Genomic DNA, 40,937 nt, shown 5'->3' with positions numbered 1-40,937 from the left:
GGGCTGGTCCCTGCCTAAGGCCAGCCAGGGCGCAAGACCAAAGGCTGCCGGCCAGCGGCCGGCACTACCGTGCCCGTCTCATGGAGGGGCCAAGTCCCTCCATCAACACAGTTGCTACATGGACGTATTTACGGCGTCCCCGCAAACCCACAGTGCCCCGCCATCCCTCAGTAAACCCGCTGTTGCTGTTGCTGTTGCCCCAGCTTCGGCCTCTGCGGATGCCGGGCGCAGCCCGGCCGCAAACCCCTTACTTCTTTGCGCGCGGCTGGTTCAGCGGCTCCATCGCGCGGAAGCGCTGGCTGTACTCGTCGGTCAGATTCCGCGCTTCCTGCCCGTTGCGCACGATGCTCGGGGTCAGCAGCACGATCACCTCCGAACGGCGGCTGGTGCGGCTCTTCTGCCCGAACAGCGCGCCGACCACCGGAATCCGGCTCAGGCCGGGAATGCCGCTGCTGCCATCGGTGGCCGAATCGGTGATCAGGCCGGCCAGCATGATGGTGTCGCCGCTCTGCACCGCCGCTTCGGTCGACAGCTTCTTGGTGGAAATCCGCGGGTTGCAGTTGCGCTCGGTCGGATTGCAGTTGTCGGGCACGTTCGAGGCGCTGCTCACTTCCTGCACGATATCGAGGAACACCGTGCCATCGCGGGTTACGCGCGGGCGCACCTTCAGGATCACGCCGGTGTCGATGTACTGCACCGAACTGTAGGTGCCGGTGCCGATACCGGTGTTGACCGTGGTGGTGTTGATCGGCACCTTGTCGCCCACGTTGAGCGTGGCCTCGGCGTTGTTACGCACGAACACCGAGGGGGTCTGCAGCAGGCGTACATCGGTGACCTTGTCCAGCGCGCTCACCACCGCCGCACCATTGTGGCCGGTGAATGCCCAGCCCAGGCCTTCGCCACCGGTTGCGGCACCGGCGAAGCTGCTCCAGGAGCCACCCGCTGCTGCCGGCAGGGTCACGCCGCCCAATGCTCCCGTCAGGGCACGCCCGGCCACGGCATTGTCGAAGAACCAGTTCACGCCGTACTTCAGGTCACCATCCAGCGACACCTCGGCCACCTGGGCTTCGATGTGCACCTGCAGCGGCATCACGTCCAGCTTCTCGATCACCTCGCGGATCGAGCGCCAGGCCTGCGGGCTCGAACGCACCAGCAGGGTATTGGTCTCCTCCACCGCCGAGACGCCCACGCGATCGCCTTCCACTTCCAGGCTGACGCTGACGTTGCCGGACTGGCGCTGCGGCAGGTTCATGCTGCCGTTGCCGGAACCGCTGGAACCGCTGCCCGGGGTCGAACCGAAACTGCTGCTGTTGTTGCTGTCCATGCCGCGCTCGCCGTCGCTGCCCAGCTGCGATGGAATCGCGCCGGGTGCCAGCGATGCCGGGCTGGAGCCGCCGCGGTTGCCGCTGCTGGCGAAGGCTTCACTCAGCCGCTCGGCCAGGTCGCGCGCCTTGATGTAGCGCAGCTCGTAGGAGAACAGGCGGGCGCTGCCACCGGCGGTATCGATACGGTCCAGCCACTGCTGGATCTGGTCCAGGTAACGCACCTGCGGGGTGATCACCAGCACGGCGTTGGCGTTTTCCAGCGGCAGGAAACGGAACATGCCGGCGCTGGGGGTCTTGCTCTCCTCGCCGAACACCTTCTCCAGATCGGCAGCGACCTGCTCGGCCTTGCCCGACTGGATCGGGAACACGCCCACCGACATGCCCGACAGCCAGTCGACGTCGAAGATCTCGACGGTGCGCATGTAGTTTTCCAGCTCGGCGCGGGTACCGCCCAGGGTGATCACGTTGCGGCCGCTGTCGACGTTGACGATCGCATTGGGCCGCGCATAGGGCTCCAGCACCTTCTTCATCTCGGTGGCGGAGATGAACTGCAGCGGGATTACCCGTACCTCGAAGCCACGCGCACTGGCTGCAGGCGCCGTGCTCGGCGCAACCGTACCGGCCAGCGCCTGGTCGGCAGCGACGATGTTGTAGCGGCCACCGCTGTAGACCATGCGGGCGTTGTTCCAGCCCAGCACCATCTCCAGCAGGTTCAACGCCTGCGCCGGCGACACCGGCTTGGGCGTGGCCAGGGTCACCGTGCCCTGCACGCCCGGTGCGATCACGTAGTTCTGGCCCAGCATGTCACCGAGGATGGCCTTGACCACCGCGTGCACCGACTCGCCTTCGAAATTGAAGGTTGCTTCACCGGTGCTGGCGCCATGCAGCGCCGGTGCCGGTGCACGTGCTGCTTCGCGGTTGATCATGGTGCCGGTGCCACGGCGGATCACCGCCTGCGGAGCGCCCTGGGCGTCACGGGCAGCATCTGCTGCGACATCAGCTGCCTGGCCGGCCTCGGCAGTCGGCGACAGATTGCCCTTGCGCTGCACATGCGGCGCGGACACGGTGCTGCAGCCGACCAGCAGCGCGAGGGCAAAGGACCAGGGAAGAAAACGCAGGCTCATGCATTCACTCTATCGGTTGGTGCCATCGCCCGGGGGCGGCGACGGTTGTTGCTGCTGTTGTTGCTGCAGCTGGCGGCGACGGGCCTGGATGCGTTCGCGGATGGCCTGCATCTGCGCTTCGCTGGGGCCATTGGTGTTGGCAGGAGGTACCGCGGCGGCGGCTGATGGCACGCTGCTGGCGGGCTGCGGCTGCGCGGTTGCGGTTGCAGCAGCCGGAGGTGGGGATGGCATCGGCGGTGCGCCCGCCGGCGGTGGCACAACGACCGCACCCGCCGGCGGCGCGCCATTGGCACCCCGCAGTACGGTGGGCGGCTCGCCGCCCTGGCCATTGAACACGGCCAGTTCCAGCACCTGGCTGCCGCTTGGGCCGATCACCGTGGCCTGGCGCGGCGCAAGCCCCACAAGTTGCCAGCCGTCCACCGCTTCGCCGTTGAGGCGCAGCCGCAGCGAACGGTTCTGTTCGGTGGTGAAGGTGGCCATGCCGAAGTCGCCGGTCAGCAGCACGCCGGTCAGGCGCAGCGCGGCGCTGGCGGCCGGCTCGCTGCCACCGAGCAGGTAGGGCTTCGGCCTGCGGTCCTCGGCGAACAGCGGTCGCTCACCGATCGCGCTGTAGCTGTCGGCGCTGGGCATGCGTTCTGCGGCCAACCGCGGCAGCACCGGCAGCGAAGGCACCGCATCGGCATCGCCATCCGCACCTGGCAACTGGCTGCCCAGACCGAAGCCGGTGGCCAGCCAGACCGCCGCAGCCCAACCGGCCAGGGCCAGCAGGAAACCGGTGCGCAGGCTGATCTGCTCAAGTTTCATCAGCGACCTCCTGTCCCTCGACCGGCGCCGCCGGTGCGGGGGCGGGTGGCGCTGAAGGCGGCTGCGGCGCGGACACCGGTTCGGCGGCAGGCGCCGGCGCACTGCCATCGGCAGCAGCCCCCGGCAGCAGGTAACCAGCCAGTTCGAATGACACATCCAGGCCGAGCCCGGATTCATTCGGCGACTGCTGGAAGCGCTGCGCGATCAGGTTGAGGTTGTCGACGAACAGGCGCGGGCTGCCGGTCTCCAGGCTGTGCAGCACCGTGGCCAGTTCGGCCACGCCACAGCGCAGGCGCACCTGCATGGCGACGCGCACGAACTCGGCGTCGCGGCGGTTGTCGGTGAGCGGCGTGCGGTTGCTGATGGTGCAGCTGCGGTTGCCCGGGCTGGCCATCGCCACCGCATCCTGCAGCTTCGCGCCGAGCGCAGCGGCTGCAGCCTCGGCGGTGGCCTCGCGCAGGAAGCCCGGCCGCTGCTGCAGTGCCTCGCGGGTGGCACGCAGGCGCTGTTCGATCTGCGGCTGCTGCTGCAGCTGCGCCTGCACGCGCTGCTCGCGCTCGCGCAGGGCGGCGACATCAGCATCGATTTCGCGCAGCGGCTGGGTGAACCAGGGGTGCACCAGCAGCAGGTAGGCCAGGCCCAGCACTGCCAGCAACAGTGCCAGTGCCAGCCAGCGGTCACGGCGTGCGCTTGGCATCGGCATCGGCCGCCTCCCGGTTCGGGGCTGCCGCCGGCAACGGCTGCAGTTCAGCGGTCATGGTGAAGCGGTCGCGGCCACTGGCGGCGCCGTCAGCCTGCAGTACGCCGGTCAGGTTGACCTTGCGCCACTGCGGCGCATCCTGCAGCAGCTGCACCAGCTGCGAGGCCTCGCGGCTCAGGCCGATCAGCTGCAGGTTGTTGTTCTCGATGGCCAGTTTTTCCAGGTACGTTCCCTCCGGCAGGCGCCGGGTCAGTTCGTTCCAGATCTCCACCGTACCCGCGCGCTGGCCGCGCTGCTTTTCGAGGAACGCGGCACCGTCGATCAGCGCCTGCAGCTGGGCACGTTCGCTGGCCACGCCACGTGCACTGCGCGCGCTGCGCTCCACCTGGGCACGCAGTTCGTCGGCTGCCGCGCGGCGATTGTCCAGCACCTGCAGGCCAGACAGCACCAGCATCACCACCGCCGCCACGGCCAGCAGAAGGTTCCAGCGCCGCATCGGGTCGGCCTGCAGCTGACGCTGCGCGGGCGGCAGCAGGTTCACCTGCAGGATGTTGCCCTGCGCGTCAATGGCATCGACACCGGACAGTGCATCGGCCCATTGGCCCACGTTGCTGCGCCAGGCCTCGAGCTGCCGCAACGGCCAGGCCACCAGTTCGACCTGCAGCTGGCCCTCGCCCGCCGCGCCACGTTCACGCACGTCATAGCTGACCTGGCTGGATTCAAAAGGCGTCTGCCGGTCGATCTCGAAACCGACCACCGCACGCAGGCGGTCAGCCGCCGCCGCCGGCAGGCGCAGCTGCCGGCGCAGCACATCGCTTGCCGGCAGCAGCCACACCCGCGGCAAGCTGCGCAGGCGGGCTTCCAGCACGCGATCCAGTTCGGCCGGGGACAGCGGCCACGGCAGCCGTACGACCGGTTCGCGGCGCTCCCCCGCCTCACGCCAGACCTGAAGGTGGTCGCCTTCGCGCTGCAGCAGCAGGCGCGCCTGTGCCCAGCCCAGTGCCCACTGCCAACGTGCCGGCACCCAGGCCAGCAGCGATTGCCGCCACCAGCGCAGGAAACGGCCGGCGCCAGGGCCGATCCGGCCCTGTACCTGCCGCACACTGTCCTGCCATGCCGTCATCTTGCTGTCATTCCCTGCTCCCAGCGAAGCACTGTGTAGGACCGCCCGGGAACCCCGCCCGAGCCATTGCGTACCACTGCCTGCAACACCGACCGGCGTCCACTGCCGTCGGTTGCACGAGACTCGATACTATAGGTGCCGCTGCTGCTGGCAAGCGTTGTCGCACCGCCAGCGGTATCTGCGTCACGCTCCTGCTGTGCGCGCTGCGCCAGCACGGTATCCGCATCCAGGCCCAGTGCGGTCAGCACCGGCGCGCTGGCAAACTGGGGATCCGGGCGCGCCTGGCGGCTGTACAGGGTCAGGTGCGGCAGCATGGCCTGGTACAGCGGGCCGCGCATGCCGAGTACCCGCTGCAGCTCGCCCAGCGTCTCGAAACGCTTGTTGCGGGGGCCATAGGGCAGGCCTGCTGCGGCATAGTCGGGCGCTTCGGCACCGCCGCCGGGCTGCAGCAGGCTGTCTTCGTCGCGCCAGTCGACGATCGCGCCGGCCAGCTGGCGGGCCTGCGCTTCGTCTTCACCCAGCGCCTTGAGGAAGGCGCTCAGCAGAGCCACGTCGGCCAGGTTCAGGTTGATCTTGCCGTTCTCGTCCAGCACCTTGATCTCGATGCTGGCGTCATCGAACTGCCAACGATAGACACGGCCATCGGCGCGCCAGGGCGCCCGCTGCGGATCGGCGGACAGGCGCGTCAGCGCGTACTCAAGTCCCGCCCGTGCACGCTCCTGGCCACGCGCATCATCATCCAGCACCCGCTGCTGCAGGTGCTCGACCCGCGCGCTCAACGCGAACGCGCCCACCAGCGCCGTCATCAGGGCGATCAGCCACAGGACCAGTACCAGCGCCGCGCCGTGCGCCCGGCTCATCGCGCTCCTCCACTGCCGCCCGCGCGCGGAGCGACCACCAGTGCAGGCCAGGGAGCGCCCTTGGCGGGCACGATCTGGATCTCCACCAGCATCGGCAGGCGCCGGGTATCATCCCAGCGCGGCATCCAATCAGTCACCTGCCCGGTGCTGGCATCGATGCCGCGATAGCGTAGTTGCACCGACTTGAGGTTCTCCACCAGCACCTCCGGTGGGCGCGGCGGAGTTTCGGCGATGCGCTCGCCCTCCTGCAGCAGCACCAGGTCGAGCAGGAGGCGTTGCTGGCCGCTGCGGCCATCCACCTGCAGTGCATGCAGGTAGGCACCACCACGGCCCAGATAGCCCGGTAGATCGGCCGCGAACAGCATGCGTTGCTCTTCGCCCTGGAAGAAGATCGGTTCGCGGGTGGGATCGGGCACTTCCAGCGGCGTGCGCAGCGCACCGGCCAGCTGCCGCCGCAGCAGAGCCTCGACCGCACGCATGCGTTCGCTCTCGGCGGCAATCTGCTCGCCACGCTGGCTCACCGCCATCGCCGAGCGCACGCTGGCAAAGGCCAACGCCAGGCCACCGGCCAACAGCACCGTGGCCAACATCACTTCCACCAGGGTAAAGCCTGCGGCGCGTCGCTTCATCGCGCGCTCTCCAGGTCCGGCGGCAGCAGGCGCAGGCTGCGCCAGCGCAGTTGTTCCCGTTCGCCTTCGCCCCAGCGCACCTGAAGCTGCAGCTCGGCCAGCCAGGGAGCCCCCGGCGATTGCGCCTGTGCCTGTACCGCGCTGGCGGCACGCGGCTCGACCCATGGCTGTACCTGCAGCTCCCAATGGTATCGGCCCTGTTCCCAGTCGCCCTGCTGGCTGCCCACCTGCAATGGCGCGGCGACACCGGCTTCGGCCAGCAGCGATTGCGCATGCAGCACCGCACGCGTGCGCAGCTCGGCCTCTCGGACCTGTTTCGCGCCACCTGACAGGCTGCCCAGAAGCAGCGTCAGCGCCAGGCCCAGCAAGGCGAAGGCGATGATCACTTCCAGCAACGTAAAACCACGCGCCTGCCGCTTCATGGCGCCTGCCACGGGCCGGAGCGGACCTCGCCGGTCAGCCAGCCGACATCGATGCGCCATTCGGCGCCCTCACGTTGCAGGCGGATGCGGCCACCACTGGAGCCACCATCGGGATGGAACTCGATCACGCCCTGCCCCGGCGCGGCGGCCAGCTGCGCGGCACCTTCGAACTGCACCTGCAGCTGCGTCGGCACATCGCCCTGCCGCTGGTTGGCCCCCTGCCAACGGTGACGCGCCGGCTCGATCACGAAGCGCTGCGGCTCACCGCGCGCGATGGCCTGGGCGCGCACCATGCGCAGCTGGTTGGCGATGTCCTTGCCGGCGCTGCGCAGCTGCATGCCGGCAAAGCCGCGCGACAGACCCGCAGCGGTGATCAGGCCGATCGCGGCGATCAGCGCGATCACCAGCAGCATTTCCAGGAGCGACAGGCCCGCTGCGCGCCTGCCGTGCAGGCGCGGGCGAGGCAGCCGGCGCGGCAGGAAATGCGTCATGCCCGGTTACGGCTGGTAGCGGATGTCAGCGTCGACGCTGCTGCCGCCGGCCTTGCCGTCCTTGCCCAGGCTGATCAGTTCATACGGCTGGCCTTCGCCCGGCGCGCGGTACTCCAACGCGTGGCCCCACGGGTCATTCAGGTCGGCCGGCTTGGCGTACGGGCCCAGCCAGCCGCCGACACCTGCCGGTGCGGTCACCAGATCGTTGAGCGAGCCAGGCAGCTTGCCGGTATCGATCTGGTAGTTGTCGACCTTGGAGGCAACGGTCTGCACCTGGGCCTTGGCGATGTTCGCCTTGCCACGGTCGGCACCGCCCAGCACGCGGCTGGCGACCAGGGTCAGCACCGCGCCGATCAGCACGATGACGATGATGATCTCCAGCAGGCTCATGCCCGACTGGTTGCGCGCGGCAGTGAAGGAAAGGCGGATCGGTCGACGGGAAGCAATCATGGTCGGTCCTTTCAGTTGCGGAGTGTCGGGGTTGCGTAGGGAGCCATCATCAGCCGATGGCATTGGTCAGGTCGTACAACGGCACCAGCACGGCGACGATCACCGCACCGACCACCGAGGCCAGCACCAGGGTGATCGCCGGCACCATCGCGGCCAACAGGCGGTCGATGCGACGGGCGCTGTCCTGTTCAAACGTGTCGGCAGCTTTCAGCAGCATGGTATCGAGGGCACCGGATTCCTCGCCGACCTGGATCATCTGCAGGGCCAGGCGTGGGAAACGCTTGCCGCGTGACAGTGCCAGCGACAGGCCGGCACCGTTCTTCACTTCGTCGGCGGCCGCTTCCACATCAGCGGCCAGCGCGCGGTTGCCCAGCACGTTGCGTGCGATGCCCAGCGCCCCGAGCAGCGGCACGCCATTGCGCAGCAGGGTGCCCAGCGTGCGCGCCAGCCGCGCGGTTTCCAGTTCGCCCAGCAGGCGGCCGATGCCGCGACGCTGCAGCAGCCATCCATCCAGCGCCAGCCGGAACGCCGGTTGCCGTACCTTGCGTTCGAAGAACAATGCCAGCAGTGCGGGCACCACCAGCAGCAGCACCCACCAGTCGCGCACGAACAGGCCCAGCTGCAGTACCGCATTGGTGAACCACGGCAGCGCCACGTCCAGGCTTTCGTACATCTGCGCGAACTGTGGCACCACGTAACCGAGCAGGAACAGCAGCGCACCGCCCACCACCACCAGCAGGATGGCCGGATAGACCAGTGCGTTGATCACCTTGCCCTGCAGCGCGCGGCTGCGTTCGAGGTAGTCGGCCAGCCGCTGCAGGGTCTCGTGCAGGCTGCCACCCGCCTCGCCGGCACGCACCATGTTCACGTACAGGCGCGAGAACAGGCCGTGCTGGCGCTCCAGCGCGGTCGACAGCGGCGCACCGCCGCGCACCACGTCGCGGATGTCGGTGATCGCACGCCGCGAGCGTTCGTCTTCCGGAAGCCCGAGCAGGATCGACAGTGCACGGTCCAGCGGCTGGCCGGCACCAAGCAGGGTCGCCAGCTGCTGGGTGAACTGCAGCAGCCCCGCGCCCTGCAACGGGCGCTGGCGCAGCAGCGTGCGCCAGCTGCTGCCGCCGACCACGCCGCCGTCGGCCAGCTGGGTCTCCATCGGCAGGTGGCCCTGATCCTGCAGGCGCGCGACCAGTTCGGTCTCGCTGGCGGCTTCCATCTGCCCGTCGAAGATCTCGCCGTGCGAATTGAGCGCTTTGTAGCGGTAGTTCGGCATGTCAGCCCCGGCGTCCTGCGCGCATCAGCTTTCCTCGGTCACGCGCAGCACTTCCTCGATGGTGGTCTGGCCGCTGAGTGCTTTGGCCAGGCCATCCTCGTACATGGTGCGCATGCCGGCTTCACGGGCGATGCGTTCGATCTCGCCCATGCCATCGCGGCGCATCACCGCACGCCGCAGCGCGTCGTTCATCACCAGGAATTCCATGATGGTGGTGCGGCCCAGGTAACCAGTCGGCGCCAGTGCCGAGGGCTTCGGGCGGTATAGATGGATCGGCCCTTCCGGCTGCAGGCGGCGCAGCTCGAAACGCTCGATCTCCTCCGGCGAGGCTTCATAGCGCTCGGCGTGGGTCGGCTCCAGCCGACGCACCAGGCGCTGGGCCAGGATGCCGTTGATGGTGGACGTGAGTAGATAGTCCTCCACGCCCATGTCGAGCAGGCGGGTGATGCCGCCGGCCGCATTGTTGGTGTGCAGGGTGGACAGCACCAGGTGGCCGGTCAGCGCCGACTGGATCGCGATGCGCGCGGTTTCCAGGTCGCGCATTTCGCCGATCATGATGATGTCCGGGTCCTGGCGCACGATGCTGCGCAGTGCGTTGGCGAAGTCCAGGCCGATCTGCGGCTTGGCCTGGATCTGGTTGATGCCCTCGATCTGGTACTCGACCGGATCTTCCACCGTGATGATCTTGACGTCGGCGGTGTTGAGCTGGCTCAGCGCGGTGTACAGCGTGGTGGTCTTGCCCGAACCGGTCGGGCCTGTGACCAGCAGGATGCCGTGCGGTTGTTCCAGCACTTTGCGGAACTGCGGCAGGAACGCATCGGTAAAGCCGAGACGATGGAAATCGAACACCACCGTTTCGCGGTCGAGCAGGCGCATCACCACGCTCTCGCCGTGCGCGGTCGGCACCGTGCTCACGCGCAGGTCCAGCTCCTTGCCCTGCACGCGCAGCATGATGCGGCCATCCTGCGGCAGGCGGCGCTCGGCGATGTTGAGGCGGGCCATGATCTTGATGCGGCTGATCACCGCTGCGGTGAGGTTGGCCGGCGGGCTTTCGCCCTCCACCAGTACGCCATCGACACGGTAACGCACCTTCAACCGGCTCTCGAACGGCTCGACATGGATATCCGAAGCGCGCAGTTCCACCGCACGCTGGATCACCAGGTTGACCAGGCGGATCACCGGCGCTTCCGAGGCCAGGTCGCGCAGGTGCTCGATATCGTCGACCGCGCCGCCCTCGCCGTCTGCGGTTTCAACAATCGCGCCCATCGCGCTGCGGCCCTGGCCGAACCAGCGCTCGACCAGATCATCGATCTCCGCACGCATGCCCAGCACCGGGGTCACCGGTACGCCAAGTGCCAGCTGCACAGCCTGCTGCGGATAGGGATCGTGGGCATCGGCCAGCCACAGCCGTACACCCTGTTCATCCAGCGCCAGCGGGCATACATGGAACTGTTTGAGGAAACGCAGGGACAGCGGCAGGCCCTCGGCCAGACCCTGGGGCGGTGAATCCGGCAGCTGCTTGCCATCCAGCAGCGGCAGGCCCAGCACCTCGGCGCTGGCCTGCGCCTGGTCACGTTCGGACACCAGCCCCAGCCGCACCAGCAGGCCAAGCAGGCTGCCGCCGGCCTCCGCGTGCAGCGGCCGTGCCCGTGCAAGATCGCTCTCCTTGAGGCGGCCACGCGCCAACAACGCATCCAGGATGCGGCCTTCGGCGTCGTCGGCAGCGGTTGCAGCAAGGGCGTTCACGTGACTCTCCTGTCAATCGGCTCGACTTTAGCAGTTACGTCGTGATTTCCGTCGCCCCGCCGCCCGCTTTCGTAAAAAGACGAAGCCCGTCACATGCGGGTGACGGGCTTCGGCCATTCAACTACCGCACTGCGCGCTTACTGCGTGGCGAGAATGCTCACACCGCTGTAAGCCGCCTCGCCCACCACCTTGATGTAGTAGGTGCCGGCAGTCGGTGCCGTCACCCGCACCGTTTCCGAGGTGCCCGGACGGGTCGAGCGCGCATCGTTGTCGGTGGCACTCGGCTCGCGGCCCTTGGCCAGGTAGACCGACACGTTGCCGGTGCCACCATAGGTGATGACGCTGAGCTGCTTGCCTGCCGCGGCTTCGAAGCTGTAAAGCACGCTGCTGCCGGCGGCACCACTCAACCCGCCGATGGCCACCTTGTTGGTCAGCGGCTTGGCCACCGGCCCGCAGTTCTCGGTGCATGGCTCTTCCAGGGCCTTGTCCAGCGCGGCCTTGGCATCGACGATGCCGGTACCGATCGGGGTGGCGGACGGAATGCTGACCGGGAACGGACGTGCCGTTTCCTTCAGCAGGGTACGCATGCCCGCCGGCGCGAGCGGGTCGCGGTTGGCGGCGATCAGCGCGCTCTGCACCAGCGCGGCGACGGCAGCCACATGTGGCGCCGCCATCGACGTGCCGGCCTTGCCGCCAAGGGTGTAACCCTCGGTGGAACCGGCTGCCGGCGGCGACGTCTTGCTGCTGGACACCGCCTGCCAGACATAGCCGTTCGGATTGCCGTCGGTGACGCCACCGCCCGGGCCGGACAGATCGATGCGGGTACCGAAGTTGGAGTAGTAGGCCATGGCGCCTGTGATGCCGGTAGCGCCGACCGAGACCACGCCATCGCAGTTGGCCGGGCGGGCGTTGGCCACATTCATCGAGTCGTTGCCGGCTGCCACCACCACCAGGGTACCGCGGTTGGTGGCACCGGTGATGGCCGCCTGGTAGGCCGGATCGCAGCTGCCGGAGCCGCCCAGGCTCATGTTGATGATCTCGGCCGGATTCTGGTTGGCAGGGATGCCGGCCACGGTACCGCCCGAGGCCCAGGTGATGGCGTCGGTGATGTCCGACAGGGTGCCACCGCAGTAGCCGAGCACGCGCACCGGCAACACCTTGGCCTTGTAGGCCAGGCCGGCGGTATGCAGGCCGTTGTTGGTGGCCTCGGCGATGGTGCCGGTCACATGGGTACCGTGCCAGCTGCTGTCGCGTACCGGCGAACCGTCGTAGCAGGCATTGGCGGTGGGCATCCAGTCACCGTAGTCGAGTGCACCCGGCACGCGGCCATCGGCGGCACGACGCGAGCGGCTGGCCTGGCTGATGAAGTCGTAGCCCTCCAGCAGGGTGCCGGCGGCGAAATCCGGGTGCTCGGGCAGGATGCCGGTATCGAGCACGGCCACCACGACGCCCTCGCCCTGCGAGACGTCCCATGCGGCCGGTGCGTTCACGCCACCGACCGGGTTGTGGAAGTGCCAGTTGTGGCTCTGGTAGTACGGATCGTTGGGCACGAAGCTGGGCGACGCATCGGACTTCGCGACGGCGTCCGCACGCGGCGACGACGCGGCATCGATCGGATACATGATGGCGTCGGCCACCGCATATTCGACGGTCGGGTCAGCCTTCAGTTCGCCCAGCACCTTGTCCAGTTCGGCGCGCGCGATCCCTCCCTGCAGGCGGATCAGATCGGCACCGATGCCCAGCTTGCGGGCCACCTGCGGGCGCAGCGCGGCACTGCGCGCAGCCGCGTTGGTACCTGCCGGCACGGCGCGGGCGATGGCCGAGTTGACCACGGCCAGCTTGGCGTTCGCATCGGCAGCTGCGGCGCTGCCAGCGCGGTACTTCACGATGATGCCATCAACCTGCTGCGTCTTCGGGCCGGACAACGGCGCATTTGCTTTCAGGTCGGCGGCCTGTGCCAGGCCAACACCGGTCAGCGACAGCACGGCGGCTGCCAACACATTGATGCGAAGGTTCTGCTTCTTGATCACGTCGAATTCCTCTTCTGGGTCATGGATCGAACCAACACTGCGGCCATCATTCCTTGACGACTCCCGGCCGGCCCAGCCGGGATTGCCGTGACCTCCCCCCAGGCCCTCGTTGCAGGTGCTGCGCCGGCGTGGGTGGCCGCCGGCGCGATGGAGTGGCTTACCAGCCGAAGCCGGCACCGACGCCGACCGAGCTGTCGTCGCTGCTGAAGGCGCCGCCGAACGTCACCGTGGCGCGATCGCTGATCGCACGCTGGTAACCCAGCGAAAGTGCCGATTCACCGCCCTGGAAGCCGATGCCGACGCCGACCCGGTTCTGGGTACGGATGCCGGCAGCACTGGTGGCCATGTTGAGCATCGCCGCGCTCATCGCGCCCTGGCGGTCGATGCGGCGATCCATGTGGCGCAGGCGTCCGTCGATCTCGCCCTTGAACACATCGAAGCTGTCGGCGACGGCCTGGACGCGGCTGTCGGTATAGCTGTTGGCGGTAGCCATGCCACGATCGAGCTGGCCCTTGTTGACCGCATCGGTGGCGGCGGTACCGGCCGCCACGTTGGTGACCTGGCGTTCGTTGCCTTCGCTGCCCACCGACACCGTGTTGGCACGATCAGCAACCGAGCCCTGGCCCAGCGCCACCGCGTTCGCAGCGGTGGCATTGGCACCTTGGCCGATTGCGGTGGACGAGGCGCCGCTGGCCACTGCGCCGTCGCCCATGGCGACCGCGTTGAGGCCCGATGCCGGGGTGCCCACCGGGATGCCCGCACCCGCCGCCGCAGCGGTCGGCGTGCCCTGCACGCGTGCGCTGCTGGCCGGTGCCGCATCGGCCGCCGCCGGTGCTTCGGCAACGCTGGCCAGTGCGCTTTCATCCAGCGAGGCACTCATTGCGCGCAGGCTGGCGGCACCTGCACGCGTGCCACCCGCAGTACGGCGGTCAATCTCACTGACCTTGCGGTCCAGCGCACCCAATGCATCGCCGACGTTGCTGTAGGTGGCGCCCTGGATCACATAGTTCGGTGCCACGAATACGCCCTGCATGCCGACGCTGGCACCGCCGCCGAGGAAGCTGGCGGCATCGCTGAGCGACTGGAACAGCTGGCCGCCATTGATCGCCTGGCGGCTGCCAGCGGCGATGCTGCCGGCACCGACATTGTCGATGGTGGTGCCCTGGAAGCCGGACAGGGTCAGGCGGTCACGACTGGCGTCGTCGTAGCCGACCGCACTGGCCGCCGTGGTCTCCACGGTGGCGATGCGCGAATCGAAATCACCGACGCGGGTTTCCACCGCGCCCACGCGCTGGTTGGTGACATTGAGCTGGGAACCGGTCACCGCGTCACTGCTGCCGGCAGCGATGCGGCCATCAGCCACGTTGACGATGCGGCGGGTGGCCGGGCCATCGGTGGGGTTGCCACTGCCCACCGACACAACATTGGCATCCAGCGCACGCGCTCCAGCACCGATTGCAACCGAGTTGACGCCGACCGCACCCGCACCGGCGCCAACGGCCAGTGCGCCGGAGGCAGACACCGTGGCATTGGCACCCAGCGCGATGCTGCGTGCGCCCGCCGCATTGGCCACCGAGCCCATCGCTACCGAATCGGTACCGATGGCGTTCGCGGTTCCCGTGCCATTGGCGCGGAAATATCGGTTGGTGGTGTTGGCGGTAAACGCAACGGCGTCCAGCTGCCCGCGATTCACTGCGTCATTGATTTCGGTACCGTTGGCGACATTGGTGACCTGCCGGTTGTTGACGGCACTGCCGACGGACACGGTATTGGCACGATCGGCCACCGAGCCTCCACCCAGTGCGACACTGCCGGCAGCCGAAGCGTTGGCACTGACACCCACCGCCGTGGCATTCAAACCGGTGGCCTTGCTGCCGTAACCGACCGCAGTACCCAGGCGGCCGCTGGCTTCGGCATAGCTGCCCAACGCCGAAGCGCCATCGGCCGAGGCACTGGCGCGGAAACCATTGGCCTGCGACTGCGTGCCGGTAGCCGTGGCCTGCGCACCGTTGGCCGTGCTGTAGGGGCCCTTGGCCTGGGCCCCGGCGCCAGTGGCGCTGGCGCCGGTTTCACTGGCGCTGGCGCCGCTGCCCAGCGCAACGCTGTCGACACCACTGGCCTGCGCAGCATTGCCCAGTGCGGCAGCGTTGTTGCCGGTGGCCAGTGCATCGAAGCCAACCGCCGTGGCGTTGGTGGCCATGGCGTTGGCGCCGCTGCCCAGCGCGGTCGCACCGTTGCCGATCGCATTGGCCGCATTGCCGGCCGCCAGCGCATTTTCGCCATCGACCAGTGCACCGGCCTCGCCATCGGCATTGCCGCTGGCCTGGAACTGCCGGCTGGTCTTGTCGGCGACACTGGCAACGGCGTCGAGCTGGCCCTTGTTCACCGCATCGGTGGCTTCGGTACCGGCTGCAACGTGGGTGACCTGGCGTTCGCTGCCGGCCTTGCCAACGGCCACCGTGTTGTCGCGGTCAGCCTTGGAACCGGCACCGAGCGCAACGCTGTTGCTGCCATTGGCGGTGGCATTGGCACCGAGCGCCGTGGCGTTGGTGCCTGCCGACCAGGCATTCCAGCCGATGGCGGTAGCGTAATCCTCGGTGGCCCATGCACCGGCACCGAATGCTGCCGCACCGGTGCCACTGGCGCGCGACGGAATCAGGCCGAAGAAGGTGCTGCCGCCGATCGCCACGCTTTCCGCACCGCTGGCTTCACTCGACTGACCCACCGCAACCGCGCCGGCGCCCGCCGCCGCTGCCCCGAAGCCCACCGCCGTGGTGTTGGCACCGCTGGCAGCCGAGCCGTAGCCGAGTGCGGTGCCAAGGCGACCGGTCGCTTCGGCATAGCCACCCACCGCTGTGGTGCCATCGGCGGTGGCCGCGCTGCGGAAGCCGCTGGCAAGGGACTGTGCGCCACTGGCGTTGGATTCGGTACCGTTGGCGGTGCTGTAGACACCGCTTGCCTGTGCACGCGCGCCCGCCGCGCTCGTCCCCACTTCGCTGGCGCTGGCACCGCTGCCCAGGGCCAGGCTGTCCTCGCCGGTGGCCTGTGCGGTGCTGCCCAGTGCCGCCGCGTTGGTGCCGGTCGCCAGCGCATCGATGCCGACGGCGGTGGCGTTGGCGGCCAGCGCATTGGCACCACTGCCGAGCGCAGTGGCACCGTTGCCGATCGCGTTGGCCGCATCACCGGCCGCCAGCGCATTGTCACCCTCCACCAGCGCGCCGGTTTCACCATCGGCATTGCCACTGGCCTGGAACTGCCTGCTGGTCTTCTCCGCAGCGGCGGCTACGGCATCGAGCTGGTTCTTGTTGACCGCATCGTTGCCCTGCGTGCCATCGGCCACGTTGGTGATCTGGCGGGTGTTGCCGCCGCCGCCCACCGATACGGTGTTGTCGCGGTCCGCAATCGAATCCGCACCGAGCGCCACGCTGTTGGCCGCGCGCGATTCCGCTGCATTGCCCAGCGCGGTGCTGTTGATGCCCCCTGACCAAGCGCCACCGCCCACCGCCGTGGAGTAGTTGCCCGAGGCTTCGGTCGCCAGCACGCCGAACAGCGAGCCACCGACGGCGACGCTGTTGGTGCCGGTGGCCAGGCTGCCCTGGCCGGTGGCGGTGCTGTAAGCGCCGGACGCTTGCGAATCACCGCCCAGGGCCACGCTGTTGGAACCCGAGGCGTTGGCGAAGTTGCCGAAGGCGGTGGCATTGAAGGCCGAGGCCTGTGCGTAGCCGCCGATGGCGGTACTGTAACCACCGGTGGCTTCGGCACCGATACCGAACGCTGCCGCAGCCGTGCCGCTGGCCACGCTCTCGCTGCCGACCGCGGTGGCACCACTGCCACTGGCGTTGCTGAAGTAGCCCACGGCTACGGCTTCTTCGCCGGAGGCTTCGGACAAGGCACCGCTGGCGGTGCTGCCTGCGCCGCTGGCGATGCTGGCCGCGCCGAACGCTGCACTCTGCTCACCGCTGGCTTCGCTTTCCGCACCCTGCGCGGTGGCGTATTCGCCGGTGGCCTGTGCATTGGCGCCTACGGCACTGGCATTGGCGGCGGTCGCCAGCGCGTTGAAGCCGATCGCCTGCGCGTTGCCGGCCAGCGCATTGGCACCGCTGCCAAGCGCGGTGGCGCCATTGCCGATGGCGTTGGCTGCATCACCTGCGGCCAGTGCGTTGTCGCCCTCCACCAGCGCACCCGCCACATCGTCGCCGTTGCCGCTGGCCTGGAAGAAGCGGCTGGTGGTTGCTGCGGTACTTGCCACCGCATCCAGCTGTGCCTTGTTCACCGCATCGGTGTCCTGGGTACCGGCGGCGACGTTGGTGACCTGGCGCTCGTTGCCGCTGCTGCCCACCGACACCGTGCGTGCGCGGTTGGCGACCGAGCCCGCGCCGAGTGCGACGGCGTTGCTGGCACTGGCATTGCTGCCCGCACCCAGCGCGATCACACTTTCGCCGCCGGCCACCGTGTTGGTGCCGATGGCGATGCTGTTGATGCTGTTGCCCAGTGCCTGGAAGCCCAGCGCCACGCTGTTGTCGCCATAGCCGAAGGCACCACGGCCGACTGCGGTGGCGCTGGTTCCGTTGGCCCAGCTGTTGTAACCGATCGACGTGGCGCCAGCGCCGCTGGCCCACGCCGCGTTGCCGAACGCCGAGGCATTGGTGGCGGTCGCCCACGCACCGGAACCAAAGGCGCTGGCGCCGCTGGCGGTGGCCCAGCTGTAGCCGCCCACCGCGGTACTGTCATCGCTGCTGGCAAACGCACTGTCACCCACCGCCACCGCATACGCGCCGGTGGCGCGCGACTTGCCGCCGGCGGCGAAGCTGTTGTCACCACTGGCCTTGGCCGCATTGCCGAAGGCGCTGCTGGCTGCACCGCTGGCCTGCGCAGCGCTGCCGACCGCCGTGGCATCGGCCACGGCCGTGGTACCCACCTGCTGCGCCTTGCCATCTGCACCGATGATGGGTTGGTTGAACTCGTCGTAGGCCTGGCCCAGGCCACCGATGGCGACACCGCCATTGCCGGTGGCCGTGCTGTTGCGGCCCACCGCCACGCTGTCATCGCCGATGGCCGACGCGGCCGCGCCATGTGCAACCGCGCCGGTACCGATCGCATTGCTCGACGAACCGGCCGCGATGGCACCCTCGCCTTCCGCCAGCGCTCCGGCATCACTGCCAGCTTCAGGCTGGGCCTGGAAGAAGCGCGCGGTGCTGTCGGCGGTGCTGGCCACCGCATCCAGCTGCGCCTTGTTCACCGCATCGGTGGCTTCACTGCCGGCTGCAACGCTGGTGATCTGCCGCTCGTTGCCGGCACTGCCGACGGCCACGCTGTTGGCACGCACCGCTTCGGAGTTCGCGCCCAGCGCGACGCTGTTGGCGCCGCGTGCCGTAGCGTAGTAGCCCACTGCGGTGCTCTGCGCACCACTGGCCCAGGTCTGCGCGCCAAGCGCGCTGGCGTTCTCGCCCGGCGCATAGGCGAAGTAGCCCACCGCGGTGGCTTCGGCGCCGGAGGCTTCGCTGAGGCTGCCGTTGGCCACGGCACGGTCGCCGCTGGCGATGGCGCCGGCACCCACCGCGGTCGCGGCTTCACCACTGGCCTGTGTCTGTACGAAGAAGCCCAGGCCGGGAATCAGGTCGGCCGGGCCACCAATGGCGACGCTGCTGGTGCCCGTGGCATTGCTCTGCGTACCCAATGCCGTGGAGTAATCACCGATGGCATTGGAGACCGCACCGAACGCCGACGCCTGCGCGCCGGACGCATAGGCCCCCACGCCATAGGACGACGCGGCAAAACCGCTGGCATCGGCACTGGCGCCGACGGCCGTGCCACCCACACCGGCACTGGTGGCGCCGGTGACCACCGGCACGCCACCACTGGTGATCAGCGGGTTGCCGTTGGCATCCACCGCAGCGCCACCGACGGCCACGCTGCCCGGTCCGTTGGCCTGCGCGTTGTTGCCGAATGCTGCGCTGTTCTGGCCCGAGGCCAGTGCGTTGTTGCCCACCGCGGTCGCGTTCTGCGCAACGGCAGTGGCACCGGCACCGACCGCCGTGGTGCCAGTGCCGATGGCATTGGCGGCCTCGCCTGCGGCCAGCGCGTCGTCACCTTCAGCCAGCGCACCGGCATCGCTGTTGCTGCTGCCGGTGGCCTGGAAGCGCTTGGCGGTGGCATCGGCCACCGCGGCAACATCCTTCAACTGGCCAACGTTGACCGCATCGGTATCTTCGGTGCCGGCGGCAACGCTGGTGATCTGGCGGGTCAGGCCATATCCGGCGGCACCGACGGACACGGTATCGACACGATCAGCCAGCGAACCGGCGCCCAACGCCACGCTGCCGGTAGCGACCGCGGCCGAATTGGAGCCCAGCGCGGTGCTGTATTCACCGACGGCCGTGCTGAACGCACCGACTGCAATCGAGGCTTCGTTGGCAGCCGTGGCGCCGCGGCCCAATGCGGTACTGCCGGGGCCCATCGCTACGGCACCGCCACCGACGGCGGTCGCGCCATCGGCGGTGGCTTCGGACAGTGCACCCAGTGCCGTTGCTGCACCGTTTTCGCTGGCGGCGTACGCGCTGGCCCCGACAGCGGTATCGCCAAGGCCGAACGCTGCTGCGCTTTGCCCGACCACCACGCTGGCATCGCCGATCGCCAGCGCGCCCTGGCCGAATGCGCTGGCGCCGATGCCTGCAGCAATGGCCTGGGTACCGATGGCAGTGGTAGCGTTGGCCAGCGACTGCGCACCGGCACCGGCGGCCAGTGCGCCCTCGCCCTCGATCTTCGCCGCGTCGCTGTCATCGCCTGCGCCGTCGGCCTTGAAGTACCGGTTGCCGTCGGCGGCCACGTCGGCCAGCGCGGCCTGCGTGGCGCGCGCCTGCGCGTCCAGCTGCGCCTTGTTCACTGCGTCGGTCGCCTGCGTGCCTGCGGCGACATTGGTGACCTGCCGTTCCTTGCCGGCATCGCCGACGGAAACGGTGTTGGCACGCGTGGCTTTGGAGCCGGCGCCCAGCGCCACGCTGTTGGCCGCACTGGCACTGCTGTTGCTGCCGATCGCCACCGCATTGCTGCCCTTGGCCGTGGCCGAGCCTTCGATCAGGCACTTTTCGAGCAGCTTGCCGCTGAATGCCACGCAGGTGGCGCTACCGCCGATCTGCACCGACTGTGCGGTGGCAGAGCCACTCATGCCCAATCCCAATACCAGGCCCAGTGCCACCGCCAGCAGTGCGGGCGTGGCCTGTGTCGCACCGCGGCGCTGGTCGACGACCCCACCGCTGCTGCTGTCGGAGGAAGCCAGTTCCGAGGCCACCACCAACTGACCCAATGCTTTGTTCCAGACCTTGCGATAAATCCGATTCATCGGTACGGCTCCTGATTGGACTGGTTTTGGGCAAAGCAACGCCACCGCTGGGCTTTCCGGCCCAACGTCCCCTGGGGGCGTTTATTCGCGTGATTTACTGCGGGGTATTGCCGAACGGCGCGCAGCGACAGAAAACCGAGCGCGTGCGCCAACCGGTTACTGCGAAATGAATGATTCTGAAACGGGGTTCAAGTGTTAACGGCAACTTTGCAGATCGTCAAGACTTTGACACGACAAATCCTATTGCCGTGAAGCAGTTCACTCTTTTCCCTGTTTATGAAAGGATTTTGTTAGCGACGTGTGACGTAACCCTGTCGCCTGAAAATCCATGTAACTCGCGGGTACATCAGGATTTTCACACGCGCAAAGAAAAAACCCGCCGATCAACGGCGGGTTTTTCCATACGCGACGGCATTGATGCCTGCGCGGTGTGGTGCGATCAGCCGCACCACACCCGCGCGTTGCGGAACATGCGCATCCACGGCGAATCACCCTGCCACTCGGCCGGGGCCCAGCTCATGTTGAGCGCGCGCGGGGTGCGTTCCGGGTGCGGCATCATGATGGTCACGCGGCCGTCGCTGCTGGTCAGGCCGGTGATGCCGTCCGGCGAACCGTTCGGATTCAGCGGGTACTGGCTGGCCACGTTGCCGTGGCCATCGATATAGCGCAGCGAAACACGGGCCGCGGCCTGGTCGACCGCGTTGTCGAACACCGCCTGGCCTTCGCCATGCGCCACTGCCACCTGCAGGCGCGAACCGGCCATGCCACGCAGCAGGATCGACGGAGATTCCACCACTTCCAGCAGCGCGGTACGGGCTTCGAACTGCTCGCTGGCATTGCGGCGGAACTGCGGCCAGTGTTCGGCACCGGGAATGATGTCCTTCAGCTGGCTCATCATCTGGCAGCCGTTGCACACGCCCAGGGCGAAGCTGTCCTCGCGCGCGAAGAACGCGGCGAAGGCATCACGCAGCGCGCTGCGCTCCAGGATCGAGGTGGCCCAGCCACGGCCAGCGCCAAGCACGTCGCCGTAACTGAAGCCGCCGCAGGCGACCAGGCCGGTGAAGTCCTGCAGGGCGACGCGGCCTTCGATCAGGTCGCTCATGTGCACATCGAAGGGCCGGAAGCCGGCACGTTCGAAGATGTTCGCCATTTCGATCTGGCCGTTGACGCCCTGCTCGCGCAGCACGGCCACGCGCGGACGCGCACCGGTGCTGATGAACGGGGCGGCCACGTCTTCATTGATGTCGAAGCTGAGCTTGGGCTTCAGGCCCGGTGCGTTGAAGGCACGGGCGATCTCACGCTCGGCGTCGGCGTTGGCCGGGTTGTCGCGGCGCTTCTGCATCGCGTGGGTGACCGACCACCATGCGTCGAACAGCGACTCCCAGCGCCATTCAGCCAGGTTCTCGCCAGCCAGCGACACGCGCACCACCGGTGCGGTGGTCGGCTTGGCGATGCGCTGCGCGCACTCGGTCAGTGCATGGCGCTCGACCAGGTCGGCGAACGCTGCGCGGTCTTCGCGTGCGATCTGCACCACCGCGCCCAGCTCTTCGTTGAACAGGCTGCGGAATGGATCGTCGCCCCAGGCATCGAGGGTGATGTCCAGCCCCAGGCGCGAAGTGAAGGCCATTTCGCACAGCGCGGCGAAGGCACCGCCGTCGCTGCGGTCGTGGTAGGCCAGCAGCAGGCCGGCCTGGCGCGCATCGCGGATCAGCTCGAAGAAGCCACGCAGGCGCTGCGGGTCGTCCAGATCCGGGGCAGCGCCGGCGAACGCCGGCAGGTCACCGTGGTCGGCATGCACCTGGGCCAGGATGGAACCGCCCAGCCGCTGCTTGCCGGCGCCAAGGCCGATCAGCCACAGCTCGCTTTCCACGTCGCGGTCGAGCAGCGGGGTCAGCTGCTGGCGCACATCGGCGACCGGTGCGAACGCAGAGATCACCAGCGACACCGGCGACACGCTCTTGTGCGCTTGGCCCTGGTCGTGCCACTGCGCCTGCATCGACAGCGAGTCCTTGCCCACCGGAATGCTGATGTCCAACTGCGGGCACAGTTCCATGCCCACGGCCTTCACCGCGTCGTACAGCAGCGCGTCTTCGCCCGGGTGGCCGGCCGCGGCCATCCAGTTCGCCGACAGTTTGATCTCATCCAGCGCATCGACCGGGGCCGCGCACAGGTTGGTCAACGCTTCGCCCACGGCCATGCGTGCCGAAGCCGCCGCATCGAGCAGGGCCAGCGGGGTGCGCTCGCCGATCGACATCGCCTCGCCGGCCACGCCGTCGAAGTCGGCCACGGTGATGGCCACATCGGCCACCGGCAGCTGCCACGGGCCAACCATCTGTTCGCGTGCGGTCAGACCACCGACGCTGCGGTCACCGATGGTGACCAGGAAGTTCTTCGAGGCCACCGTCGGGTGCGCAAGCACGCGCAGGCCCGCTTCCTGCAGGTCCAGGCCCGCGGTCTTCAGCGCCGGCCAGCGCGGTGCCGGCGGGTGTGCGGTATCGCGGTGCATCTTCGGCGGCTTGCCGAACAGCACGTCCATCGGCAGGTCGATCGGCGCATCGGCCGGGGTGTGGCCCGGCACGGCGCCATAGGCCACCACCAGGTGTTCCTCGGCGGTGGCCACGCCGACCGCAGCGAACGGGCAGCGCTCGCGGGCGCACAGCGCGGCGAACTCGGCCAGGCGCTCCTGGGCGACGCCGAGCACGTAGCGTTCCTGCGATTCGTTGCACCACAACTGCATCGGCGACAGTGACGGATCATCGGTGGGCACCTTGCCCAGATCGATCACGCCACCGACCTTGGAGTCGTGCAGCAGCTCGGGGATGGCATTGGACAGGCCACCGGCACCGACGTCGTGGAAGAACTTGATCGGGTTGTTGCTGCCCATCGCCACGCAGCGGTCGATGACCTCCTGGCAGCGGCGTTCCATTTCCGGGTTGTCGCGCTGCACGCTGGCGAAGTCCAGGTCCTCGGCGCTTTCGCCGGAGGCCACCGAGCTGGCGGCACCGCCACCCAGGCCGATCAGCATCGCTGGGCCACCGAGCACGATGACCGCATCACCGGGCTGCAGCTGGATCTTGTCGACCTGGGTACGGTCGATGGCGCCGAGGCCGCCGGCCAGCATGATCGGCTTGTCGTAGGCACGCACCAGGTCGGTGCCTTCAGGCAGCTCGAAGCTGCGGAAGTAGCCAAGCAGGTTCGGGCGGCCGAACTCGTTGTTGAACGCCGCGCCGCCGAGCGGACCATCGGTCATGATTTCCAGCGCGGGCGCCATGCGCGGGTTCAGCGCGCGCGGCGCTTCCCATGGCTGCGGCAGCTCGGGAATGCGCAGGTGCGAGACCGAGAAACCGGTCAGGCCGGCCTTCGGCTTGCCGCCGCGGCCGGTCGCGCCTTCGTCGCGGATTTCACCACCGGCGCCGGTCGAGGCGCCCGGGAACGGTGCGATGGCGGTCGGGTGGTTGTGGGTCTCCACCTTGATCTGGAACGCGCTGGGCACCTGCGGTTCACGACGGTACTCGCCGCTGGCCGGATCCGGGCGGTAGCGCGACGCCGGATGGCCTTCGATCACCGCGGCGTTGTCGCTGTACGCGCTGAGCGTGTGCTGCGGGGTCTGCTGGTGGGTGTTCTTGATCATCCGGAACAGCGAGCGGTCCTGCTCCTGGCCGTCGATGGTCCAGCTGGCGTTGAAGATCTTGTGGCGGCAGTGCTCGGAATTGGCCTGCGCGAACATCATCAGTTCGACGTCCGACGGCGAGCGGCCCAGCGCGGTGAAGCGTTCGCGCAGGTAATCGATCTCGTCCTGGGCCATGGCCAGGCCGAGGCGCTCGTTGGCGGCCTCCAGCTGGTCCACCGGCACGCGTTCCAGTTCGCCGCGGGCGGGCGCCGAGAACAGCGCCTGGCCCTGCTGCACGGTCTCCAGCACTGACTGCGTCATCGGGTCGTGCAGCGCCTTGACCAGCGCCTGCTGCACGTCGGCATCGGCCGGCCAGCCCTGCACGTCGATACGCAGGCCCCGCTCGACCCGGCTTACCGGCTGGCCGGCACCGCGCACCAGTTCGGTGGCCTTGCTCGACCACGGCGACAGCGTACCCAGGCGCGGCACCACGATGCGGCTGACCGCGCCGTCGGCCACGGCCTCGGCCTGTGGCGCCGCTTCGAGGATGCGGCACAGGGTGGCGAGGTCGGGAGCGACGCTGCCTTCGGGCTGCACGAAGTAGACGTGCCAGGCACCGCTGATGCGCAGGGAGGGAGCGATGGACTGCAGGCGGGATTCAAGACGTTCGCGGCGGAACGGCGACAGGGCGGGCGCGCCCTCGAGGACCATCATGTCCGGGGAACCGTAGTTGGGAAACGGGCCCGACATTGTACCGGAAGCGGGGGAAGGGCTCTGGCCGGGCGGCGCCCGGCACCCGCCGAGGCCAGGGCAACAGCAACAGCAACAGCAACGGCCAAAGCAAAAGCGGGGTTCCCGTGGGATGGCGGGGTGGGTCCGGTGGCGGGGGACGCCGTAAACCCGTCCCTGGGGGCTTGGCCGCGGCATCCATGCCGCGGACACCCCCGCCACCGGACCCACCCCGCCTCCGACAGATTTCCGCGATCTGCGGTAGATCCACGCCATGCGTGGATGCTCCCCGGTAGTGCCGGCCGCTGGCCGGCAACCAGAGGAAGTCAGAAATCAGGCATTGAAGAGCGAAGCGACCGGCTTTTGCTTTTGATCTTTTGTTCTGTCTTCCGTGGCTGGCCGCGCAGGAACCTGTCAGGGGCCGGGTGGGTGGGGTCAGGCGGGGTGTCCGCGGCATGGATGCCGCGGCCAAGCCCCCAGGGACGGGTTCACGGCGTCCCCGCCTGACCCCACCCACCCGGCCAAACCCATGAATTCGCGCGCCGACCAGCCACGAGGGGGCTCCGCCGATGGCCGCCGACCGCGCGCAGCGCCGCTTTCCGCCCAAATCCTCGAACCATGCACTTGCTCACGGATTGACCACACAATTGATGACAACGTTGTCCCCACCTGGCGCCGGACTCTCTCCCCGGCCTCCCAGGTACCTCCGTCCGGCCCCACCCGTCGCCTTCCCGGGCGACGCCCGGACCTGCGTCACGCGCGGCGCCATCGGGGCCCGCGCGCCCTTTGATCGGAGACTTACCCATGTACGACCCGATTGTGCGCAGTGCCGAACGTGCGACCCGAAGCTGTCGTCCCCGCCGCCTGGCCTGGCTGCTCGCCGTGGCCGCCGGTGCCGCTGCCCTGCCCGGCCTGGCGCAGGCCGCCAGCTGTGCCGGCGTGGCCCAGTGGGACCAGGCCAAGATCTACCGGGCCGGCGATACCCTGCAGAAAGGAGGCGTCCTCTATCGGGCGAACCAGGACATCTGGAACGCGCCGCCGGACCATCCGGCCGGTGCGCCCTATTACACCAACCTCGGTGCCTGCGATGGCAGCGGCGCCAACCAGCCGCCGGTGGTCAGCCTGACCTCGCCGGCCAACGGCGCCACCTTCAGCGCCGGCAGCACGGTCAACGTGACCGCTACCGCCAGTGATCCGGACGGCAGCGTCGCCAAGGTCGAGTTCTTCCGCGATGGCAGCACGCTGGGCGTGGCCACCAGTGCGCCGTATGCGGCCAGCTGGACCAATGCCAGCGCCGGCAGCCACACCCTGCGCGCCGTAGCCACCGACAACAACAACGCCACCAGCAGCACCGCGACCATCACCATCACCGTCAACGCCGCCGGTGGCGATACCACCGCACCGAGCGTGCCGGGCGGACTGGCGGTCGGCACACGTACCGCCAACAGCATCGCGCTCAGCTGGAGCCCGTCCACCGACAACACCGGTGGCAGCGGGGTGGCCGGCTATGACGTGTACCGCAATGGCAGCCTGGTCGGTTCACCATCCAGTGCCAGCTACGTCGATGGCGGCCTGACTGCATCGACCACTTACCGCTACCGTGTGCGTGCCCGCGACAACGCCGGCAACGCGTCCGCGCAGGGCACCGAGATCAGCGCCACCACGCTGGCCGGTGACGGCGGCACCACCGGCAAGCGGGTCATCGGCTACTTCACCCAGTGGGGCATCTACGGCCGCAACTACCGGGTCAAGAACATCGACAGCAGCGGTTCGGCCGCGCGCCTGACCCACATCAACTACGCCTTCGGCAACGTGCGCAACAACCGCTGCGAAGTGGGCGTCACCCAGCCGTCGGATCCGAACAGCGGTGCCGGTGGTGATGCCTTCGCCGACTACACCAAGGCCTTCAGTGCCGCCGAGAGTGTCAGCGGCAGCGCCGATACCTGGGACCAGCCGCTGCGCGGCAACTGGAACCAGCTCAAGCAGCTCAAGGCCAAGTACCCGAGCATGAAGGTGCTGATCTCGCTGGGTGGCTGGACCTGGTCGCGTGGCTTCTCCAGCGCGGCGCGCCCGGAAAACCGCCAGGCCTTCGTCGCCTCGTGCATCGATGCCTACATCAAGGGCAACCTGCCGGTAACCGACGGTGCCGGTGGTGCCGGTGCCGCGCTGGGCGTGTTCGACGGCATCGACATCGACTGGGAATACCCGGTGGCGTGCGGCATCGAATGCGGCAAGCCGGAAGACAACGCCAACTTCACCGCGCTGATGGCCGAGTTCCGCCGCCAGCTCGATGCAGTGCGTCCGGGCCTGCTGCTGACGGTGGCGGTGGGTGCCGGCATCGACAAGATCCGCGTCACCGACCCGGCCGCGTACCACCCGTACCTGGACTACATCAACGTGATGACCTACGACTTCCACGGCGCGTGGGATGCGAAGACCAATCACCAGTCGGCGCTGTTTGATTCGCCGAATGATCCGTCCACCGGCGACCAGAAGCTGTACAACAGCAACGACGCCATCGAGGCCTTCATCAGTCGTGGCGTGCCTGCCGCCAAGCTCAACCTGGGCATCGGCTACTACGGGCGTGGCTGGACCGGTGTGGCCAACGCCAACAACGGCCTGTACCAGACCGCGACCGGCGCTGCCCCGGGCACGTATGAAGCCGGCATCGAGGACTGGAAGGTGCTGAAGAACCTGGCGTGGCCGGGCTACACCGACAACACCGCCGGTGCCACCTGGATCTACAACGGCAGCACGCTGTGGAGCTTCGACACCCCGGCCAACATCACCCGCAAGATGGGTTACGTGAAGACCCAGGGCCTGGGCGGCGCGTTCGTCTGGGAGTTCAGTGGTGACGATGCACAGGGCACGCTGACCAAGGCGGTCAGTGATGGCCTGAAGTAAGAAAAAAGCCGGGGATGCGGCACGCATCCCCGGCTCTACAGGAAAAGGTCGGCTACGATCAGCGCTTGGCCGACAGTTTTTCCAGCGCCGCGCGCAGCTGCGCCGGCGGCAGGTAGCCCCCCAGCTGGGTGCCGTCCGGCGCGAAGATCGCCGGCGTGCCGTTCACGCCCAGCTGCTGGCCCAGTGCGTACTGCATCGCCACCGGGTTGGTGCAGTTCTTTGCCGGCACGCTGCCACCGCGCTTGGCGTTGGTCAGTGCCTGGCGGCGATCGGCCGCACACCAGACCGAGATCATGTCGGTGTAGTCCTTGCTGCCGAGGCCCATGCGCGGGAATGCCAGATACTCGACGGAGATACCGTTGCGGTTGAGCTCGGCGATGTCCTGGTGCAGCTTGCGGCAATAGCCGCACTCGATGTCGGTGAACACGCTGATGGTGTACTTGGCATTCGGCGCGGCGAACACGATGCGGTCGCCATGGTTGGCCTTGGCCAGCAGATCGCGACGGTAGCCGAGCAGGCCTTCGCTGTTGGCCGGGCCCTTGGCACGCGTGTCGTACGGCTGCGACTGGAACAGGTAGCGACCGTCATCGGACACGTACAGCAGCTGGCCGGAAACGACGACCTCGCGGAAGCCGGGGAACGGCGCGGCGCCGATGTAATCCACCTGGAAACCGGGGTTCAGCGCGGTCAGCGCGGCGCGTACCGCCTGGTCGGCGGGCGCATTCGCGGCCGGGCTGGCCTTGGCCGCAGCAGCGGCGGGCGCCTTGGCGGCTGGCGGGGCCGGCTGGGCGCAGGCAGTCAGGCTGAGCGCACCGAACACGGCGGCGATGGCAAATCGGAGCATGGAGCAGTCCGCGACAGAAGAAGACCCCGGATTCTGACACAGCCACCGGCACCGGGCCGCGACGCCGCGCACCGCCCGGGGCCGGGGTTCAGGACACGGCTCAGCCGCGCGGATGATGCCGGGCGTGCAGTTTCTGCAGGTGCTCGCGCGCCACCAGGGTGTAGATCTGGGTGGTCGACAACGAGCTGTGGCCAAGCAGCATCTGCAGCGCGCGCAGGTCGGCACCGCGGTTGAGCAGATGGGTGGCGAAGCTGTGGCGCAGGCCGTGCGGGCTGATCCGCGCCGGGTCGATGCCGGCCACCTGCGCGTGGCGCTTGACCAGGTGCCAGAACGCCTGCCGGGTCAGCGCATGCAGCGTCGGCTCGACAAACAATGGGGTCTGCCCATCGGCCAGCGCCTGCACCTTGCCCTTGCCGACCAGCAGCGGGCGCGATGCCTGTAGATAGCGCTCCAGCCAGTGCTGCGATTCCTCACCCAGCGGCACCAGCCGTTCCTTGCTGCCCTTGCCGGTGACCCGCAGCACGCCCTGGCGCAGGTTGACCGCGGTGGCCGGCAGCAGCACCAGCTCGCTCACGCGCAGGCCGGCGGCGTACATCAACTCCAGCATGGCGCGGTCGCGCAGGCCCAGCGGGCTGTCGATATCCGGCGCTGCCAACAGCGCGTCGATCTGGCTTTCGGCCAGCGCCTTGGGCAGCAATCGTGGCAGCTTGGGCGGATCCAGCAGCGCGCTGGGGTCCTCGCCGCGTTCGCCACGGCGCACGCCATCGGCGAAGAACGCCCGCAGCGCCGACAGCAACCGCGCATTGCTGCGCGGCGACCAGCCATGACGGGTGCGCCAGGCCAGGTAGTCGAACAACCCCGGGCGCTCGATGCCGGCCAGGCCACCATCGCGCCCATCCATCCAGCGCGCCAGCCCTTCCAGGTCGCGCCGGTAGCTGTCGAGGGTGGCGCGGGCCAGACCGTTCTCGGCCCAGATCGCATCGAGGAAGCGCTGGATGCGCATACTGTCGTCGGCGCGCAGTTCGGGCAGTTGCTGGACCAGCTGGCGGCGTTCGGCGGGGGTGGAAACAAGGGCCATGCGTGCAGGATACGAGGGCCACTGCGGATGCGGCCAGCATTGCGTATGCTCGGCGCATGTCCCGCCCCGCCATCGATACGGCCCCTGCGGCCACTACCGAGCTGCCCCGCCCGCGTGCATTGCTGCTGTGGCGCGTGCTGGCGATGGTCTACGACGCGCTGCCGGTGCTGGCGCTGTGGATGTTGGCCGGCACCCTGTTCACCCTTGCCTACACCTTCAGCGGCCACGCCCAGCGCGAGAACATCGCACCGTTCAGCGCCTGGCAGTGGCTGCTGTGGGCGGTGTGCTGGCTGGTCACGGGGTGGTATGCCACGGCCAGCTGGCGCCGCGGTGGGCAGACGCTGGGCATGCGGCCGTGGCGCTTGAAGCTGGAATCGAGTGATGGCGCGCCCCTGCGACGCACGCAGCTTTGGCTGCGCTTCGTGGTGGGCACGCTGTCGCTGCTGCTGGGCGGCCTGGGATTCTGGTGGGCATGGGCTGACCGCCAGCGGCTGACCTGGCACGACCGCGCCAGCGGCACCCGCCTGCTGCGCATGCCGAAGCGGTAACGCATCACCTTTCAATCCGATCCAGCGCGGCGCTTGTGTAGAGTCGAGCCGATGCTCGGTTGGCGGGCGGTGCGCGCAAAGCAGCCGAGCGTGGGCTATGCCTGCCGTCCTGGCCGGCACCCTTCAGGCCGTCGCCAGCGACGTTGGCAGCGGCTCCTGCCGCTACCTTCGGCTCTACAACAACGAGGATCAACCCGACTTGCGTCGGAACAGCAGTCCCGATATCGCCAGCATCACGATCGGCGGCAACGCATAGGCAATGCGGTAATCGAACTTCAACGCGCCGGCCATGCGGCCGAAGAACAGCTGCAGAAGCCAGAAGCCCAGCGCGAACAGGATGCCGAGGAACAGGCGCTTGCCCATGCCACCACTGCGCAGCGAGCCGAACGCGAACGGCACCGCCGCCAGGCACAGCGCCAGCACGTTCACCGGGTAGAACCAGCGGCTCCAGTACACATCCTCGTAGTCGCGCGCATCCAGACCGTTGCGCTCGCGGTATTCGATGCTGGTGCGCAGTTCGGCCACGCTGAGGTTGCGCGGCTTGGCGATGCCGGTGGCCAGCGCGCCAGCGTCCAGCTTGGAGTTCCACGGCTCGCGCGCCACTTCCTCGCGCGTGGCCGAACGTTCACCGAAGGTATCGCGGCGCACGCCGGTCAGCACCCAGCCGTCACGGTCATGCTCGGCCGTGTCCGCATGGGTCAGCGAGGCGATCCGACCATCCTCGGCGATGCGATACAGGCGCACGTCACGCAGGATCAACCGCGTGCCCTTGTCGCCCACCAGCTGCTCTTCGCCACCGGCGGCGCTGAGGAAGGTATCGCCCTCGCGCGCCCACAGGCCGGAATAGCGGGTGGTGGAGATGTCCCGCCCCCATTTGGCACTGGACTTCAGCGCATCGGCACGGTCCTGGCCCCAGGGGCCCAGCGTCTCGGCGCTGAGCACCATCACTGCGGTCAGCAGCGACAGGGCGATGGCCACCGATACGCTCAGGCGCTTGCGCGACAGGCCCAGCGCACGCAGCGCGGTCAGCTCCGAGGTCGCCGCCAGCTGGCCCAGGCCCATCAGTGAGCCGATCACCGCAGCGGTCGGGAAGAAGGTGTAGGCACGGCGCGGCACGGTGTACAGCACCCAGGCAGCAGCGTGGCCCAGCGTGTAGCCGTTCTTGCCGATGTCCTTGAACTCGCCGGAGAAGGCCATCACCACGTCCAGGCCCACCAGCACCGCCCAGGTCAGCAGCACGGTGGTGAACACCGAACGCCCCAGGTACAGGTCGAAACGCATCGGGCGCAGCCTCATGCGCGGGCTCCCTTCGGGCGGCCCAGGCGGCCATCACGTGCATACATCCAGATCGCCAGCGCCAGCAGCGGCAGGGTCAGCCACCACAGGCCAAGCGCAGGCGGAATCTTGCCGTTGGCGATCCAGCCACTGCCGATGAACATCAGGTTGGTGCCGACCATGTAGGCCATCAGCGCCAGCATCATCCGCCCGTAGCGCTGCTGGCGCGGCGAGCTACGGCCCAGCGGCACGGTCAGCAGCGCAAACGCCAGTGCGATCAACGGCGGGGCAAGGCGGCGATGCAGCTGTGCCTGCGCCTCGGGCCGGTCATCGCCGAACAGCTGCGTGGTCGGCATCAGTTCCGGATCATCACCGGTACGGGTCTGTGCACCGTCGGGCAGGGCCACATCATTGCGGGCGAAGGTGGCCAGGCGGTAATCCAGTCCCCCGGCCACCGGTCCTTCCACCTGGTGGCCATCATCCAGCTCCAGGAAGCGCTGGCGGGCGCCTTCGAAGAACATGCGCCCCCCTGCGGCGGACACGACTTCCAGGCGATCGTCCTTCTGCCGCTGCAGGAAGACCCGGCCCAGCTGGGTACCATCGGGCGAGATCGAGGACAGGTAGACCACGCCACCATTGGGCAGCTGGGTGAAGCGGCCCGGCTCCAGGCCCGCCATCAGCACGCTTCGATTGGCCTCGATGATCATCTGCTCGGCCACCCGGCCGGCCCACGGGCCCAGCCACAAGGAGCAGGCGCCGACCAGCGCCACCACCGGCACCACCAGCATCAGCAGCGGCCGCAGCAGGCGTTTGGGGCCCACGCCAATGGCAGTGATGACGGCCATTTCCGAGTCGCGGTAGAGACGGGCCACCGCCAGCAGCAGGCCCAGCATCAACGCCAGCGGCAGGATCAGTGGCAGGTAGGCGATGAACTGCAGGCCCAGCTGGGAGAACAGCAGCTTGGCCGGCAGGCGCCCGTCGGCGATGTTGCCGAGGATGTCCACCAGCACGCCGCCCACGCTGACCACCAGCAGGACGATCAGGGTAGCCAGGAAACTCTGGACGAAATCGCCCAGCAGGTATCGGTCGAGCTTCAGCATGGGGCGGTGGTTTAAACTCTGGGGTTCGTTCGCGGTGCCGCCCAGTCTACTGTCTGGGCGTAAACGGCCTGCGATTGTACGGACTCGCCAATGGAATCTGCTCAATGGCCCTCGAATTCACCCTGAACCACGTTGCTCCGGCCGCCGCCGCCGTTGATTGCCTGGTGGTCGGCGCGTATGCCGACCATACCCTGACCCCCGCCGCACAGGCCCTGGACGCCGCCAGCGGCGGCCGCCTGGCCTCGCTGGCCCAGCGCGGCGACCTGTCCGGCAAGACCGGCGCCACCACCCTGCTGCACGACCTGCCGGGCGTGTCCGCCCCGCGCGTGCTGGTGGTCGGCCTCGGTGACGCCGCCCGCTTCGGTGTGCCGCAGTACCTGAAGGCCGTTGGCGACGCCGTGCGCGCGCTGAAGGCGGGCGCTACCCGCAGCGCACTGTTCACCCTGTCCGAAGTGGCCATCAAGGACCGCGACGCGGCCTGGGCGATCCGCCAGGCGGTGATCGCCGCCGATCACGCTGCCTACCGCTACACCGCCACTCTGGGCAAGAAGAAGGCCGACGACGCCGGCCTGGCCCAGCTGGCCATCGCCGGTGACGACGCCCAGGCCCTGGCCCAGGGCCAGGCCATCGCCGCCGGTGTCGAGTTCGCCCGCGAGCTGGGCAACCTGCCGCCGAACTACTGCACCCCGGCCTACCTGGCCGAGGTGGGCGTGAAGTTCGCCGGTGAGCATGACGGTGCCGAGGCCGAGATTCTCGATGAGCACCAGATGGAAGCGCTGGGCATGGGCTCGCTGCTGGCCGTGGCCCGTGGTTCGGCCAACCGCCCGCGCCTGGTGGTGCTGAAGTGGACCGGCGGCGGCGGCGACGCCAAGCCGTACGTGCTGGTCGGCAAGGGCATCACCTTCGACACCGGTGGCGTCAACCTGAAGACCCAGGGCGGCATCGAAGAGATGAAGTACGACATGTGCGGTGGCGCCAACGTCATCGGCACCTTCGTCGCCGCGGTCAAGGCCAAGCTGCCGCTGAACCTGGTGGTGGTGGTGCCGGCGGTGGAAAACGCCATCGACGGCAACGCCTACCGCCCGTCCGACGTGATCACCTCGATGTCGGGCAAGACCATCGAAGTGGGCAACACCGACGCCGAAGGCCGCCTGATCCTGTGCGATGCGCTGACCTATGCGCAGCGCTTCGAACCGGCCGCGCTGGTCGACGTCGCCACCCTGACCGGTGCCTGCATGGTCGCCCTGGGCCACCAGACCGCCGGCCTGATGAGCAAGCACGACGACCTGGCCAATGAACTGCTGGCCGCCGGCGAGCATGTGTTCGACCGCGCCTGGCGCCTGCCGTTGTGGGACGAGTACCAGCCGATGCTGGATTCGACCTTCGCCGACGTCTACAACATCGGCGGCCGCTGGGCCGGCGCGATCACCGCGGGCTGCTTCCTGTCGCGCTTCACCGAAGGCCAGCGCTGGGCCCATCTGGACATCGCCGGCGTGGCCAGCGATGAAGGCAAGCGTGGCATGGCCACCGGCCGCCCGGTCGGCCTGCTGAGCCAGTGGCTGCTGGACCAGGCCGCCCGCGCCTGATGCCGTACCCGACCCTGGCCGGCCCCCGCTGGCCAGGGCTTCGCCCGGCACCGCCGGGCCCCTGCCTGACCCGGATCCTGCCATGCCCCGCGCCGACTTCTACCTGATCGCCAAGCCCCGCTTCCTGACCGAGCCGCTGCGCCTGGTCTGCGAACTGGCGCGCAAGGCCAACGACGCCGGGTTGTTCACCCTGGTGCTGGCCCGCGACCAGGCCCAGGCCGAGGAGCTGGACGAGCTGCTGTGGGCGTTCGACAACGATGCCTACATCCCGCACCAGATCGCCGGCGAAGACATGGACGAGGAAGAGGCCCTGGTGCTGATCGCCGTACCCGGCACCGACGCGCCGGCACGCCCGCTGGTGATCAACCTGCGCGATGAACCCTGGCTGGGCCAGTGCGAACGCGTGCTGGAAGTGGTCCCGGCCGATCCGGAAGCGCGCGAACCGCTGCGCGAACGCTGGCGCCAGTACAAGGCCGCCGGTTACGAGCTGAACAAGCACGACATGTAAGCGCGCCCCGGCCCCCTTGATGGGCCGCCGCCGCGCCCTGATCCTTCAACGATTACCTCCTGGTTCCCCCGCATGACCCAACTCGCCTCCAGCTACGACCCGAAGTCCTTCGAGACCGACCTCTACGAGGCCTGGGAGAAGGCCGGCCACTTCAAGCCGTCCGGCAAGGGCGAGCCGTACACCATCCTGCTGCCGCCGCCGAACGTGACCGGCACGCTGCACATGGGCCATGCGTTCCAGCAGACCCTGATGGACGCGCTGGTGCGCTACCACCGCATGCGCGGCTACGACACGCTGTGGCAGGTCGGTACCGACCACGCCGGCATCGCCACCGAAATGGTGGTCAGCCGCAACCTGGCGCTGGAAGGCAAGGGCGAGACCCGTGATTCGCTGGGCCGCGAAGGCTTCATCGGCAAGGTCTGGGAGTGGAAGCAGCAGTCCGGCGATACCATCGAGCGCCAGATGCGCCGCCTCGGCACCTCCGCCGACTGGTCGCGCAGCACCTTCACCATGGACCCGCAGCCGTCGGCGGCGGTCAACGAAGCCTTCGTGCGCTGGTACGAGCAGGGCCTGATCTACCGCGGCCAGCGCCTGGTCAACTGGGACCCGGTGCTGAAGACCGCCATTTCCGACCTGGAAGTGGAGAGCGCCGAGGAAGACGGCTTCCTGTGGTCGATCGCCTACACGCTGGATGAGGGCCTGAGCTACGAGCACGTCGAGCGCGATGCCGACGGCGTGGAAACCCTGCGCGAAACCCGCGACTACCTGGTGGTCGCCACCACCCGCCCGGAAACCCTGCTGGGCGATACCGCGGTGATGGTGCACCCGGAAGACGAGCGCTACGCGCACCTGATCGGCAAGAGCGTGGTGCTGCCGCTGACCGGCCGCCGCGTGCCGGTGATCGCCGACGACTACGTGGACCGCGCGTTCGGCACCGGCGTGGTCAAGGTCACCCCAGCGCATGATTTCAACGACTACGAAGTGGGCGTGCGCCACAGCCTGCCGATGATCAACCTGTTCACCCCGGTGGCAGCGCTGAACGAAAACGCGCCGGAGCGTTTCCAGGGTCTGGACCGCTACGCCGCGCGCAAGGCCGTGCTGGCCGAACTGGAAGACCTGGGCATCCTGGTCGAGACCAAGGCGCACAAGCTGCAGGTGCCGCGCGGTGACCGCACCGGCCAGGTGATCGAGCCGTACCTGACCGACCAGTGGTTCGTGAAGATGGACGACCTGGCCAAGCGCGGCCTGGAACTGGTCGAGGACGGAAGCATTTCCTTCGTGCCGCCGAACTGGATCAACACCTACCGCCACTGGATGAACAACATCCAGGACTGGTGCATCAGCCGCCAGCTGTGGTGGGGCCACCGCATTCCGGCGTGGTTCGACGAAGCCACCGGCAGCTGCTACGTCGGTCGCAGCGAAGAGGAAGTACGGGCGAAGCACAACCTGGGCAGCGACGTGGTGCTGAACCAGGAAAGCGACGTGCTGGAGACCTGGTTCTCCTCGCAGCTGTGGCCGTTCTCCACCCTGGGCTGGCCCAACGAGCAGGCCATGGCCGAGCGTGGCTTTGATCGCTACCTGCCGTCGTCGGTGCTGATCACCGGCTTCGACATCATCTTCTTCTGGGTGGCGCGCATGATCATGGCCACCGACAACCTGGTCGGGAAGATCCCGTTCAAGGACGTCTACTTCACCGGCCTGATCCGCGACGGCCAGGGCCAGAAGATGTCCAAGAGCAAGGGCAACGTGCTCGACCCGCTGGACATCATCGACGGCATCACCATCGACGACCTGGTCGCCAAGCGCACCGGCGGCCTGATGCAGCCGAAGATGGTTGAGAAGATCGAGAAGGCCACCCGCAAGGAATTCCCGGACGGCATCGCCGCCCACGGTGCCGATGCGCTGCGCTTCACCATCGCCGCGCTGGCCACCCACGGCCGCGACATCAAGTTCGACATGAACCGCGCCGAGGGCTACAAGAACTTCTGCAACAAGCTGTGGAACGCCAGCCGCTTCGCGCTGATGAACACCGAGGGCGCGGCGTTCACCGGCGTGCCCAGGCCGCGTACCGATGCCGAGCGCTGGATCCTCTCGCGCCTGGCCGCCACCACCGCCGAAGCGCAGGGCCATTTCGCCGCCTACCGCTTCGACCTGCTGGCGCAGTGCCTGTACGAGTTCGCCTGGAACGCGTTCTGCGACTGGTTCCTGGAACTGAGCAAGCCGGCACTGAACGGCGCAGACGCCGCCGACGCCGAAAGCACCCGCCACACCCTGCTGTACGTGCTGGAAGCGCTGCTGCGCCTGCTGCACCCGCTCACGCCGTTCATCACCGAACAGCTGTGGCAGCAGCTGGCCCCGCGCCTGGGCCTGGCCGAAACCACGCTGTCGCTGCGCCCGTACCCGACCGCCGCCGAGTTCGAAGGCGATTTCGCCCAGGCCGAGGCCGACGTGGAATGGCTGAAGGCGGTGATCAGTGCCGTGCGCCGCGTGCGCAGTGAGCTGAACGTCGCGCCGTCCAAGCTGGTGCCACTGCGCCTGCAGGCCGGGCTGGAGCAGGACCGCGTGCGCATCGAACGCTTCAGCGCCTCGCTGTCGTTCCTGCTGAAGCTGGACAGCATCCAGTGGCTGGCCGAAGGCGAAAGCGCACCGCCGGCCGCCGCCGCGATCGTGGGCGAGCTGAAGCTGCTGGTGCCGCTGGAAGGCCTGGTCGATCTCGATGCCGAGCGCGTGCGCCTGGACAAGGAAATCGCCCGCGTCGAAGCGGAGAAGGAAAAGAGCGAGACCAAGCTGGCCAAGTTCACCGACAAGGTGCCGCCGGCCGTGGTCGAGCAGGAGCGCGTGCGACTGGCCGACTGGAACACCCAGCTGGCCGGCCTGCGCGAGCAGCGCGCGAAGCTCTAAGCGCCGCGCTCTGGTGCGTGCCAACCAGGGTTGGCACCTGCCCTGCCCCGCTCTGGTGGGTGCGGACCTTGGTCCGCACTGAGCGATGTGCCAACCAAGGTTGGCACCCACCAAACCCGGAACATTTCCCCGGCATGGCATCATCGCCCGATGCCTCTTTCCATCTTCCTGCTGGTCCTCGCGGCTGCGGCCCTGCATGCCAGCTGGAATGCGATCGTCAAACGCGGGCCGGACAAGTTCCTCGGCACCGTGCTGGTCACCGGCAGCGCCGCGCTGCTGTCGGCGGCCGCCCTGCCCTTCCTGCCGTTCCCGGCCGCGCACAGCTGGCCCTGGCTGGCTGCGTCCGTGCTGCTGCAGGTGACCTACTACGGACTGGTGGCACGCTGCTACCAGCAGGTCGACATGAGCCTGGCCTATCCGCTGATGCGTGGCAGCGCGCCGATCCTGGTTGCGCTGGCCGGCACCCTGCTGGGCGAGCAACTGCCCCCGGCGGCGTGGCTGGGCGTGGTGCTGGTGAGCACCGGCATCCTGTGCATGGCACTGGGCGCACGTGGCGGCCAGCTGCGGCTGCCGCTGCTGACCGCGGCGATGATCGCTACCTACACCCTGGTCGATGCGCAGGGCGCGCGCCAGTCCGGTAGTGCGCTCAGCTATACGCTGTGGCTGTTCCTGCTGTCAGGCATCCCATTACCGCTGTGGGCGTTGTACACCCGCGGCAGCGCAGTGCTGGACTATGCGCGCCAGCACTGGCCGCTGGGACTGGCCGGTGGCGTCGGCACCACGGCGTCCTACGCGATGGCATTGTGGGCCATGACCCAGGCGCCGGTGGCGATGGTCTCGGCGCTGCGCGAATCGTCGATCCTGTTCGCGTTGCTGATCTCGGTGTTCCTGCTGCGCGAGCGGATTCCGCGCGCGCGCTGGCTGGCGGCGGCGCTGATCGTCGGCGGTGTGTTGGCACTGCGGCTGGCGTGAGAAAAGCGTGCCAACCAAGGTTGGCACCTACCACGGCAGGTGACGTGTCGATGACAGCGGAGATCCACCGGTAGTGCCGGCCGCTGGCCGGCAACCCTTCTCCGTTACAACGGCGGCATCGTCTGCAGGTCGCCGTCGACCAGTTCGATCGCCATCACCACCGCGTCTTCGCGGCCCTGTGCGGCCGGATAGTAGCGCGGACGACGGCCGATCTCGTTGAAGCCTTCGCTGTGGTACAGCGCCAGCGCCGGCGTGTTGGACGGACGCACTTCCAGGAATACACGCTGCGCACCGCGGTTGCCTGCCAGCTGCACCAGTGCGCGCAGCAGTTGACGACCCAGCCCACGCGACTGCGCCAGCGGATCGATGCAGATGTTCAATACATGTGCCTCATCGGCGGCAATGCTGAGCACGCCGTAGCCGATCAGCTGGCCATCGCGCTCCATCGCCAGGCCGGGATAACCGGCACGCAGGCAATCAACGAAGATGCCGCGGGTCCATGGGAACGGATACCCACGCACTTCAATCGCCATCACCGCATTGAGGTCGCTCTCGCGCAATGCGCGCAGGCTGACCGGGCCGGGCTGGCTGACCGCACTCATGGTGCGCCCCGCTTGCGCAGGGCGCGCAGTTGCGGCCACAACGCGCGCTTGGCGGCCGGGTCCTGACGCAGCTGGTCCAGCGGCCAGCTGTCCATCAGCGCCTGCGTGGCAGGGTCGTTGGGATTACAGCCGGAGGCACGCAGCAATGCGATCTGCAGGCGATCCGGGAGCCGCACCACCGGCTGCCGCGCACTGCCACCCGGCAGCGGGCGGGCAGCGGCGGGCGCGGTGTCCGGTGCGCTGACCGGGGTCTCGCGACGCGGCGGCACCGGGCGTTCCTGGCGGGAACCCGGTTTGGCTTCAACCGGAGGCTCGCGCGCGGGTGCGATTGGTGCCCGCACCTGCTCCACCGCTGGCGCGGCAGCCGCATCGGCTTCGGCCACGCTCAACTGCAGCGCGGCATCCAGCTCCGCAGCCAACTGGCCGTCGTGATAGACGGTGTAGCCCATGGCCTGCAGCCAGGCCTGCTGGGCCGGTGACCACAGCACGGGCAGTTCCTGGCTCACGCGGCCTCGGGCTTCTTGCGCAGGCGCTGCACGGCCCACATCACCGGGCCGGACAAGGCGTACAGGATGCCGACCGTGAACAGCACGCGCGGCAGATCAATGACCGCGATGGCGATGGCGACCGGCACCAGGGCCAGCACCAGGAACGGCACGCGGTCGGAACGGGTGCCCTTGGCGCCGCCACCCTTGAAGCTCCAGAAGCGGATACGGCTGACCATCAACAGCGCCGCGACGATCGTCACCGCCAGCGCCACGTAGCGCAGCTGGTTGCCGTCCCAGCCCAGGTTGCCATCGGCGAAGGCCCAGACGAAGGACATCATCAGCCCGGCCGCGGCCGGGCTGGCCAGGCCGACGAACCAGCGCTTGTCGACCACCGCGACCTGGGTGTTGAAGCGGGCCAGGCGCAGCGCCGCGCAGGCGGCATACAGGAAGGCCACGGCCCAGCCGACGCGGCCGAGCAGCGGGTCATCGAACTTCAGCCACGACAGCGACCAGTGGTACATCACCAGCGCCGGGGCCATGCCGAAGCTGACCAGGTCGGCCAGCGAGTCGTACTGGACGCCGAACTCGCTGCTGGTACCGGTCAGGCGCGCCACGCGCCCGTCCAGGCCATCCATCACCGCCGCCACGAACACGGCGATGCTGGCATTGACGAAATCCCCGTTGGCCGCGGCGATGATCGCGTAGAAGCCGGCGAACAGGCCGGCGGTGGTGAACAGGTTGGGCAGCAGGTAAATCGTGCGCGAACGCGGCGGCGGTGTGATCGGGTCCATGGAATCCAGTTTAATCGACTTGCCAGTGCTCGGCGCCAATGCTGCAATCGGCGTTCTACGCCCATTCCGCGGAGTTTGCCATGCGTGCCCTGTCCTGCCTTGGATGCCTGCTGCTGTTGGCCAGTGCCAACGCCGTGGCCGGCCCGGTCTATAAATGGAAGGACTCCCATGGCGTGACCCAGTATTCGGAGACCCCGCCGGCGGGCAAGAAGTTCGAGACCCGCGAACAGGCCCGCACCCCGCAGGCCGCGGCCAGCGCCGAGACCCCGGCCGCGCCGGTGCCGGAGCAGTGCAGCACCGCCCGTGCCAACCTGGCCCTGCTGGAAGGCTCCGGCCAGGTGATGCAGGACACCAATGGCGACGGGAAGGCCGATACCGCGTTGACCGCGGAACAGCGCAGCGCGCAGAAAGGATTGGCTGAAGCGGCCATCAAGGCGTACTGCCCGGCGGAGTGAGGGTATCGGCAGGGCTTGCAGCCCTGCACCTGCTTCAAGCAACGGCAACGTCAAATGCCAAAGCGGCTCTGGTTTTCTACTGGTTTGGCGGAGCGGTGTGGGCTGGCAGGACACGCCGTAAACCCCCCTTCCGGGGTCCGGCCCAGCCGCTGGCGGCTGTGCGTTCGGGCGCTTGCGAAGCAGTGCTTCGCAAGCAAAGCGCCCTCACCCCTGGGGGCTCGATGGCGCCATCC

At 68.4% G+C, this 40,937-nt stretch carries 28 protein-coding genes; 7 read left to right on the top strand and 21 right to left on the bottom strand.

Annotation, left to right across the window (positions count from 1 at the left end):
- Nucleotides 1-247: 247 nt before the first annotated feature.
- From gspD to purL, 14 genes are all read right to left on the bottom strand, one after another.
- Nucleotides 248-2,449 (bottom strand): type II secretion system secretin GspD, encoded by a 2,202-nt coding sequence (gspD, locus tag AC5P78_RS20455; protein WP_049397571.1) that lies wholly within the window; start codon nt 2,447-2,449, stop codon nt 248-250.
- Nucleotides 2,450-2,458: 9 nt separating this feature from the next.
- Nucleotides 2,459-3,253, bottom strand: a complete 795-nt coding sequence (locus AC5P78_RS20450) for a type II secretion system protein, XpsN-like (protein WP_495217349.1) — start codon at nt 3,251-3,253, stop codon at nt 2,459-2,461.
- On the bottom strand, nt 3,243-3,956 hold the full coding sequence (gene gspM / locus AC5P78_RS20445; RefSeq protein WP_024958718.1) for a type II secretion system protein GspM: 714 nt from the start codon (nt 3,954-3,956) through the stop codon (nt 3,243-3,245). The genes AC5P78_RS20450 and gspM overlap by 11 nt, the downstream gene beginning before the upstream one ends.
- Entirely contained in the window at nt 3,931-5,076 is a 1,146-nt protein-coding gene (locus AC5P78_RS20440) for a PilN domain-containing protein (protein ID WP_012479115.1), read from the bottom strand. The genes gspM and AC5P78_RS20440 overlap by 26 nt, the downstream gene beginning before the upstream one ends.
- Nucleotides 5,073-5,936: a type II secretion system minor pseudopilin gene (locus tag AC5P78_RS20435; protein ID WP_005408029.1), complete on the bottom strand. Its 864-nt coding sequence runs from the start codon at nt 5,934-5,936 to the stop codon at nt 5,073-5,075. The genes AC5P78_RS20440 and AC5P78_RS20435 overlap by 4 nt, the downstream gene beginning before the upstream one ends.
- Complete coding sequence (locus AC5P78_RS20430; RefSeq protein ID WP_012479114.1) at nt 5,933-6,565, bottom strand: type II secretion system protein J; 633 nt, start codon at nt 6,563-6,565, stop codon at nt 5,933-5,935. The genes AC5P78_RS20435 and AC5P78_RS20430 overlap by 4 nt, the downstream gene beginning before the upstream one ends.
- Nucleotides 6,562-6,987 carry a type II secretion system protein XpsI gene (xpsI, locus tag AC5P78_RS20425; RefSeq protein WP_005412203.1) on the bottom strand — a complete coding sequence of 142 codons (426 nt, stop codon included), beginning with the start codon at nt 6,985-6,987 and terminating at the stop codon, nt 6,562-6,564. The genes AC5P78_RS20430 and xpsI overlap by 4 nt, the downstream gene beginning before the upstream one ends.
- Nucleotides 6,984-7,478: a type II secretion system protein XpsH gene (gene xpsH / locus AC5P78_RS20420; RefSeq protein WP_043033855.1), complete on the bottom strand. Its 495-nt coding sequence runs from the start codon at nt 7,476-7,478 to the stop codon at nt 6,984-6,986. Before xpsH ends, xpsI begins: the two co-directional genes overlap by 4 nt.
- Nucleotides 7,479-7,484: 6 nt before the next feature.
- Complete coding sequence (gene gspG / locus AC5P78_RS20415) at nt 7,485-7,928, bottom strand: type II secretion system major pseudopilin GspG (protein WP_004142831.1); 444 nt, start codon at nt 7,926-7,928, stop codon at nt 7,485-7,487.
- A 49-nt stretch (nt 7,929-7,977) separates the two neighbouring features.
- Nucleotides 7,978-9,198 carry a type II secretion system protein XpsF gene (xpsF, locus tag AC5P78_RS20410; protein ID WP_099472904.1) on the bottom strand — a complete coding sequence of 407 codons (1,221 nt, stop codon included), beginning with the start codon at nt 9,196-9,198 and terminating at the stop codon, nt 7,978-7,980.
- 24 nt (nt 9,199-9,222) lie between these two features.
- On the bottom strand, nt 9,223-10,944 hold the full coding sequence (gene gspE / locus AC5P78_RS20405; protein WP_005408024.1) for a type II secretion system ATPase GspE: 1,722 nt from the start codon (nt 10,942-10,944) through the stop codon (nt 9,223-9,225).
- Nucleotides 10,945-11,081: 137 nt separating this feature from the next.
- A complete protein-coding gene (locus AC5P78_RS20400) occupies nt 11,082-12,974 on the bottom strand; it encodes a S8 family serine peptidase (protein ID WP_012479111.1) in 1,893 nt (630 codons plus the stop codon).
- Nucleotides 12,975-13,131: 157 nt separating this feature from the next.
- Nucleotides 13,132-20,313, bottom strand: coding sequence for an ESPR-type extended signal peptide-containing protein (locus AC5P78_RS20395; protein WP_241876347.1), 7,182 nt, complete (start codon nt 20,311-20,313; stop codon nt 13,132-13,134).
- Between the two features lie 439 nt (nt 20,314-20,752).
- Nucleotides 20,753-24,637 (bottom strand): phosphoribosylformylglycinamidine synthase, encoded by a 3,885-nt coding sequence (gene purL, locus AC5P78_RS20390; RefSeq protein WP_495217348.1) that lies wholly within the window; start codon nt 24,635-24,637, stop codon nt 20,753-20,755.
- Nucleotides 24,638-25,456: 819 nt separating this feature from the next.
- Between purL and AC5P78_RS20385 the strand changes: the two genes are divergently transcribed.
- Complete coding sequence (locus AC5P78_RS20385) at nt 25,457-27,556, top strand: glycosyl hydrolase family 18 protein (protein ID WP_012479108.1); 2,100 nt, start codon at nt 25,457-25,459, stop codon at nt 27,554-27,556.
- 58 nt (nt 27,557-27,614) lie between these two features.
- Here AC5P78_RS20385 and AC5P78_RS20380 read toward each other — a convergent pair whose 3' ends face one another.
- A complete protein-coding gene (locus AC5P78_RS20380; protein ID WP_065183701.1) occupies nt 27,615-28,400 on the bottom strand; it encodes a DsbC family protein in 786 nt (261 codons plus the stop codon).
- Nucleotides 28,401-28,500: 100 nt separating this feature from the next.
- Nucleotides 28,501-29,478: a site-specific tyrosine recombinase XerD gene (gene xerD / locus AC5P78_RS20375; RefSeq protein ID WP_024958537.1), complete on the bottom strand. Its 978-nt coding sequence runs from the start codon at nt 29,476-29,478 to the stop codon at nt 28,501-28,503.
- Nucleotides 29,479-29,534: 56 nt separating this feature from the next.
- Here xerD and AC5P78_RS20370 point away from each other — a divergent pair, with 56 nt between their 5' ends.
- Nucleotides 29,535-30,026, top strand: a complete 492-nt coding sequence (locus tag AC5P78_RS20370; RefSeq protein WP_033834373.1) for an RDD family protein — start codon at nt 29,535-29,537, stop codon at nt 30,024-30,026.
- Nucleotides 30,027-30,215: 189 nt separating this feature from the next.
- Here AC5P78_RS20370 and lptG read toward each other — a convergent pair whose 3' ends face one another.
- Together lptG and lptF are read right to left on the bottom strand one after the other, a co-directional pair.
- A complete protein-coding gene (gene lptG, locus AC5P78_RS20365; RefSeq protein WP_138970079.1) occupies nt 30,216-31,322 on the bottom strand; it encodes an LPS export ABC transporter permease LptG in 1,107 nt (368 codons plus the stop codon).
- On the bottom strand, nt 31,319-32,401 hold the full coding sequence (lptF, locus tag AC5P78_RS20360; RefSeq protein WP_005408014.1) for an LPS export ABC transporter permease LptF: 1,083 nt from the start codon (nt 32,399-32,401) through the stop codon (nt 31,319-31,321). Before lptF ends, lptG begins: the two co-directional genes overlap by 4 nt.
- A gap of 104 nt (nt 32,402-32,505) precedes the next feature.
- Here lptF and AC5P78_RS20355 point away from each other — a divergent pair, with 104 nt between their 5' ends.
- The 4 genes from AC5P78_RS20355 to AC5P78_RS20340 all read left to right on the top strand — a co-directional run bounded on the left by AC5P78_RS20355 (nt 32,506) and on the right by AC5P78_RS20340 (nt 38,368).
- Entirely contained in the window at nt 32,506-33,987 is a 1,482-nt protein-coding gene (locus tag AC5P78_RS20355; RefSeq protein WP_164254931.1) for a leucyl aminopeptidase, read from the top strand.
- 82 nt (nt 33,988-34,069) lie between these two features.
- Entirely contained in the window at nt 34,070-34,495 is a 426-nt protein-coding gene (locus AC5P78_RS20350) for a DNA polymerase III subunit chi (protein WP_005408012.1), read from the top strand.
- Between the two features lie 72 nt (nt 34,496-34,567).
- On the top strand, nt 34,568-37,396 hold the full coding sequence (locus AC5P78_RS20345; RefSeq protein WP_164254933.1) for a valine--tRNA ligase: 2,829 nt from the start codon (nt 34,568-34,570) through the stop codon (nt 37,394-37,396).
- A gap of 150 nt (nt 37,397-37,546) precedes the next feature.
- Entirely contained in the window at nt 37,547-38,368 is an 822-nt protein-coding gene (locus AC5P78_RS20340) for an EamA family transporter (RefSeq protein ID WP_012479101.1), read from the top strand.
- Between the two features lie 104 nt (nt 38,369-38,472).
- Here AC5P78_RS20340 and rimI read toward each other — a convergent pair whose 3' ends face one another.
- Genes rimI through pssA form a run of 3 tightly spaced genes read right to left on the bottom strand, consistent with a single transcriptional unit; the run spans nt 38,473 to nt 40,249 of the window.
- The gene (gene rimI, locus AC5P78_RS20335) at nt 38,473-38,970 is read right to left on the bottom strand and encodes a ribosomal protein S18-alanine N-acetyltransferase (RefSeq protein WP_032964690.1); all 498 of its coding nucleotides are present in this window, start codon (nt 38,968-38,970) and stop codon (nt 38,473-38,475) included.
- Nucleotides 38,967-39,476 (bottom strand): hypothetical protein, encoded by a 510-nt coding sequence (locus AC5P78_RS20330; protein WP_099527094.1) that lies wholly within the window; start codon nt 39,474-39,476, stop codon nt 38,967-38,969. The genes rimI and AC5P78_RS20330 overlap by 4 nt, the downstream gene beginning before the upstream one ends.
- Complete coding sequence (pssA, locus tag AC5P78_RS20325; protein WP_012479098.1) at nt 39,473-40,249, bottom strand: CDP-diacylglycerol--serine O-phosphatidyltransferase; 777 nt, start codon at nt 40,247-40,249, stop codon at nt 39,473-39,475. Before pssA ends, AC5P78_RS20330 begins: the two co-directional genes overlap by 4 nt.
- Before the next feature lie 80 nt (nt 40,250-40,329).
- Here pssA and AC5P78_RS20320 point away from each other — a divergent pair, with 80 nt between their 5' ends.
- Nucleotides 40,330-40,704 carry a DUF4124 domain-containing protein gene (locus AC5P78_RS20320; protein WP_060379973.1) on the top strand — a complete coding sequence of 125 codons (375 nt, stop codon included), beginning with the start codon at nt 40,330-40,332 and terminating at the stop codon, nt 40,702-40,704.
- Nucleotides 40,705-40,937: the final 233 nt, after the last annotated feature.

The sequence above is a fragment of the Stenotrophomonas sp. YJH_SMC_133 genome, from assembly GCF_059370655.1.
Note: the sequence above shows the minus strand (reverse complement) of the source record. Positions and strands in the feature narration are given on the sequence as shown.

Bases quoted from the DNA above. Each gene is read 5' to 3' on its own strand.
- gspG (WP_004142831.1), bottom strand. From the start codon at position 7,928: ATGATTGCTTCCCGTCGACCGATCCGCCTTTCCTTCACTGCCGCGCGC.
- AC5P78_RS20345 (WP_164254933.1), top strand. From the start codon at position 34,568: ATGACCCAACTCGCCTCCAGCTACGACCCGAAGTCCTTCGAGACCGAC.
- AC5P78_RS20435 (WP_005408029.1), bottom strand. From the start codon at position 5,936: ATGAGCCGGGCGCACGGCGCGGCGCTGGTACTGGTCCTGTGGCTGATC.
- AC5P78_RS20395 (WP_241876347.1), bottom strand. From the start codon at position 20,313: ATGAATCGGATTTATCGCAAGGTCTGGAACAAAGCATTGGGTCAGTTG.
- AC5P78_RS20385 (WP_012479108.1), top strand. From the start codon at position 25,457: ATGTACGACCCGATTGTGCGCAGTGCCGAACGTGCGACCCGAAGCTGT.
- gspM (WP_024958718.1), bottom strand. From the start codon at position 3,956: ATGCCGATGCCAAGCGCACGCCGTGACCGCTGGCTGGCACTGGCACTG.
- AC5P78_RS20350 (WP_005408012.1), top strand. From the start codon at position 34,070: ATGCCCCGCGCCGACTTCTACCTGATCGCCAAGCCCCGCTTCCTGACC.
- AC5P78_RS20320 (WP_060379973.1), top strand. From the start codon at position 40,330: ATGCGTGCCCTGTCCTGCCTTGGATGCCTGCTGCTGTTGGCCAGTGCC.
- AC5P78_RS20370 (WP_033834373.1), top strand. From the start codon at position 29,535: ATGTCCCGCCCCGCCATCGATACGGCCCCTGCGGCCACTACCGAGCTG.
- AC5P78_RS20380 (WP_065183701.1), bottom strand. From the start codon at position 28,400: ATGCTCCGATTTGCCATCGCCGCCGTGTTCGGTGCGCTCAGCCTGACT.
- pssA (WP_012479098.1), bottom strand. From the start codon at position 40,249: ATGGACCCGATCACACCGCCGCCGCGTTCGCGCACGATTTACCTGCTG.
- lptG (WP_138970079.1), bottom strand. From the start codon at position 31,322: ATGAGGCTGCGCCCGATGCGTTTCGACCTGTACCTGGGGCGTTCGGTG.
- xpsF (WP_099472904.1), bottom strand. From the start codon at position 9,198: ATGCCGAACTACCGCTACAAAGCGCTCAATTCGCACGGCGAGATCTTC.
- xerD (WP_024958537.1), bottom strand. From the start codon at position 29,478: ATGGCCCTTGTTTCCACCCCCGCCGAACGCCGCCAGCTGGTCCAGCAA.
- purL (WP_495217348.1), bottom strand. From the start codon at position 24,637: ATGATGGTCCTCGAGGGCGCGCCCGCCCTGTCGCCGTTCCGCCGCGAA.
- gspD (WP_049397571.1), bottom strand. From the start codon at position 2,449: ATGAGCCTGCGTTTTCTTCCCTGGTCCTTTGCCCTCGCGCTGCTGGTC.
- AC5P78_RS20450 (WP_495217349.1), bottom strand. From the start codon at position 3,253: ATGAAACTTGAGCAGATCAGCCTGCGCACCGGTTTCCTGCTGGCCCTG.
- xpsI (WP_005412203.1), bottom strand. From the start codon at position 6,987: ATGAAGCGGCAGGCGCGTGGTTTTACGTTGCTGGAAGTGATCATCGCC.
- AC5P78_RS20340 (WP_012479101.1), top strand. From the start codon at position 37,547: ATGCCTCTTTCCATCTTCCTGCTGGTCCTCGCGGCTGCGGCCCTGCAT.
- xpsH (WP_043033855.1), bottom strand. From the start codon at position 7,478: ATGACGCATTTCCTGCCGCGCCGGCTGCCTCGCCCGCGCCTGCACGGC.
- AC5P78_RS20430 (WP_012479114.1), bottom strand. From the start codon at position 6,565: ATGAAGCGACGCGCCGCAGGCTTTACCCTGGTGGAAGTGATGTTGGCC.
- AC5P78_RS20440 (WP_012479115.1), bottom strand. From the start codon at position 5,076: ATGACGGCATGGCAGGACAGTGTGCGGCAGGTACAGGGCCGGATCGGC.
- lptF (WP_005408014.1), bottom strand. From the start codon at position 32,401: ATGCTGAAGCTCGACCGATACCTGCTGGGCGATTTCGTCCAGAGTTTC.
- rimI (WP_032964690.1), bottom strand. From the start codon at position 38,970: ATGAGTGCGGTCAGCCAGCCCGGCCCGGTCAGCCTGCGCGCATTGCGC.
- AC5P78_RS20355 (WP_164254931.1), top strand. From the start codon at position 32,506: ATGGCCCTCGAATTCACCCTGAACCACGTTGCTCCGGCCGCCGCCGCC.